The sequence below is a fragment of the Shewanella sp. 0m-8 genome (assembly GCF_052977265.1).
In genome coordinates this window covers 1-52,917 of the sequence record NZ_JBRIMB010000030.1, presented here as the reverse complement: position 1 = coordinate 52,917, position 52,917 = coordinate 1, and the positions used below count along the sequence as shown (strand labels likewise).

The following is a 52,917-nucleotide window of genomic DNA, read 5'->3' as shown; positions in this document are numbered from 1 at the left end:
TCCCCAGAACAGTAAAACCAAGGCCTCAACGGTATGCCAAAAATAAAAATGCCGTTCACCTTAAGTGAACGGCATTACTCTATTTAGAGGCCTTTTCTTTGTTCACTATTCATCGTTTAAGATGAGTGCTAACTCATCATTAAAGACGAATGCCAGCTTTAGCTAAATCTTTTGCGATAACGCTGCGTGGTAGTGCAACATAACCGTCTTTTTCAACAATTTGTTGACCTTGCATCGATAGTACGTAGCGGATGAATTCGCGATCCATTGGCGATAGATCTTTGTTTGGATGCTTGTTCACATATACGTATAGGTAGCGAGACAGTGGATACTTGCCCGTTGCCGCATTGTCTGCAGTAGCTGGGATATAGTTTGTGCCTTTTTTAGAAATCGCAACCGCTTTAACGCCAGCAGTCTTATACCCAATACCCGAGTAACCAATCGCATTAAGTGATTGAGAGACAGACTGCACGACTGAAGCTGAACCTGGCTGCTCGTTTACGTTCGCTTTAAAGTCACCTTTACATAGCGCTTTCTTTTTGAAGTAACCGTAGGTACCAGATACTGAGTTACGACCGTAAAGCTGTATATCTCTCGCCGTCCAGCCGCCATCAAGACCCACTTCACCCCAACGAGTAATATCACCGCCGCCACATTTATCAGTAGAAGAGAAAATACCATCGATCTGCTCAATGCTCAGGCCTTCGATTGGGTTATCTTTATGCACAAATACCGCTAAGGCATCAATTGCTACACGAATAGCCGTTGGCTGGTAACCATAATGCTTTTCAAATGCTTCAACCTCGTTTGGCTTCATCTTACGGCTCATTGGGCCGAACTGAGAAGTACCTTCCGTTAATGCTGGTGGCGCAGTAGAAGAACCTGCAGCTTGAATTTGAATATTAACGTTTGGATAAAGCTGCTTAAAGTCTTCAGCCCAAAGCGTCATCATGTTCGCTAATGTATCTGAGCCAACAGAAGATAAATTACCTGACACGCCGCTCGTCTTTTCGTAAGTTGGTAAAGACTGGTCGATTTCAGCCATTGATGCTGCAGAAAATACAGTCGCTGCAGTAAAACTTACCGCGCCAACAAGTTGTTTCAGTTTCATTCTTTGCTCCAGTGTTGATATCTTAGTATTTTAAAACGCTGTCAGTATTGACTCCATTGATGACAAGTCTATTACTACTAAGTGACACTTCGATGACAAGCCAAACAAATTTAGACCTATTGATAAAAAAAACAGGCATAAGCCTGTTTTTATATGACATTTATTTTAAAAGCAGCCGCATTATTCGTGATCTGGCACCGTATACTCAATTAAGTTTTGCGGGATCACAAAACTAAAGGTACTGCCCTTACCCAACTGACTGGCAATATTGAGTTCACTTTGGTGATGATGCAGCGCATGCTTGGTGATCGCCAGCCCCAGACCTGTACCACCGCACTGGCTTGAGCGCGCACTATCGACTCGATAAAAACGCTCGGTTAACCGACCAATATGCTGCGGTGCAATCCCCTCGCCATTATCTTTAACACTAAACAAACCACCAATGGCAATCTTGCGCCAGCTTATCTCAATTTTACCACCAGGTTCAGTATAGCGAATCGCATTAGAAATCAGATTCGAGCACACACTCCTGAGCTGTAATTCATTGCCATATACATCAAGCCCAGGCTCACAATAAAAACTAATGTCATACTGCTCTTGCGCCAAGGCTAAGGCTTCATCACGCAAGATATCTATCATCTGCGACATACTAACCTTAACCTCTAAATTCACATCGCTGGCATCTTCAATTCTTGATAATGCCAGCAGCTGCTCAACCATAGAGCGCATTCGCGTTGTTTGCTGCTGCATCAGCTCCATCGCCCTGACATTCGGCGAATCTGGTTCAGCCATAGACTGCATCATTTCCAAGTAGCCTTGCAGCACTGTTAATGGCGTTTTTAGCTCATGAGATACATTGGCGACAAACTCTTTACGCATCCCCTCGAGCTGACGAACTCGGGAAATGTCACGGGCAATCAATAACAGTTGACCTGCACCATAGCCCATAATCCGGATTTCAAGAATATGCCCTTCAGACTGAGGTGACGCTAACTCTAACGGATCTTGGTATTCATTATTTTTAAGATAAGCGGAAAAATCCGGATGACGAATAAGATTATCGATCCGCTGCCCATTATCTTGTGGCCATACAAAACCTAACAGCAATTGCGCCAGTTTATTACACCACAAAATATTATGTTCAGAGTCTAATACAACTGCTGCGTCAGGTAGTGCTTCGGCACCTTGCCTGAAACGTCCAAGTAAAAACGCAAGCTGTGACACTCGTTTACGATTTTTTCCTTGTAAGCGATAGATACCATTAAATACCCCTTCCCAACTGCCACTGCCATTTGGGGGGGTAAGACGGCGATCATGCCATAGCCAAAAATTTAAACGAGATAATTGGCGATAATGCCAAATTAACAGAGAAATCGATCCGAATAACAAAATCCAAATCACTTCACCGAGAAGCAAACCGACCAACAAACACAAAGCCAGATAAATCACCAATCGGGAAACTAAACGGTACCCAGAATATGAATCAAACATGTGTTACCAATATAACGACCATATGGGAGGACTCGGCACAAGATAGCGTAAAATCAACCTTGTGCCTATGGGGTATAATACCAATCACATATTTAGTACGATTGATATAAAACTAAAGTCTGGTAGAGAAACGATAACCAGCACCGCGAACGGTCTGAATAAGGCGATCGTGACCTGATTGAGTTACCGCTTTTCTTAAGCGTCTAATATGTACGTCAACAGTTCTATCTTCAACATACACGTTAGTCCCCCAAACATTATCGAGTAGTTGCTCACGGCTATACACGCGTTCTTGGTGGGTCATAAAGAAATGCAATAATCTAAATTCTGTGGGTCCCATATCAAGCACGTCTTCACCGACAGTGACGCGGTGACTAACAGGATCCAATTGCAGGCCTTGAACATCGATAGGATCTTCTAGGCAAGTAGGCGCACTACGGCGCATTACAGCTTTAATCCGTGCCACTAGCTCTTTAGGTGAAAAAGGTTTAGTAATAAAGTCGTCGGCGCCGACTTCCAGGCCACGTACCTTATCTTCCTCTTCGCCACGCGCAGTCAACATGATAATAGGAATATGACGAGTGAATTCGTCTTGGCGTAAGCGCTTCGCTAACTGAATACCGCTACCACCAGGGAACATCCAATCGAGCAATACGAGATCCGGGTAAGGCTCAGTTAACATATCGAGTGCAGAGTCATAATCCTCAGCAGCGACAGTGGTATAACCATGCTGTTCCAAAACAAAAGTTAACATCTCACGGATGGCTAACTCATCTTCAACTATCAAAATCCTTGCAGTCATAATCGATCTTCTATCAGTGAATTTCTACGATGCTATTATTGGTCACTTTTGTGACATTAATATTAAACACCGAGATATTTTGCCATATTAAACGATATTTTTGTCATAAATATTACTTTCCGCTTATACCAAGTTTCCATTAGCTAGCAGTGTATTTATTTATGTACAGATGCCGCTAGTCTATAGCCGAAAGCAAACATAAAATATGCCATTAAACAGCATACTTAAGCCCAGATCAAAAAAGGGGCCTAAGCCCCTTTTAATAAAGTTTCAGCTTAGAACTTGTGTTCTAGACCAATACCTACGTAGTTGTCGTCGTTTGAAACCTTCTCATATGAGCGACTGGTGTAGAACGCGAATAACTTAGTTGGCTTACCTAACTTATAATCGCCACCAACTGACCAAGAATCACCCTTATCTTCCATGTCTTGATACTGCGCTTTTAATACAATCGCTTCAATTTGGTAAGCTGCACTTAACAGGTAACCTGATTTGCTTTTTGCACCAACGGTTGCCGTGCCGTCAATTTCATACGTCTCTTCTTGCTGCTGGTACATACCACCTAGCTTAAGCCCAGCAATTTTACCTTGAACCGTTGCACGTACAACTTCATAACCTTTTACGTCTGCATCATAGGCAACAGAAGCAAAGATTGGTGAGTTCTTCAGCTTGGCATCACCGTACATAGCCGCAACACTGTATCCATCTTGTCCGTATTGCGAGCCTGCACCGTCAGCAGCATATGTCACACCGACTTTGAAACCACTAAATGAAGGCGTTACATAAGTTGCTGTTTGTTCAATACGGTTTTCACCTTTAAACAAGTTTTTCAAGTCTCCAGATAGGTCATTGAACTGGTCAACTTTACCTTGTGAAATCTTAAGCATGGTATCGTTACGACCTACAGAGAATGCACCGAAATTACCTTTAAGACCAACAAACTGGTTACGCGCTTCAAAGTTATTTTTACTTGAGTCACCCGTATCAACTTCATATTCAATCGTGTAAAACGCTTCAAGAGAGTTGCTTAGTTCAAAAGCACCTTTAACACCAAAACGAGAAGCATTAGATTGAATCGTCGTTGTTGATTCATCATTTACATCGTTTGACTGTGCAGTCACATTTAGCTTGCCGTAAACCGTAAGAGGGTCCGCAGCATAAGCAGAAGAAAGTGTTGCAGTAGCAAGAGCTGAAGCCAGTAGAGTTTTACAGAAAACGTTCATCATTTAATCCTTTTGACGTTATTCGTCTTAGTTATTGGTTCGGACGAGCGCCATAATGAAGATGATTTGTTGCATTTTTATTTCAGCAAAGAGTGAATAAAGACATATTTATTAAATCTTGAGCGACTGAGATCCGCTAACCCAGAGCTAGCGTGCCTTTTAGCCAAAGTGTAAGAAATGTGACACTTTAATGAAATGTCGCATAATGAGGATCCAAGATGGCAATGAGGCGGTTTACCCGAACCGGACAATGCCTTACACTGCGGCTTTAATTTTGATTGAGCACTTATCTATGTGGTTTAAAAATCTAACTGTATACCGCTTTAACAAGCCTTTCTCTGTTGACCCTGATTCACTAGAAAAATCACTGGAAGACTTCACTTTCTCTCCTTGCTCAAGCCAAGACATCAGTAAATTTGGATTCTCTAAGGCCATGGGCAAGCATGGCGAAACTTTGATCCACACCGCTGGCGACAGACACCTAATCTGCGCGACTAAAGAAGAAAAGATTTTACCGTCTCAAGTAATCAAAGAAGCACTTGAAGAAAAAGTCAGTCAAATTGAGGCTGAAGAAAACCGTAAACTCGCTAAGAAAGAAAAAGACGCACTTAAAGATGAGATCACCACGACCTTATTACCACGTGCTTTTTCTCGTCGTAGCCAAATTCGTGCATTGATTTTACCTGAAATTCAAATGGTGCTCGTTGACAGCTCTAGTGCAGCTAAGTCTGAAGAACTAATGGCTTTATTGCGTAAAGCAATTGGCACGCTACCTATTATTCCAATCAGCTTTAAGACGCCAATTGAAACTCAGCTAACTGAATGGCTAAAAGAAGGCAAAACACCACCCGCCTTTGAAATGCAAGATGAAGCTGAGCTTAAGAGCGATTCTGACGAAGGCGGTATCGTTCGCTTTAAGCAGCAAGACTTAAGCGAAAACGAAGTACTGGCACATATTGAAGTCGGTAAGCAAGTGCATAAGTTAGCACTGCATTTTGGTCAATCAATTGCGTTTGTATTGCAGTCCGATGCCGCGATTAAGCGCCTTAAGTTCTCTGAAGAGTTTAGAGCTGATAACGACGACCTAGGCAACGACGATCCGATGGCAAGACTTGATGCTGACTTTGCATTAATGAGCAGCGAGCTTATCGCGCTTATCAATGCGGTTGTTGAGGCGCTTGGTGGCCTAGAAGACAGTATCTAATAACGCTTGCTATTACCCAATAAAAAGGCGCCAAATGGCGCCTTTTTCGTTGAGACTATTTAATCTGTTTTATGACGACTCGGTCAGTTTTAGTCCGATTTAGTCGCTTTTAGCTGGCCATCTGCATCGAAGGGCCAATCAACACCTAACCACGCCTTAAAGAAGGCTTTTTGTGATCGGCTTGGCTTATCAACACTGGTAATGACCAGCTTGCCACTTTGCTTGTCACCCAGTTTAAGCTCGACATCTTTTAGTCTGTCATTACTAAATAGCGTCACTTTTATCGTGTCACCCGCACTGAAGTCTTTAATGCGCGACTCAAAACCCGCCGCGGTAACCTTAAGGCCGTTAACCGCAACGACCTCGTCGCCAAGCACGATGCCGGCATTCCATGCTGGGCCATTGCGGAGCACTTGTGATAACACCAAGGAATTTGACGCTAACGTAACGCCAGTAAAAGGCTCTACTTTGGCATCTTTACCATAGCTAGTTTTCAATCCCGCTAGACCCAGTAAGCGATCAAAGTCTAAGCTTACTGGCGAGTTAACATACTCCTGCCACCAGCTTTCATAACTGGTTCCTGCAACGCTATTTAAAATCTGCTTCACATCACTAATGGTGTAACCCACAGGAAGACGATACTCATTGTAGAGTTTACGGTGCACATCGCGATATGAACGTTTAAGTTTGGTTTCTTCAAGTAAAGAAAAATCTAACGCTAATGACGTTAAGTAGCCTTCTGAGTAGATGTTCGTGCTGTGATTAACCGCGTAATCTCCACCACTACTTGCCCACTGATTAGCACTCGCTTCGGCAATTGATTGCACTTCTCTGCCCGGAGTCTGCTCACTTTGCGCCACTCGCTTTGCTAAGTCTTCGAGAAACTCTTTTGGCGTCATCACCCCTGCGCGCAGTAATAATTGACTTTGGAAGTAACTCGTAGAGCCTTCTGCAATCCACAATAGTTCAGTGATCCCTTCATCTTGATAGTTGTATGGCACCAATCCATCAGGACGATACGCTTTGACGTTCCAGGTATGAATAAACTCATGTGAGGCCGTTTTGATAAAGCCTAAGTAGTCTTTACGCTCTCGATAGCTAAAACGTGGACGCTGAATAATGGTCGAATTTAAATGCTCTGTTGCCCCGCGAGCGCCACTGGTAGCGTGTACCATATAGACATAGCGTTCAAACGGATAATCATCCCAAATGACCTCTGCCTGACCGCTAAGCTTGCTCAAGTCTGTGACCATTTGGTCAATGTTATAATTGCCCTCTCCCCAAACCACTAATTCATAATCCCGACCATCTGCACTAAACTCTCGATGCTCACTGATCCCCGTCTCTATTGGCGAATCAACTAAGATATCGTAATTATTAGCAGTGAAGGTATGCGCGTTATTGCCGCTATCCATCCCCGAGTAACTATTCCAATCACTAGGTACATTAAGCGAGACCGTTAGAGGCTCATGCTTAAATTCAGGGCTATAAACAAAGGTACCGCTGGCATCTAAAAAAGCATGGCTTGCATCGATATGGTTGACTCGTTGCCCCAATTTGTTGGCATAAAGCTGATAATTGACCGTTACACTCGTGGGTTCACTTAAGGCTATTGTCCACTCACCGCTTGCGGTTCTCGTCCAAGGTAGCACTGAGCCCGTATCATCGGTTGCAGTAAAAGTTCTCACTGCATCGGCCAATGGCAATACTTGATATTTACCCGTGCGCCATACAGGCAGGTTAACCACTAAAGCCTTTGACTGAGTTTCAGGAAAGACGACGGTTACTTTTGCTAAGTGATGTTCGGGGCTCGTTAAGTCGATCTGGTAGTTTACGTCGGCAATGGCATGAGTACAGGCTAAAGCACCAAAAGTTAAGATTAAGGGAACTACAGGTTTCACTCTCGCGTCCTTCTGTTATTATTGTTTTCATTGAGTCGGCAAAATATAACATAAGACTTAATTAGGCCAAAGAATAACAAAAATCAGGCGCTTAATTTAACGATTAAGTACAAGGACTGGCATGTTAATGCGTATTTTCATCACCCTATTATCGTTCACACTTTCATCATTTTGTGCCAGCCATGTTTATGCTGCGCCAAGAGATGAACTTTTAACGGAAGTGCAGTTAAGGGAAGCACCTAAAGTACTTGAGCAATCCTTAGCAAAAACGCTACCGGCATTACCCAATTTCACTTCTGCACAAGCGTTTAGCCTATTTAGTCAACAGATGCGCCTCTCAAGCGAAGAATTAAAGCGCGACATTCAGCTATCGGCTCGCTTAAAGATGGCGCTTTATAACAAAGATAAAAACCGTTATATCGCAGCGAAACGGCTCATAGAGCAACTTAAACATATCAGCAACAGCCCATTTGATAAAAGCTACTTGCTCATGCTCAAAGGGCGTTATGCTGGAAGAAGCCAACAAGACTACGCCAGCGCTATCGAGCATTATCAACAAGCGGTGCCCTTGATAGAGCATTCAAACAACCTGGCCGAGCAAGTACTGCTATATACCTTGCAAGAAGATCTCAGTGTTATGCACATGATATTGCGTAAAGAGGCGATTGCACTGCAGCACTTAAGAAAGCTCTCAGCTACTGCAAAGCTGCTCAATAATAATTACCTCATCGCCCAAACTGAATCGATATTAGGTAAGTATTTTTATAAACAAAATCAATTAGGCAAGTCGCTTTCTCATTACACTGAAGCGGTAAAGTATACCCGTGGCGGAGAGCACTCTTCTCTTAACGCCCATATTGAACTTCAACTTGCGAGGGTTTATCGCGATCTAGAATCTTGGGATGAGGCACTCACATCGGCCCACAACGCCGCCGAATCTTTTAGCAAGCTAGGTAACGAAAACTATGTTTCATCATCAATGACGGTCATCGCGATGATTTATGCCCGCCAAGGGCAGTGGTACAAAGCGATTGATTACCACTTAAATGCACAACAGATTGAATCTAAACTCGGCAATTATATTGGTCTAGGCCTCAACTTACATAACCTAGGTGAGGCCTACTTTAAGATAGGCGACTTAAAAAGCTCACTGACTAACCTTGAGCGAGCCAATAAGATTTTCACTTCCAAAAAGAGTGATCACTATTTAGTTTATAACAACCTCTTGATTGCAGAAGTGACAGCAAGCACTGGTGAGTGGCAAAAGTCTCTTAATTACGCAAAAAAAACGGCTCAAATCGCCAAGGCGAAACAGCTTAATAACGAGTTAAAGCAAGCATTAACCAGACAAATTGATGCACTAGAAAAGCTTGGCCACTATGAAGATGCCTATAACAACGTTTTAATACTTAACCAACTCGATAGCAAATCTGAGCTGCAATCGAGTGAATTTGATCTGCAACAGTCGCAAATCATTGAGCAAAAACTTAAGCTCAATTTAAGTCAGAGCCAAAATGCGTTACAGTCAAAAAGTGATCAGCTCTATGCCGCTCGCTTAGTTAGCCTATTCTGCATCTTTGCCCTTTGCCTAATGCTGTTGTTATTAATCAAGCAATGGCGACTTAAAAGCAAGTTCAGTGTGGTCAACGCTAACCTGGCTCAAGCTCAGCGACTCGAACCATTTACAAAGCTTCCAGGCTATTTAGCTTTTAAGCTAGATTATGCCGCGCAGCACAATAAGCCCATAAAAACACTGGCTCTGATTTCACTTTCTGATCAACTAAACTCTGATTTGATTCAAGGTTATCAGTGTAATACTGATATGAATAAACAGCAGTTACTCGCTATTACAACTAGCCTAAAGTGCCAGTCTTACATTATCCGGCCAGGATTATTTTTAATCAGTTTTGATTCAACCATAGAACCCAATAGCCTACTGACAACACTTAGAAGCGTTATTAATGACAATTTTGGTGAGACCAGTCTTCATATGGGGATATTGCACCTACCGCTTCTAGGTGATTTAGCTATCAAACTGACCGCTGGACAACACTTTGGCAGCCTACAGATGATGTTATCTGCCGCCAAAACATTAGGCAGTGAGAAAGACTATTTTGTCACAATGAAAGCACTCAATTTTGCTTCAGCTGGAATATTTAACAAGCCACTTTACCTTAATATCGAAAAAAGCATTGTTCGTGGCATAATTAAAGTTGAAACCAATGGTAATAAAGAAGAGATCATTTGGCCAAGATGGAAGAGTCATCAAAATATCGATATCAATGATGACAAAGTAGCCATATAAGCATTTAAAGTTCGGCATTGGCCGATGTTAATTTCTCTTTTTAAAGACTACTGGTAAGATAAGTGCTTAAATTTAAGATTCATTTTTAGCTTGCGTAATTTATAGGAACCAAAATAAGCATGAAGGATGCCGCCATAAGTACGTCTCAATTAAGTCTGTTACAGCAGAAGCTCTTTGCTGCTAGACAGGCGTTAGATGAGATGAGCGAAGAGCAAAATGAAAAGCTGAACATCCTCATACAATTTATTGTTCAATTAAGCCTTGCCTGTAAAGGTCAAAATTTAGAGCTTGATAACAAACTTGCCAAGTTGCGCCACAAGTTAACCAAATTTAGTCAATTCGAAGACTCAATTTCAGATCTCAATGAAGCAGACTCCATCCTTAAACAGCAATATGCCCGAGTGATGCTGCAGCTCGAAGACAGTCGCCAATCATTAGCCACTATGGTGAGCCAAATTCAGCGAGTTGAATCTCTACCGAGTAAATTAAAGCTAGAGATTTCTTACTTCAAAAAAGATCTGCTTAAGCCATTCCATACCTATTGGGATTACATTCCAAAAGTAGAAAAAGTGGTTAACTTTTATGATGAAATCTTAAAAGAAAAACTAAGTTTTGGGGATCAGTTTGAAATTTTGCCTCGTCATAGGCAAGCAGCTCATGAGCTTGCACAACTGCTGTCAGAAATTGAATTTAGAAAAGAGCAGCGAGAGCAAGTCTCTCAAATTAAGCGCTCATTAACTGAAGAGTTTGAACTCGATACCTTACTTGATGCTTACCAAGTTGTACTTGGTCTTCTACTCGATAATATTGCGAGAGAAAAAACCGCCTCGCAAGAGTTTCTATACATACTCAATAATGCACTGAGCAATGTTCAAGAGGTGGTCACTGATTCATATAGTCACTCGGTAAAGAGTTTTCAAGTCACAAAGCAGCTTAATCGCGATATCAACTTTCAAGTCGATAATGTGGGAGAGGCGGTAATTGAAGTTGATAATATTGATGAACTGAAAAATCAGGTAACCCTTCACCTGTCTTCTTTACGCAAGTCTCTGTCTCGTAAAGAACAGCTTGAAAATAGAGAACAAGCCCAGCTAAAGCAGTCAGTTGAAGCATTGCGTCAAGAGCTCAAACTGCTTGGGAAAGAAACTGAATCATATAAAGAGCGCTTATTCGAGCAGCAAAAACTAAACCTGTTAGACTCATTAACCCAACTGCCGAATCGCAGTGCGTTAGAAGAACGTATGGATATTGAGTATCGCAACTATAAGCGCACTAAACAGCCATTATGGGTTGCTGTTGCCGATATTGATCATTTCAAAACCATCAACGATAGCTTTGGTCACAGCACTGGTGATAAAACATTGCAAGTTATTGCTATGGCACTAAAAAATGCTCTAAGAGAATCTGAATTTGTCGCTCGATATGGTGGCGAAGAGTTTGTGCTTTTACTGCCCGACATTGCCGAAAGTGATATTCAACCTTTACTTAATCGAGTGAGAGAAAAAGTAAAAAGTATTCCATTTAAGTTTAAAAATCAGAGAATTACGGTTACAGTATCTATAGGCGCTGCACAAATTATTGAAAATGAGCTCATAACAGAAACATTCGATCGAGCTGACGCAGCGCTATATAAAGCCAAAAACGAAAGCAGAGATAGAGTCATTATCGACTTCTAAGCACATCCCCTTGTGATAACGCCCGTTATCACATTTGCCTTGGTGGGACAGCTTGCCTATCACTGCTCAAGGAGTTGCTATGATTGTAAAAATTAGTCCTCGTGGAAGCCTAGATCAACTGTCACAACTGGAAGTTGATCGATTAAAACAAAACGCAAAGAGTGAACTTTATCAGCTTTACCGTAGCTGTTCACTCGCCGTTCTCGCATCAGGCCTACAAAGTGATAATGCCGAAGGCCTCTTCACCCAATTTAGTGATTTTAATATCAGTGTCCTACGCCGTGAGCGCGGCATTAAGATTGAACTGATCAATCCGCCAGAAGAAGCCTTTGTTGACGGTGAAATTATTGCGGGGATCCAAGAACACCTGTTTTCGGTACTCAGAGATATCGTGTATATCAATGACAAATACGAGAACCTCAAGCACATCAATCTCACCAATGCTAATCACATCACTAACGTGGTCTTTGATATCCTACGTAATGCCCGCTCAATGCCGATGTTGGATCCCAATGTCGTTGTCTGTTGGGGTGGTCACAGTATCAACCCTATTGAATTCCAATATACTCGTGAAGTGGGTTATGAATTAGGTCTACGTAAACTCGATATTTGTACCGGTTGTGGTCCTGGCGCAATGGAAGGACCTATGAAAGGTGCGGCGATTGGCCACGCTAAGCAACGAATTAATCACGCCCGCTATATTGGTCTAACAGAGCCGAGTATTATTGCTGCAGAGCCACCGAATCAGATTGTAAATGAGTTGGTGATCTTGCCCGATATTGAAAAGCGTCTAGAGGCGTTTGTTCGCTTAGGTCACGGAATTATTATTTTCCCAGGCGGTGCCGGTACAGCCGAAGAGTTACTCTACCTGTTAGGTATTTTGCTTAATAAAGATAATCAAGATATTCCCTTTCCATTAGTCCTCACAGGGCCTAAAGAAAGTGAAGAGTATTTTCTACGTATCGATGAGTTTATTGGCGCGACCTTAGGTGCAGAAGCTCAAAGTAAGTACCAGATTGTGATTGATGATCCAATAAAAGTGGCTCGCATTCAAAAACAGGCAATGGAAGAGATTAAAACCTTCCGCAGAGAAAATGGTGACTCATATCAATATCAGTGGTCGTTAAAAATAGAACCTGAATTCCAGCTACCATTTGAGCCGACTCATGAGGTAATGAGTAACCTAGATCTACACTTTCAAGCCAATAAAGCCGAGCTCGCTGCAAACCTTAGAAAAGCATTCTCAGGTATCGTAGCTGGTAATGTTAAAATGGACACCATTAAAGCTATCGAAGCCAATGGGCCCTTTGAGCTTAAAGGAGATCCCAAGCTTATGGCACTAATGGATGACCTATTGAGCGCTTTTGTATCACAGCAGCGGATGAAACTACCAGGAAGCGCTTACGTTCCCTGCTACAAAGTCATTAAATAACCACTTAACTAAGAAAATTAGAAATAAAGCGAATAGATGAATAAATTTCTTATTATAGATGGCATGAACTTAGTGCGGCGCATTCACGCCGCACAGCCAAATGAATCCGATATCACAGGGCTTAAAGAACGAGTCAATGGTGCATGTCGTAAACTACTTAAGTTCCATCAGCCCAGTCATGCCGCTATCGTTTGGGATGGTGATGCCATTTCATGGCGTAAAGCCCTATATGAAGACTATAAGAAAGGCCGTAAACCTATGCCAGAAGCGCTGGCTAATGGTCTTAACGATCTCAAAGCCTATCTTGCAGAGCATCAACTTAACTCTATCAATGCAGACTCTGAAGCTGATGATGTCATCGCAACCTTGGCGACTAAACTGAGTAGCATGAATGGCGAAGCAATTATCGTCTCGACCGACAAAGGTTTTAGTCAGTTAAGCCACCCTAGTATCAAGCGCTGGGATCATTTTAATCAAGACTATTTAACTATCGAAGAGATGGAGAAAAAGTTGGGGGTTGAACGTGCTCAGTTTATCGATTATTTAGCGCTTGCGGGTGATAGCGGCAATAAAATTCCTGGCGTTCCGGGCATTGGCCCTAAGTCAGCCGTTGAGTTACTCAAAATTTTTAGATCCTTAGCTAATATTTACAGCTCCATCGATAAAGTGGGGTCTAAACAAGCCAAAAAACTTGAACAAGGCAAACAGATGGCGCGCCTAAGCTATAAATTGGTTCAACTGCAAACTGAACTACCTTTGAATGTCAATTTAAAGCAGTTTAGAATTGAACCATAAAACCAATCAGTATAAACAGTAGCCCACACTTACAATTGTTAACACAAAGTTGCTCACACAGCATTTACCTAGCGGCATTCAAGTAGTACCTTAACGCTACAGAAAGAATTATGTGAAGGAAGCACTACTAGGATGAAATCTAAACTCCCAGTCATTGTCATCAGTATCTTTGTGGCTTATGTCGCCTTTGTCGCCGTGATTATGGTTTCGTATGATCCCAGTCCAGATGAAATGGATTGGGAAGATAGGCAAGCCTACAATAAAGCGCTGATGAATGAAGTGATTATTGGCCAAACTATCGAAGAAATTAAAACCTTGTTCGGAAAAGCTGATTTTACTGAAGCCAAAATATCTGACGAGCAGAGCTTACAAGTACTCTTTTACCGTACTCATCATAAGACCTCAGATGGTGAAACATCCAAAGAGGAGTGCACTCCTTTACTCTTCAAACAGGGTAAGCTTATAGCCTGGGGAGAAGATACCTATAATCAGTATTTGGCAAGCCCGATAGACAGTTAAGCGCTACAAAACTAAAAAGCAGCGAAAGTTATCGCTGCTTTTTAATGCTCAACTTATACAATAATAAAAGCTGATAATTACTGGCTCTCTTTCTCCAGCTGTTGATTCGCCTTTTTTTCCACTTCCTCTCGTTGCTTAAGCTGTTGCAATAATCGTTGTTGTTCTGATTGCTTAATCTTGCTTGATTGCTTTTTAGCTTCCCATTCCGGCTCGCCTTCTAATGGTGCTTTGGCACTCACCGATAACGGTAAAGCCAATACCAATACACTCATTAAGCACATACTTTGTAGCTTGTTCATTTACGATCCTTGTTGATGAGTTTTGCTTAGGTTGCCACTAGATTATTACCAGATGATGATTACCCTATGATGATTACCCTATGATGGTTACCCTATGATGATTACCTCAATAATGAGGTAACCATGACAATCTGATGACAAATAGCCAATAGCCAAATACAGTCTGACATTCATTGCCCAGCTGCTAACTCAGAGCTAATTACCAAACTATTTCCAAAACTATTTTCAAAACTATTTCCAAAACTATTTCCAAAACTAAGCCTGAACTAATCCCAAAACTAAGTCAGAAGTTAACCAGCCATTAGCATATTAAAACTTTAAAAGTATAGACACTTAACGCAAAGCTAATCTGTCACCAGCTAATGTTAGTCATGAAAACAGCTAATAGCGCAGGAGCTATTGCTCGGCTATTTGCATATGAAACCGTTACTTTTTATAGGCTATAAATATGCTAAAAAGATAGCCCAAGCGAAACAGGTTTTATTGAAACAAAAATGCCGAGGTCTACACCTCGGCATTTAACACGCTATCAATTCATTCTTTATCAGCAGATAGCTATCGGCTAGAGCTCTGTAAGCTAGAGAGCCATAAGCTAGCGATTAATCACACAGGCAATAACTCGCCAGACAAGCTACAACCCATTGGGTCAATCTGCCTTTTTATACTCAGTATAAGCCTCACCTTCACTCAACCATTTAGGTGCTGGAGCCCCTTTTAAGTAATGGTCGAAATATTCCATCATGCGAATACTGTAGTCGAGTTTATTGGGGTATTTTTTCAGGTGATGAGGCTCATCTTCATACTGCAAGAACACCACATCTTTACCCGCTCGGCGCATCGCTAAATACAGCTCAACCCCCTGCTCCCAGGGCACCGCATCATCTTTATCACCAAACATAATCATCATCGGTGTTTTAATGCGTTCAACATAAAATACCGGAGAGTTCTCTATATACTTTTGTGGTAACTTAAATAAACTTTCTCCAATACGACTTTGGCCTGTTTCATACTGAAACTGTCTTGCTAAGCCACTACCGTGGCGAATACCGCTATAAGCACTCGTCATATTCGACACTGGCGCACCTGTAACTGCAGCCTTAAAGATATTCGTTTTTGTCACCGCAAATGCTGTTTGATACCCCCCCCAAGAGTGACCTTGAATACCGACAGCCTTTGGATCGGCAATTCCGATATCAATCAAGTGCTGCACACCTGAGGTCAATGCTTGTACTGATGAGTCACCAGGGTAACCCACTTCGAAGCGAATATCCGGTAAGAATACTGCGTAGCCATTATCAGCAAACCAAGCAAAATTGGGACGATGATTAATCTTCATCTGCGGGAAAGCGTGTAATCTATCACTCATAAAGCGATAAAAATAAACCAACACCGGATAACGTTTTCCTTCAACGTAATTTGTCGGCTTAATCAATACACCATCAAGTGGTTTACCGTCACCATTAGTCCACTGTACGAGTTCTGATTGACTCCAATTAAAAGGTTCACGCTGCTTATCGAAGTTTGTTTGACGAGTCGCATCTTGCACGGAGTCATAACTGGCACTATAAAGATCGGGGAACAGATCATACTGCTCCTTTGAATACACAATCGTCTTAGCATCTTTACTGCGTGCGAGTAGCTTTAGCTTATAATCCCCCTTCATTAATGGCGAAACCCCCGCCACACCAACTTGAGCTTGATAAAAGCCATCGCCTTTAGTGATATCACTGTAACCCTGCAGCAGCACTTTTTCATCACTATTTAGCACACTTGGATAGTCTTTATCTTTCACCAGTCCAGTGACTCGATATTGAACACCTTGCTTACGGCCTTCACCAGCGGTTAACGTAAATGCCTCATGGGAGGCCGTATTAACCTGCCAAATATCAAATTTGTCATAGAGCAATAATCCACTGTCGCCGCTAATCCATGGTCCTAAGCCATAACTTGGAGCGTTTGATGGGTAGTCATGATCTTCATTCGCAAACGAAACCCCCAAGCTTTTAGTGATATTCGTACGTCTATCCTGCGCTATTTCATATAAAAAGACGTTGCCGTGTAAGTAATATGAGACAAACTTCTCTCCCGGTGACAATTCAGGTTCATCAGAGCTACTTTGCTGAGTTAATAGCGGGATCTTGCGGCCAGTATTGAGATCGACCAAGTAAAAGTCACGATAGAAACCTGCCCAGGTAATCATCTTGCGATACGGCAGATCTGAACTTGCGAGCGCAAAGCGTTGTTGTTGCTGCACCTCAACATCGGGAACGCTCAGGTCGCCAAGCTGCACAAGGTTGTTACCATTAACATGTAATACCGCTAAATAAGTGCGCTTCAACTCTTTTTTATACTGCTTCACTTCATGGGGTTTAATGCGAGGGTCGTCACCATGCCAGACCCTTAATTCGCGGTTAGCGGTAATCACATCTTTATCAAATAGATCCGCCTGGCTTTCAACTTTAGCAATGTCTAACTGCTGACTCACCTGTGGTACACGACCGAAAAACAAACGTTGGCTATCATCAGAGAATCGCAAATCCGCGTAACGATTCAAGGTCCATTCGGCAGCTTGAGGCGCCAAAGTCACCTTGTTATTTTCAAGGTTTAACAATGAGAGTTGATATTCTCGACCATAAGGGGCTGCATTAACGTCGCCATAGGTATAGCCTAAATACTTACCGTCGTTACTTAATGCAATTGAACCAAGTTGTTGCTGTTTTAAACTCTGTACAATCGATGCGGTATTGTCAGCAAGTTTAACCAGTCTTAGTTCATGCTTATTCGTTTCAATATTATTTATCGCTAAAGCGAAATGCATACCTGACTTATCAAAATTAAGTGCGGTAACATCTTTAAAACTTATTGATTTCAGATTGTTAAGTGATACCAACTCAACAAGTGAGCCTTTATCATAATCATCAACTTTTAGCTCTTTGTGACCGTTTTCAGGTTTATCAGCTGATTTGTCATCTTTTTTGCTTTCATCAGCTTCAAACCAAATCGCTAAATGGCTACCCGTCTCGTTGAATTCAAAGGATTTAACACCTTTGTAACGTATCTCTTTGCCCGTTGTGGTATCTAACAAAACTAATCCAGGCTTAAGTTTCTTTTTAGCTTTCTTGGTCGCTTGTTCTGAATCAAGTAAAGGCACCGCATCAACAAATGCTACAAATCGGCCGTCATGACTAATTTTTGGCTTGCTGCCACCTTGTACACTAAACTGTTTATTTGCAATTAAGCTGTTAACTAAACCGTAGCTATCGCCACGATCCGGTGCGACTTCAACCGCAAGTATATTGCCCACATCTGAAAGAATAGGCTTTTTAAGCGATTCGAATCGCATGATATCGTCGGGGGTGATGCTATTTGTGGCCGCCATCAAGTTTGCAGACAGCAAGCTTGTCGATAATAGCAATAATGACTTTATAGGTAGTGACTTCAAGGTCTTCCTCATTATTATTTTATTAGACTAAAGTAGACTTTTTAACCTTCTAACGAACAATCATCGTCATAAGCAGTTATTTATGCAAGTTACCCTACAGAAAAAAACGTGAGATTGCTCACTATTTACTGTGAAAGTTGTTTAAAAGTGTTTAAAATACGTCGAATAAAAAGAAAATAAATTAAAGTTACTTTCCGTGTCCTAAGACATGGTTACACAATTGCAGTAACGCCTAACCTTGGTAGGACTATCCATGACAAAAAGAACTATAACCGTAATCCCTGGTGATGGGATTGGCCCAAGCATTATCGATTCAGCACTAAAAATCCTTGATAAAGCAGGTTGTGATTTTGAGTATGAGTTTGCAGATGCGGGTTTGGTTGCATTAGAAAAGCACGGTGAATTATTACCTCAGCGTACCTTAGAACTTATCGAAAAGAACCGCATTACTCTCAAAGGCCCGCTAACTACACCGGTTGGAGAAGGCTTTACCTCTATTAACGTTAGCCTGCGTAAGCAATTTAGCCTTTATGCAAACGTACGCCCTGTTCTATCTTTCAAGGGGACTCAGGCTCGTTATGACAATATCGATATCATTACTGTTCGTGAAAATACTGAAGGTATGTACTCAGGATTAGGTCAAACCGTATCTGAGGACGGCGCCACTGCCGAAGCGACCAGTATTATTACTCGTCAAGGCGCAGAGCAGATCACCACATTTGCTTATGAGCTTGCACGTAAAGAAGGCCGTAAAAAGGTGACTATCGTTCATAAAGCGAACATCATGAAGTCAACGTCAGGTTTATTCTTGAAAGTCGCCCGTGAAGTTAGCTTGCGCTACCCTGACATCACGACTGAAGAGATGATTGTTGATGCAACCTGCATGAAGCTGGTCATGAACCCAGAAAACTTCGATGTCATTGTTACTACTAACCTATTTGGTGACATTTTATCGGATCTTTGTGCAGGTCTTGTTGGTGGTCTAGGTATGGCACCTGGTGCAAACATAGGTAGCGACGCCGCTATTTTTGAAGCTGTACACGGCAGTGCACCTGATATCGCAGGTAAGAACCTAGCCAACCCGACTTCTGTCGTCCTAGCGTCAATTCAGATGCTTGAGTACTTGGGCATGTCTGATAAAGCTGAGCTAATTCGCGCAGCAATCACTGCAGTCATCGAAGAAGGCGATCGTACCACTCGCGATCTTGGTGGTACTCACGGCACGACTGACTTCACTCAGGCTGTGATTGAACGTCTATCTTAATCTGCTTTAACCTGCAGTATTAAAAAGGCCCCATGTTTGCACATGGGGCCTTTTTTTATGCTTTCTGCATCAGCCTAGCCTGGAGCTAGACTAACAGTTAACTGGTTACCAAGGTTGATTTGGTCGCAAGCAAAGGTGAACCGTCACTTCATCACGGTCGTGGTATAAATGCTTAGCAGCAATAGAGAAATCATCAACACCGTTTTCTTTTAAGATCTCATCCATCGTCGCCAAAATCGTCGACACTTCTTTATAACGTGCTTTCATAGGCAATTTTAAGTTGAAGATAGATTCTTTAAACCAACCGTTAATCGCCCATGCTTCGATAAGCTCAGCTACGCGAGATGGCTTTTCAATCATGTCACACACAAGCCAAGTGATGTTCTTTCTTGGGGGCTCGAATCTGAATCCATCAGCTTGGTAATGTTTTACCTGTCCAGTATTCATCAAACCTTCATCCATTGGGCCGTTATCGACAGCCGCAACAAACATACCGCGTCTCACAAGCTGATATGTCCAACCACCAGGGCAAGCACCAAGATCCACCGCTTTCATACCACTGCTTAAGCGAGTTTCTTGCTCTTCTTTAGGGATGAAGTGAATAAATGCTTCATCAAGCTTTAGGGTCGAACGACTCGGCGCGTCGGCTGCAATCTTAAGTCTTGGGATCCCCATGAAATAAGGCGAGCTGTTATTACTCAGTGAATAACCCACATAAGCCTGGCCTGATGCGACAAAACACACATGAATAATAGGACGCTTTGGGTTTTCTTTTTCAAGCAGTGTGCCCGACTTTTTCAATGCCTGTCTAAGCGGTACGGTAAACTTACGGCAGAAGTTAGATAGCTCTTTAGCTTCGTTCGTATCAGGCGTTTCAACGCGCAATTCACCCGCTTTATTGACCTGTGTTAACGCTTCAACAATCGGACTGATTCTATCTTGTTCAGGTAAGCCTTTTAGTAACTCTTTTGCAGCAAACATCTGCCGAGCAAAAATAAGTGAGTCCAGACTGATGTTTTTAGCTAAAACTTCAGCATCGCCAGCTTGGAAGCACTGAAAAATGACATAAGCATCATTGGTGTTGGTTTTTACAAATCCACCAATATCAAGCTCAGCCGCACGCACTTGGATCTCAGCTGCGCAATCTTTTTCATAACCAGCACGGCAAAATAAAAATAGGTTTATCATTGAATTTCCTGAAGATAAAAATAATATCAATCAAAGTCTCATTATAAAAACGACACTTGGCTTCAAAGCATAGCGCTTAAAACAGCCAACGTATTTGAATAATTGATACAAAAAAGCGGCCAACAAAGTTGTTGCCCGCTATTTTACACTGTTCAAGCTTAGCTGTGTACTGTCTAAAATTTAATATCGCTACTCGGGTTGACTACATGACTTGAGTACGCTCTATTTTCTTGCAAACACCCCAGTTAAAAACGCCGCAGTTAATCCAGCTCTTTGACTCGATTACGCCAAACAGCCAGCGCAATAAACAACCAACCAAGTAGGAAACAAACACCCCCTATTGGCGTGACAGGCCCAGTCCATTTTGCACCGATTAATGCGTATAAATATAGCGACCCCGAAAACAACACCATACCGGCGATAAACAGATAACCCGCCCAATCCAGCAAACGAGACTTAATCCAGTGTCCCGAAAAAGCCACCACGATAAGTGCGAAGGTATGATAAAACTGATATTCGACACCTAAATTAAAGATGGCAATTAAGTCTGCTGGCGCCACATTTTTCAGTCCGTGTGCACCAAAAGCACCTAATGCCACAGCGATGAAACCACTTAATGCTGCAAGCAGCAAAAATCCATTACGCATTTAACCTCCCAAACGGTTACAGTCAACTTTCATCAATGCCACTTTGAGTGACATATTCAAGTCGTGCATTGCCCATTATTATTTTGCAATAAACCTATTGATAAGCGAGATAGCTTGTTCCAGATTAGCTGCTAAGGTAGTCCCTGACGACTTGCGCGGTTTAAAACCATGATCGCCATCAATTAACCAATGCAATTGAACCTTATTCATTATCGGCCAAGTTTCAACCAAGCCTTTGTGCCCAAATTTATCACGCTCGCCCTGGATCACCATAATAGGGGCCGAACAATTCTCTATAGGCGCTAAACGCGGTTCACCGCCACTGAGTGGAATAAAGGGGTAACCTAAACACACCACACCATCAACCTCTAGGCTCTCGGCCAAGATTGTCGACATGCGCCCACCCATGGATTTACCCACTAAGTAGACTTTATTAGGCTTAAAATGCTGTTTTAGAATACTAAGCTGCTGTGCATAATCGGCGATAAGCTTTGGTGCTCTATCGGGCGGACGACGTTTACCGTCAATGGCATTGGCACGCATGTAAGGAAAGTTAAATCGCACGATACGCGCGCCACTCTCGGCTAAACCTTTGGCCATTGCCGTCATAAACTCATGGCGCATGTTTGCCCCTGCACCATGAGCCAATACGATCAGCGTGTCACTGTTTGCACTATTGCTACTGGGCTCCTCAACCAGATACTGACTGGCATCAAAAACGAACTCCTCGTGTTTCTCGTGAATTAAGCTCGCAACAGCCTCAGCTAGCACACCCTCTAAATACGCTTGCTTTAACTTATCCTGTAAGCAGCTCACTACGAGTCTCCTCTTCGAACATATCAAGCATCCACTCTCTAAAGGCCGCAACCTTACCTATCTCGGCATGGTTTTGCTGGCACACTAGATAATATGCATTCTTACTGACTAAAACTTCAGGGAATGGACAGACCAAACGACCCGCTTTGATATCTGGCCTTGCCAGCACACTGTAGCCTAGCGCCACGCCTTGCCCGTGAGCAGCCGCCTGTAACACTAGTGAAGAGTGACTAAATATCGGTCCCTGGTTCACATTAATATCAGTAATTCCACATTGCCTAAACCAAGCCAGCCAATCTTGGCGGCTAGAGTCATGCAATAAGGTATGGTTTTTAAGATCACTCGGCTTCTCTAGCGGCTTAGGACCATTCAATAATAAGGGGGAACAAACCGGAATTAGCACTTCGTTTCGAAGCTTATCGGCACGCATACCAGGCCAGTTGCCCATGCCGTAATAAATGGCCACATCAACATCATCGGTGAGTGAACCATCCTCATCATCAACCGCTTTAATCCTTACGTCAATTTCAGGATTTTTCTCGCTAAATTTAGCCAGCCGAGGCACTAACCATTGAATAGCAAAGCTAGGCGAGGTGGCTACTGTAAGCGAACCGATGGCGCTTCGGGCTAACAATCTGTCAGTCGCATCGGCAAGCTGAGTAAAGATATCTTTAATGTCGAGAAAGTAGCTTTGTCCCTCCTCGGTTAACAGCAATGAACGGTTCTTACGACGGAACAGTTTTAATCCAAGATACTCTTCTAATGCTTTAATTTGATGACTCACTGCTGCCTGAGTAACAAACAATTCTTCAGCTGCTCGAGTAAAGCTTAAATGCCTAGCTGCAGCCTCAAATGCCTTTACAGCATTTAGGGGCGGTAATCGTCTTGCCATAGTGATCTGGATCCCGATTTTTAATTAGTTTTTCTAATGCGCATTGTTACATTTTATCGTTTGTAAAGGCCAGTCTTTTTGTTCAAAATCTGCCCCAACGAAATGATACTAGTTGGACAACCTCTACGACGTAATGGGGCGTGTCTAACAACCCAAATTTTAGCCTGGAGGCTACCGCGTATGTTAAACCTTAAATCAGTATTTGTTCTTGCCATTCTCAGCGTGTCGGCATCTGTAAGCGCTGATGAAATCAGCATCGATACCAAAGATATTGAAGCGGCATTAACAGCTAACTTAGCAGAAAGCATGGAATTAATGCAGGCGCAGCTAACCTCTGAGCTTGATACAATGCTAGTTACTGATGAACAGAAGAAGAACGAAGAAGCCACTGCGCAGCTAATATTAGCTGATTAGTTTTGCTGTAACGACTTCAATGTTAAAAACCACCTATTCGGTGGTTTTTTTGTGTCCGTAAATTGTGATTTAGTGAACATTGAGCACAAAAAAGGCGACTTACTTAAGTCGCCTTTGCAATACCTACGCTAATAGGCGCTCATAGCGCCCAGCTTAAGGACGGTAAACCTTAACATTGGTGTAACCTTGTTCTTGCAGATAAAGGGCCTGTAGCTTACTCATGACCCCACGGTCACAATAAAGCAGGTAGCTCTTCTCTTTATCTAAGTCAGCAAACTGAGTTGCTAACTTATAAAAAGGAATCGGCTTAACTTCTACACCCTCAATGTCCAGCGGAGCTTTCTCTTCCTCTTCAGGAGCACGGACGTCGATAATAATTTCATTCGCGTTAATCGCATCAACGGTTTCTGTTTCAGTGATCTTAGTATCCATCTGTGCAGCAATCTCCCTAATATCGATAATTTCAGCATCGGCAATCACGCGATCAAGTAGGTCTTCAGAGAATTTAGCCTCTTCTGCTTCAACTTTAGATAAAACAGCTTTTACCGTTGGCTTTTGCGAAATTACGCCACAATATTCAGGGATCGACTTAGCAAAATCTTCGGTTCCGATCTGACGGCTAATGTTGATGATATCTTGCTTATCCATGGCGATAAGTGGACGTAAGATTAACTGCTCAGTACAGCGGTCAATCACGTTCAAGTTAGTCAATGTTTGGCTAGATACCTGGCCCATTGCTTCACCCGTCACCAATGCTTGAATACCCATCTTTTGTGCTACACGTGTTGCTGCACGCATCATCATACGCTTTAAGATAACGCCCATTTGACCGTTGTCTATACGCTCAAGAATTTCTTGAACTACTGGGTCAAACGGTACAGAGATAAATTTAACTTTATGCGACTCGCCGTATTTCTGCCATAAGTGATAAGCCACCTGTTTAACACCAATTTCGTGTTGGTCGCCACCTAAGTTGAAGAAACAGTAATGAGTACGTGAGCCACGCTTAATGAACATGTAGCTCGACACACCTGAATCGAAACCACCTGAAATAAGTGATAACACGTCCTCTTGCGTCGCCATAGGGAAACCGCCAAGACCTTCAATACGCTTATCAATAATGTAGAGATTGTCATTATCAATCTCTAGATGCACTGTCATATCAGGATTTTTTAAACGAACGCCTGCCGCCTCAGTAAACTGATTGAGTCCACCACCCACATAGCGTTCAACTTCAATCGAATTAAACTCATGCTTACCCGCACGTTTTACACGTACACAAAACGTCTTACCTGCTAGTTGCTCTTTATAAGCAACTAAAGTTTGTTGGTAGATGTCATCAACAGAAGTAAAGGTACTCACATTCACTTGCAATACATGTGCAATACCTGGAATACAGGCTAAACGTTCGCCAAATGCTTCAACCAGATCAGGCCTATCATCTGGTACCATCACCATGATTTTATCCCACTGGCGTTGTACTTTGGCAGACTCATCTACTTTTTTAAGTACGTTACGAATGTTGGTCTCAAGCATTTTGGTAAAGCGCATTCTTACCGGCTTGCTTTTCATCATGATTTCAGGAAACAGTTTTACGATAAATTTCATTGGTCTTCCGCGAGGTGGTATTTAAACAGCAATTTACCGATTATAACAAGATCACATGGCAATTGCGTATATCCAATCTCAGTTTGTCTCAACAAAACCGTAAATTTTCGCGTTATATATCGATTCAGGGTGTTTTTTGGCAAACCCACACAAGGGTGATGATGATTGAGTGGTTGTTCTCTTGTGAAGTGATCCAGCGCAAACATTGCCAAACAAAAACAGGTAAGCGAGTCACCTCGATTACCTGTTTTGTCATAGCGAGAACCTAGATTATTTACCCACTTGGATCTCTGCCGACTCCTTAGCTTTACCCTGCTCTATCGCGATCTCGACACGTCTATTTCGGGCTCGATTCGCATTTGAGTTGTTTTCAACTAATGGATCTGATGAGGCCATACCAACCACTTTCATACGCTGCTGGTCAAAACCCTTTACTCGAATAAGTTCATGGGCAACCGCGACCGCACGTTTGCTCGAAAGATCCCAGTTAGAGCTATAAAGTTCATTGGAGATATTCCAGTTATCGGTATGCCCCGACACAGTAACAATCCCTGGCACATCCTTTAGTAATTCACCAACACGACGCACTACCGGTTTAAATCTAGGTTGTAAGAAACCCGAACCTGAAGCAAACGATCCCTTTTCACGAATACGGATAATGATTTGTTGGCCTAGGGATTCAATTTCTATCGCCCCGTCAACAATCTCTTTATTGAGCTCCTGTGCCATTTTCTTGACTTGCTCATTGATCTTATCTTGAGCAGATGCTTGAGTCTTAGTGGACTCCGTTTCTGATTTCGCTGCAGATTCAGCCTTAGCTTCTGCCTCACTTTGCTCGACAGCCGTAGCCGATGCTTGACCACCACGCTGCTCTCCGCGTTGTTGCTGAATACCACCAGCACTTGAGTCTTCCCCCTCTTGAAATTCAAGCATAGGTTCAGTCATTTCATTGGTTTGCTGATTAATAATCTCAATGGGGGTCGGTTCTGGCTTGCCTGGGCGAAACTCTAATGCAATAACCGAAGTGCCCTTTGGAATATCTTTCACTTCGACTTTATTTTGTACACCAAAGGCGTATTTCATCGAGCCGGCAATCTGCTTGAACTTCATGACATCCATTTCAGAAAATGCCAGCAGTAATACGAAAAAACACATCAGTAATGACATTAAGTCGGCAAAGGTTGCCAACCAAAGGGGGGCTCCTGGTGGCGGGCAATCACATTTGGCTTTTTTAGCCATCTGCTTACGCTCCGTCCAAGGTGTCTATTTTTCTCGACTTTTCAGTAAGGTAATTCTTTAAAAACCCTTCAATCACCCGTGGATTTTGTCCATCTTGAATAGCCAATACCGCATCCATAATCAAGTTACGGTTTAGCATCTCTTCATTCATCCGTAGTGATAACTTATCAGCAATAGGGATAGCAATCATGTTAGCCACAACCGCACCGTACAAGGTGGTCAGTAGTGCGACCGCCATCGCAGGGCCAATAGATTTTGGGTCATCCATATTAGATAACATGCCTACTAGACCGATAAGGGTACCGATCATGCCCATGGCTGGAGCGACATCGCCGATAGACTTAAAAATACCAATGCCTGTTCTATGGCGCTCTTCAGTCAACGCGATATCTTTTTCTAACGCATCTCGCACCACATCGCCATCATGGCCATCGACCAACATGTCGATCGCTTTTTGCATAAAACTATTACTGATCTCGGCTTCTTCCAATGCCAAAAATCCGCCCTTACGTGCAGCGTCTGCCATGGAGATTGATTGCTCAATCAGATCTTCTGGCTTATCTAGTTTGAAGATAAACGCTTTACCGGCAATTTTTGCTGAACCTAAGAATTGCTTAAGATTGTATTTCATCATCACGACGAACAATGAGCCTATCATCACGATAAGAATCGAGGGCACGTTGATAAAAATACCTATGCCGCCACCACTGACCATCGCCATAATAACGAAGGCAAATGCGCCAATAAGTCCAATTAGGGTTGCTAAATCCAAAACCGCTCCTCAAATACCGAACAAAATACTGCTTGTCTGCAGTCTCAAATGCAAATGGCTACATAGGGTGCCAAGAATAAATTAAGTCGCTAAAATATTACGCCTTTGCTGTCACGGCAAGCGACAAGTCACCAAACAATTCAATAAGCGTCATATTTTCAGCATTTCAACATATATAACGACCAAAAAATGGATCTCTTGAGCGATATTTCCAGCAAATGTGGCGCGGTTTCCGTTAAAATACCCTTTCACTCGCAGGATAGTGCCAAAGCCTCCCGATATGTCTCTTGATCTATTATCTGTTGGCTCACGTATGTTTTACTCACTATGAAAGCATGTTTGTTGTTGAAAGCGTGCTTTTGCGCAAATTGTCAACAGCTTAATTTGACCCATGTGCCCTGCTGATATACTTTGTGTACCGCTTATTTTCTAGGAATGATCATCGTGGCAAAAAAACCAGAAAATCTCTCATTTGAAGATTCACTTTCCGAGCTAGAAAAAATCGTCACCGACTTAGAGCACGGCGATATCGATCTCGATGATGCCTTAAAGCAATTCGAACGCGGGATAAAGCTTGTGCGAAATAGCCAAAGCAAGTTAGAAAATGCTCAGCAAAAGGTCGCAGTGTTAATGCAAGAAGAGGGTGTAGACACTCTCAAACCTTATGATATCGAGGGTGAGTAATTGTTAGTAGAGTCACTTAAGCGATACCAGCAGCGCAGCAACCAACAGCTTGAATTACGTATCGATTCACTCGACAATATTGATCTGCAGCTTAAAGCAGCAATGAAGCATGGTGCGTTGATTGGTGGCAAGCGTATTAGACCGTTTTTGGTTTATGCTGTCGGCGACATGTTAGGTGTTAAACTGACAACACTGGACTCTTGTGCTGCGGCAGTCGAATGTATTCACGCTTACTCACTGATCCATGACGATCTACCTGCAATGGATAACGATGCATTGCGACGTGGTCAACCCACTGTACACATTGCTTTTGATGAAGCCACTGCCATATTAGCAGGCGATGCACTACAAGCTCTTGCTTTTGAAATCATCAGCGACCCCATTGAAAACATTACTCCATCACAGAATTTAGCCATGGTTAAAGCCTTAGCTAACGCCTCTGGGTATAGTGGTATGTGTGGTGGTCAAGCGATGGACTTAAGCGCCACAAACAAGCAGATTGAATTAGCCACCTTAATAAAGCTTCACAAACTAAAAACCGGTGCCCTTATTCGCTGTGCAGTTGAGTTTGCCATTATCGCCGCAAAAGTCGATGAGCAAGAACGTCAAGCATTACTCGATTTTGCTGATGCTATAGGCCTAGCTTTTCAAGTACAAGATGACGTGCTCGATATTATCGCTAGCACCGAAGAGCTTGGAAAGCCGCAAGGTTCCGATACAGATTCAAACAAAAGTACCTATCCTAAGTTACTTGGATTAGAGGGCGCCCAAAAAACTGCTTCAAGTTTGATTGAGGACGCACTATCAGCGCTGGCCAAATTACCATACAATAGCCAGCTAATTGCAGAATTCGCCCGTTATATCATTGAGCGAAGAGTTTAATAAAGAGACAAAGAATCTCGATATGAGTTTTGATATTTCTCAATTCCCTGTGCTTGCACAGGCTAATACCCCAGATGAGCTAAGACAGCTCCCTCAAGCAGTGTTGCCACAATTGGCAGACGAACTTAGAGGTTTCTTACTGAAGTCTGTGGGTAAATCAAGCGGTCACTTCGCATCGGGTCTCGGCACGGTGGAACTTACCGTGGCACTTCACTATGTGTACAACACCCCATTTGACAGACTCGTTTGGGATGTAGGCCACCAAGCCTATCCACACAAGATCTTAACTGGACGACGTGAAAAGATGCATACCATACGCCAAAAAGGCGGTGTGCACCCATTCCCATGGCGCGAAGAAAGTGAATACGACACCTTTAGTGTGGGTCACTCAGGCACTTCTATCAGTGCCGCTCTTGCTATGGCCGTCGCTGCGGAAAAAGAGCAAGCTGGTCGTAAAGTGGTTGCAGTTATCGGTGACGGCGCAATGACCGGCGGCATGGTATTTGAAGCCATGAACCACGCGGGCGACTTACATAACGACATGCTGGTCGTGCTCAACGACAACGAGATGTCTATCTCAGAAAACGTTGGCGCACTCAATAACCACTTAGCTCAGCTGATGTCAGGTCGTTTCTATACCACCATACGAGAAAGCAGCAAGAAAGTGCTTAAGGGTATGCCGGTTATCAAAGAGATGGCTAAGCGCACCGAAGAGCACCTTAAAGGCATGGTGGTTCCTGGTACGTTATTTGAAGAGCTAGGGTTTAACTATATTGGCCCAATTGATGGCCATGATGTTGATGCGCTGGTTGAGACGATGCGCAATATGCGCAACCTAAAAGGTCCACAGATTTTGCATATCATGACTAAGAAAGGTCGTGGTTATGAGCCAGCAGAAAAAGATCCTATTGGTTGGCATGCAGTGCCTAAGTTTGATCCTTCAACCTTCGAAAAACCAGCAGCTAAACCATGCGACCCAACCTTCTCAGAAGTGTTTGGTAAGTGGCTTTGTGATATTGCTGAAAAAGATGAAAAGGTACTGGGTATTACACCAGCGATGCGCGAAGGTTCAGGTATGGTTGAGTTTTCTCAGCGCTTCCCTAAGCAGTATTTCGATGCAGCGATTGCCGAGCAACATGCGGTAACCTTTGGAGCGGGTTTTGCCTGTGAAGGATACAAGCCTGTTGTCGCTATCTACTCTACCTTCTTACAGCGTGGTTATGATCAGCTTATCCATGACGTCGCGCTGCAAAAGCTACCGGTACTCTTTGCCATTGACCGCGGTGGTATTGTTGGCGCCGATGGCCCAACTCATCAAGGAGCATTCGATTTAAGCTTTATGCGCACAGTGCCAAATATGGTGATCATGGCGCCGTCTGATGAAAATGAATGCCGCCAGATGCTCTATACCGGCTATTGCTATAACGATGGCCCTACCGCTGTACGTTACCCTCGTGGTAGCGCCACTGGCGCTAAGCAAGTCGAAACCATGACAGCAATGCCAATCGGTAAAGGCTTAATTAAGCGTGAAGGCAAGAAGATTGCCATCCTTAACTTTGGTACCTTGCTGGCAAGCAGCTTAACTGCAGCCGAAGCACTCGATGCCACCGTTGCCGATATGCGCTTTGTGAAGCCACTTGATGCTGAGCTGATTAAAGAGCTTGCTGCAAATCACGATGTGCTCGTCACAGTTGAAGAGAACGCGATTATGGGCGGTGCAGGTTCTGGCGTACTAGAGCTATTGCAGACGCTTAAGATGCCAAAACAGGTATTGCTTATTGGTTTGCCTGATGAGTTCATTAAGCACGGCGCGCCAGAAGAGATCATCAGTGAGCTTGGCTTAGATGCGGCGGGTATTCAAAAGCAGATTGAAGACTTTATTGCTTAATAGTAATCAATATAGTTTCTAGCAAGCATTGCGTAATAAAAAGGACTGCCTAAGCAGTCCTTTTTTGTGGCCGTATTTATTGCCGCTATTGCAAGGATCTTACTTAGCACTCATAAGCGCCAAGCGACCATGATTAACCTTGAGAAACCATTACCATCGCAGGGCGAAGTAAGCGCTCGTTCAAGGTATAACCTTTTTGCATCACCATCATCACAGTATTGGCAGGGAAATCTGCACTTGGCTGCATGCCAATCGCTTGGTGTAGCTCTGGGTTAAATGTATCGCCCTGTGGATCAACTTGGACTAAGCCAAACTTCTCTACTGTGCTCACAAAGCTCTTTGCCGTCAGCTCAACGCCTTCGTAAATCGCCTTTGTTGCTTCAGCTTCTGCGTCAGTACCTTGCAACGCACGCTCCATGTTATCTAAAACAGGTAGCAATTCGTTGATGAATTTCTCTAAGGCAAACTTGTGCGCCTTCTCAACATCCATAGCTGAACGACGACGTATATTGTCGACTTCAGCTGCAGCACGGATCACTGAGTCTTTCTGAGATTCAACTTTAGCTTCAGCTTCTTGCAAAGCCTTTTCTAACTCTTCAACACGGAAATTTGCTTGAGTTAACTCATCCATCAAAGCGCCTTCATCTGTTGCTTCAGTGCCATTTTCGTTAAGCAATTCGCCTTCGACGATCTCTTCAACTTGGTTATCTTGTGCTTTATTTGTTTCGTTGCTCATTTTTGCTCCAGCTAAAAATGCTTTGTTTCTGCATGCTCTGAGCATATTATGGGGATCAATTTTAAGGTTTCAAGGCCTAAAGCTGGATCTAACATAAATATGAGCAATACGTTTCACACAATTGGTCTAATTGGTAAACCGAATCACAAGGGAACCACACAGACCTTAAAAAGGTTGCATCATTGGCTTAGCATGCAAGGCTATAAAGTGTTAGTCGAAGAACGAGTCGCCGGAGAACTGGGTCCTCAGGTGCAATCTGTCGATCTATTAGAGATCGGTGCGCAATGCGATTTAGCGATTGTTGTTGGCGGTGACGGTAACATGCTCGGCGCTGCTCGGGTGCTGGCACGCTTTAATATCGGTGTTATCGGGGTTAACCGAGGGAACTTGGGCTTTTTGACCGACTTACCACCAGACTCATTTGAAGAAGCATTATCTAAGGTACTTGAAGGCGAATTTGAAATTGAGCAACGCTTTTTACTCGAAGCCGAAGTGCATCGCCACAATGAGCTTAAATCAAGTAATACCGCAGTCAACGAAGCGGTACTTCATCCAGGTAAAGTTGCACATATGATTGAGTTTGAAGTCTACATAGATGACAAATTCATGTATAGCCAGCGCGCCGACGGTATGATTATTTCCACTCCGACCGGATCGACCGCTTACTCTTTGTCTGCAGGTGGTGCGATATTAACGCCAAACCTCGCCGCGATGATTTTAGTGCCGATGTTTCCTCACACACTTTCGTGTAGACCAATTGTTGTTGATGCGGCTAGCATCATTAAGCTGGTCGTATCGCCCCATAACGGTGATAACTTAGAAGTCAGTTGTGATGGTCATGTACACCTGCCGGTTCTGCCTGGTGATGAAATTATCATAAAACGCAGCCAAGAAACCTTAAGGCTTGTGCATCCTAAAGGGCATAACTATTTCCACGTTCTTCGTACCAAGCTAGGTTGGGGAAGCAAACTTTTCTAATCCCTTCTATCTAGGATCTTCTACTCAGCTAGATGTCGATACTTTTTAAGCCTTATTTACAGGCATCAGTTATCGGCATCTGCCGCCTCAATAATTAGCTTCCCCGCCAACTTTTGATGTAACTTTCACTACATTGGTGTTAATTAGCTACAGTTCTCATCCCTGCTTGATTCAAACACATCAAAACATAATGTGATGCCTCAAAAGTTCATCTCTATTAAAAACATTAACTTAGATTAATAATGATAAATATGACGGGCAGACAAAAAGCAAAAACTAGATACAGATCACACAAGCGTTAAATCTCGCTTACCTTATTCGCTGCCACATAAGAAATTTACCGATCAAATCTAAGATGAATGACGCTCAAGATGGTAGGTTCCAGCACTTTTAGTACTAAGAATGACGCCCTTTATACTTTTCTTATGCCTACCTAGCATTCAACCAACAATTATACGTGACGCGCATCACATAGTCGCAAAACACAAAACCATGACCCGTCTCACTAATGGCATTATCAAGCACAATTGATAAGCAGCATGATCTAGATCATGTTTACATTTTTCTAAATCACGTTTAGTACACACCGCTTTTCGTAATAACTAAAAAATTTGAAAGCAACAATTGAAGTTAGATACTCAAACACATCGAGGCAAGCATGACCTTTATTCAACTACTCGCAAGCTTAACGCCGATTATCAGCGTAATGCTGTTCCTGGTCCTACTACGGATGCCAGCATCTAGAGCGATGCCTATTTCTATGGTATTTACAGGACTTGCAGCAGTATTCGTTTGGCAGATGGACACAACCTTCCTGGCCGCTTCAGTGGTTGAAGGCTTGCTGTCAGCATTAACGCCACTAACGATCATCTTTGGTGCTGTGTTCCTACTTAACACCCTTAAGTATTCTGGCGCGATGGATACTATCCGCGCTGGTTTTACCAATATTAGTGGTGATGCGAGGGTGCAGGTGATCATCATCTGCTGGTTGTTCGGCTCGTTTATTGAGGGTTCAGCAGGCTTTGGTACCCCTGCGGCAATTGGTGCACCACTACTTGTGTTACTTGGCATTCCTCCTATTGCAGCAGCCGTTGTCGCCTTGATTGCTGACTCAACATCAGTCTCGTTCGGCGCCATTGGTCTTCCCGTTCTGTTCGGTATGGAGCAAGGCCTAACTCAGGGCGGCGCAAATATGGCCGCACAGCAAATTGCTCAGCACGGTGGCAGTTTTGCAGATTATGCGCAGTTTATCGCCATGCACATGATCACCATAGACTTAATCACTGGTACCCTTATTCCACTGACAATGGTAGCAATTCTCACAGGCTTCTTTGGTCGTAATAAGTCATTTAAAGAAGGCTTAGCCATATGGAAGTTCGCGCTATTTGCAGGTCTTGCGTTCACCGTTCCAGCTTGGTTAATTAACTACTTTGCAGGCCCGGAGTTCCCGTCAGTTATTGGTGCGCTTGTGGGTATGGCACTGGTTATCCCTGTTGCTAAAAAAGGCTACCTATTGCCTAAAGAGCAGTGGAATGACTTTGCTGAGAACGATGGTAAAACCAGTCAAGCATTAGAGACTGACGTTAAGTTCTCGCAACTTGCCGCTTGGTCTCCTTATTTAATTATGGCGGCATTACTGGTGCTGTCACGTACCGTTGCACCACTTAAAGCCTGGTTATCTAGCTTTAACATCAGCTGGACAGGTTTACTCGGTACAGAGTTAAAAGCGGGCTTTGCCACACTTTACGCACCTGGCGCTTTCTTTGTTTTAGTCTGCATCCTAGGTTTCTTCCTATTTAGAATGAAGTCGCCTGCCATTAAAGAGTCTATCTCAGTCTCTTGTAAGTCTATGGTGCCGACGATTATTTCGCTTGGGGCCTCGGTCCCTATGGTTAAAATTTTCTTAAACTCTGGCGAAAATGCCTCAGGGCTTGCCTCTATGCCTGTCGCACTCGCCGATACGCTCGCTAACAGCATGGGCGCGGTGTGGGCTTGGGTATCGCCAATTGTGGGGATTTTCGGCGCCTTCTTATCAGGATCGGCTACCTTCTCAAACATGATGTTTTCAGGCCTACAGTACAGTGTTGCCGATAATATTGGAGCTAACCATGCACTTATTCTCGCAATGCAGGGCATTGGTGCTAACGCCGGTAACATGATGTGTGTAATGAACGTTGTTGCCGCTGCAACGGTTGTTGGTATGGCTGGGCGTGAATCTGAAATTATCCGTAAAACCATGCCTGTGGCACTAGGCTATGCTTTAGTCGCGGGTACTATCGCTGCAGTTTGGGGTGGCTTTTAAGCTCTTGCCTCCTTTTTTAAAGCAACGTATATAGCAAATTTTATAAAAATAATAATATCGAGAAAGCCGCTCAAGCAGCGGCTTTATCCACTTAAAGTAAGTGTATGAGATAAAGTTAATGTCGATTAATTATGAAGCAGTATTAAGAGATTTACGTAGACAAGTTGGCGAGCACGCCGCCACTAATGATCCAGTTCGCCGTTTTGCCTGGTCAACTGATGCCAGCTACTTTCGTATCGTGCCTGAAATTGTGGTGCATGCCGATACCCTAGAGCAAGCTAAACGCACCCTAGCCATTGCCCGCACCTACGGCGCTCCAGTAACCTTTAGAGCTGCAGGAACGAGTCTTTCAGGCCAAGCCATTGGTGAAGGTATTTTGCTGATCTTAGGTCATGATGGTTTTAGAACATTAACCGTAAGTGACGATGCCTCAACAATTAGCCTAGGTACCGCGGTGATTGGCGCCGATGCCAACGCAGTTTTAAAGCCTTTAAACAAGAAAATAGGCCCCGATCCGGCAACGCTTGCATCAGCTAAAATTGGTGGCATCGTGTCTAACAACGCCTCTGGCATGTGTTGTGGTACGGCGCAAAACAGTTACCAAACTATCGCTTCTGCCAAATTATTATTTGCAGACGGCACAGAGCTAGATACAGGTTGTGACGACTCTAAAGCTGCCTTTACTCAGTCTCATCCACAACTTTTGCAACAGCTTACTGAGCTCGCTGCGCTAACCGTTAACAACACCGTGCTTGCCGCTAGAATTCGTAAAAAATTCTCGATTAAAAACACAACAGGTTATAGCCTGAATGCCCTGGTTGATTTTGCCGATCCTTTTGAGCTAATTAACCATCTGATTGTGGGCGCCGAAGGGACGCTAGCCTTTGTTGAAGAGGTGACTTACCACACGGTTGATGAAGCACGCTTTAAAGCCTCAGCCATGGCTGTGTTTTTCAATATGGAAGATGCCGCTCGCGCTGTTCCGCCAATTGTGGGCGACAGCGTTGCCGCCGCAGAGTTGCTCGACTGGGCCTCAATTAGAGCGATAACAGGCAAAGCGGGCATGCCGCTATGGTTAACAGACTTACCTGAAGGCGCTTGTATCCTACTGATTGAATCTCGCGCCAATGACAAAGCAACACTTGGAACCTATACCCAAGACGTTATCGCTAAGCTTGCGCATATCGAGACTGAGCGCCCTATTAGCTTCAGTGACGACCCTACCGTTTTTGGTCAGTACTGGGCAATGCGCTCAGCACTGTTCCCAATTATTGGTGGCGAGCGCCCTAAAGGCACCTCCGTTATCATCGAAGATGTGGCCTTTGAACTTGAGCATCTAGCGGCTGCGGCTAACGATTTAACCGAGCTTTTCCATAAGCATAACTATCCTGAGGGGGTTATTTATGGTCATGCACTTGCGGGTAACTTCCACTTCATCATAACACCCACATTTAACTCACAAGCTGACATTGAGCGCTTCCACGCCTTTATGCAAGATGTCGCCGAAATGGTGATCAATAAATACGACGGTTCAATGAAAGCCGAGCACGGCACCGGCCGCGCAGTAGCGCCCTTTGTTGAGATGGAATGGGGCAGTGACGCTTACACCTTGATGAAGCGTATTAAGCAGATTTTTGACCCTGAAGGCTTATTAAACCCCGGGGTTATTCTTAACGATGATAATCAAATTCACGTTAAAAACATTAAACCCTGCCCTGTAGTCGATGACTTAGTCGACAAATGCATCGAATGTGGTTTCTGCGAAAAAACCTGCCCGACATCAGCGCTAAATATGTCGCCACGTCAACGTATTGCCACATTACGTGAAATTGAGCGTCTTGAGCAATCAGGTGACAAACAAGCGGCCAGTGAGATGCGCGCCGCAGCCAAGTACGATGTAGTTGATACTTGCGCCGCCTGTCAGCTTTGTACCATCGCCTGCCCAGTCGAAAACAGTATGGGCGAGTTAGTGCGTAAACTCAGAACGCCCTATATCACCAGTACTGAACAAAAGGTACTCGATTTTCAAGCCAAGCACTTTGGCGCAGTTAACCAGGTGATCAGCACAGGTTTTAATGTGCTAGGTACCGTTCACAAGATCACTGGCAGCGCGATAACTGGCGCAATCATGAAAGCTGGCCGTGTCGTTTCTAAAGAAGTGCCTTATTGGAATCCTGATTTTCCAAAAGGTGGCAAATTGCCCAAACTTGCCGCGCCGATCCCGGGTCAAGAAACCGTAGTTTACTTCCCAGCTTGCGGTGGACGCACCTTTGGTCCAACCCCAAAAGATCCCGATAACCGCACCTTACCTGAAGTCATCGTCACGCTACTTGAGCGTTCTGGTTACAACGTAATCACTCCTGAGAAAACTCGTGATCTGTGTTGCGGCCAAATGTGGGAGTCAAAAGGTGACTTTAAAAACGCTGACGCTAAGCGTAAAGAGTTAATTGAAGCGGTTGCAGCTATGACTCAGGGCGGTAAGCTGCCGGTGATTATTGATGCGCTTTCTTGTACTTATCGTACACTTTCTGGTGATAAGTCACTGACAGACAAGATTGAAATTGTCGATATGGTTGATTTCATCCATGACAAGCTACTCGATAAGCTCACCATCAACCGCAAAAAGCCTGCTGTCGCTCTGCACTTAGGTTGTAGTGCACGTAAGATGAAACTTGAGCCAAAGATGGAAGCGATTATCGATGCCTGTAGCCAACAAATGATCCGCCCGGCAGGCATAGATTGCTGTGGTTATGCCGGTGAAAAAGGCTTGTATAAGCCTGAAATCAACGCTAGCGCGCTGCGCAATATCAAAAAGCTAATCCCTGTTGATGTTAACGAAGGATATTACGCTAACCGTATGTGTGAAGTCGGTTTAACTCAACATAGCGGTATCTCTTACCGCCACCTTGCCTATCTTTTAGAAGAGTGTACCCGCTAAATAGCGCGACTCTTTAGTAAAAAGTGAGGGGCAGCTTGCCCCTCACTTTTTAATCAAACTCAATCCACTCCACTTAACTGCTTAACTGCCTAACCACTTTTAGCTTTCTATATTGCAAACTCAGCAGTAAAACCCACTATTACCCTTACTATACAAATAGATAGCTTATTTTCATTTTTGCAAAAATGCCTAAGTTTATTTGCTAAATTAGCACTACTTTTTACAAGGTTATCGGCCTATATTTAATGTGTGAATAAATATAGGCGTGTGCCCATTTAAAATAAAGTCTGCTTTTTAAGCCGACTTTTTTGCGGTTACTTTTTACGGTTACTTCCTACAGTTAAAAGTCGCTAACTATGTCTGCAAAATAGAAGAGAAAACACAATGAAGATAGCTCTTTTCATACCGTGTCTAGTGAATCAAATGGTTCCTGAAGTGGGGATCGCCACTTTAGAATTATTAGAAAAACTCGGCCACCAAGTCATACTGCCAAAAGGTCAGACTTGCTGCGGTCAGCCAATGACAAATTCAGGCTGTTATAACGAAGCCAAGAAAACCACCATGAAACTACTCAATGCCTTCAAAGGTGTTGAGTGTGATGCCATCGTGTGCCCTGCAGCTTCTTGCCTTGTAGCGGCTAAAGAAAACTTTCATGAGTTTGATTCAAGCCCTGAAGCGCAGGCTGTCATTGACAAACTGTATGAGCTAACTGAGTTTCTTCACGACGTCTCCCCTATTCCAGCCTTTACTAAACCGTTTCCACATAAAATTAGCCTACAGATGAGTTGTCACGGTATTCGCATGCTTGACTTGGCCACCCCCAGCGAGCAGATGGGCCCACGTATGAACAAGTTCGAAGCGGTACTCGCCGCCATTCCAGAAATAGAGATTGTCTATCCAGATCGCCGCGATGAATGCTGTGGCTTTGGTGGTACTTTTGCCCTAGATGAAGGTGCTGTATCGGCCAAAATGGGCAAAGATAAAGCGCAGGCTCATGCAGCAACAGGCGCTAAGTATGCCGTTGGATTCGATCCATCTTGCTTACTCCACATCGATGGCATGGTCAGACGGCAGAAACTGCCGATTGAGACTCGCCATATCGCTCAAGTCATTAACGCAGCGCTTTAGGAGAAGATATGTCGATTTCAACATCAGCAACTCATGCCCATAAAGCCGAGATATTCTGTAAAGACGAATCACGGGTTGATTGGCACTCAAAAGCGCTTTGGATGCTACGAGAAAAGCGTGACCGCGCTGCAGGCAGCCTACCGGAGTGGGAACAACTGCGCCAAATCGGTTCAGACATGAAACTGCACACGCTGACGCATTTAGCGCAGTATTTAGAAGAGTTTGAGCAGAACTGTCTAAAGAATAATATTAAGGTGCACTGGGCCAAAGATGGCGCTGAGCACAACCGTATCGTGCATGGGATTTTAGCTGAGCATGAGGTTAAAAAGTTAGTAAAGTCTAAATCAATGCTCACCGAAGAGTGCCACATGAATCCATATTTGGAGCAGCATGGCATTGAAGTGATTGATACCGATTTGGGTGAGCGTATTATCCAGCTTGCAGGCCAACCACCATCACACATTGTGGTACCGGCTATCCATCTGAAAAAAGAGGAAGTGGGCGATCTATTCCACGACAAACTTGGCACTGATGCCGGCGCTTCAGATCCGCTTTACCTAACCCGCGCAGCCCGTGCACACCTGCGTGAGCAGTTTCTGTCAGCCGATGCGGCAATGACTGGCGTTAATATGGCCATTGCCGATAAAGGTGCGGTCGTTGTGTGTACTAACGAAGGTAATGCCGATATGGGCGCTAACTTACCTAAGCTGCAACTGCACTCTATGGGCATAGACAAAATCGTGCCCAATATCGATAGCGCCGCAGTCTTGCTACGCACCTTGGCAAGAAATGCCACGGGTCAGCCGATCACCACTTACAGCTCTTTTTATCGCGGCCCACAAGATGGCGGCGAGATGCACGTGATTATTGTCGATAACGGCCGTACTGATATGCTCAAAGACAAAATTTTAGCTGAATCACTTAAATGTATTCGCTGTGGTGGCTGCCTTAATACGTGTCCTGTTTATCGCCGCAGTGGTGGTTACAGCTATAACTACACCATTCCTGGGCCAATCGGTATCGCCGTCGGATCACAGTGTGATGATACCAACTCCATGCCTTGGGCTTGTACCTTGTGTGGCAGCTGCTCTTATGTATGCCCAACTAAGGTGCCACTAGATAAAATCATTCACCATCATCGCCGCCTTAAAGCTGAAGCCGGAAAACTGCCTTATGGTAAAGCCAGTTATATGCCACTCGTGGGCAAATTTATGGCCAGTGAAACCGCACTCAACTGCTCGATGAGTATCGCGCGCACTGCGCTCAACATTCTACCGGGAAGTTTATTAAAGCCGTTCTCTGGCGCTTGGGGCAAATACCGCGAGTTACCAGTGGCACCAGACTCCAGCTTCGAAGCTTGGTTTAAGAAGAACAGAGGATAATAAAATGTCTAGTAAACTCGACATCCTTAACGCGCTAAAGAGCGCAGCTATGGCACCTCAAGCCATGCCGATTATCAATATCGCGCCGCGCATCGATGATTTAGTGGGTCAATTTGAGACTAGCCTCAATACGGTTGCCGGCACCTTGCACCGCGAAGGCGGTTTAGCTAAGTTGCAGACGCAGGTGGATGCACATATTGCAGAAGGACTGCAGATCATCTCTATGCTTGATGGTATTAAAGGCAACCGCGAGGTGACCGATACTGCCCACCAGCTAAGAGATATCGATTATGCGGTGATCCCGGGAGATTTAGGCGTGGCCGAAAACGGGGCTATTTGGGTTAATAACAAAAACCTTGGCCACCGCGTCACGCCCTTTATCTGTGAGAATCTGTTTCTCGTACTAGATGAAAAAACCATTGTGGCTAATATGCATCAAGCGGCTAGCCGTATTACGTTAGATTCTGGAGAGTTTGGTACTTTTATCGCTGGGCCTTCTAAGACTGCGGATATTGAGCAAGCATTGGTTGTAGGTGCTCATGGTGCGTGTAGCCTTAACGTATATTTGGTTTAGCCTAACCAGCATTATGCAGATTCAAAAAAGCCCTAATTGATATTAGGGCTTTGCTTTACGAGGTAAGGCTATTTCTCAACATAGTATTCCAATTTAACCTTAACCCCTTTTGCCTCAACCGCTTCACCTTCAATAAATTTGGGGGCATAGCGCCATTGCTTTAACGCTATCAGTGATTCTGTTTCAAACTTGCTACCACCGTTAGACTCTATCACTACAACATCCTTAACAAAGCCCATTTTATCTATGGTAAAGCTCATATTCGTGTTACCGCTTTTTCCTGCTTTCAAGTAAGAAAGCGGATAATCAGGGTGCTTCCTAAACAGTGGCGTCGGCTCAATATCCTCTTTCCACGGCTTCATATTACCAATCGCGATACAGTGTTGAGTTGATTTTTCACTTTCGCCATCAAGCTCATAAATCTGTACTAATTTGGCATGAGCTGCCAACTCGTATGGATGATTATAATCAAGCTTTTGAAATTGCGTGATAACGCCTAAAAATAGCGCTTCAGCTTCATCATAATCTTTCTCTGCAAAGCGTACGTTACCAACCCTAAAGCTAGTGAGTACGCGCTTCATTGCATTTTCAGGCAATAGTTCACTGTAAGCTTCTTGTGCATCAAAAGCGTAATTACGCACTTTGCGGGTGTAATAACCAGAGTTAACCAAACGTTCAAAATAGGCCATTTTGGTATCGGCGATTAACATTGCATCATCAGAGTCCTCGGCAATATCTAAGGCATCATCCAAAAACTCACGAGCATATTTTTGACTGCTGGCGTCACTTAGACCCAAAAGTGGATCAATAAGCTCTATAGCCTCTTCACCATAATGCTTACTGTAGATCTTTAATGTCTCTTCAAACAAGCCATATGCTTGAGGCTGACGCTTTTTCGGTTGAGCTTTGACCTGCTCCTCAAAGGTTTGTTTAGGCATATTTGCGATTAATGCGTTACCTGCATTTAATGCTAGTGTGGCGCTATTAATACTATCAGCACCAAATTTAGCCTTGCCTAGCTCATAAGACTGTAATGCATAAAGCTCTATTTCAGATTGATTCTCAGCGGTGACTGCAACTTTATAAGCTGAATAAGCATCACTAAATTCTGAAGCGAAAACAGGTGAGCAAAAGCTGACTGCGGTTGTAAAAACAGCCGCAAAAATAATATTACGCTTATTCGCACTCGGCTTTGTAAACATGAAAAATCCTTGTTTCATTAATATGTTGAGATATGCGTTCTACAAATGGTACAGCTTTATCCATACCATTTTAAGTGCTGAACAAGCCACGCCACTAGCATCACATTTGCAATAAAACTAACATACTAGCAACACGAGCTCAATGATTGAGCGAGCCCCCTTTATAACACGAGTAACTTAGTCCCAACCCTCGGCATAAAACATCATATTTAAATATATAAAGATTTAGGCCAATAGCTTATTGTGGGTTCGCCTCATAATCCATGCCATCCAAATGACTAACATCGTGCTGCAAGTCGCCAATGAAATCCACACACCTGTGACGCCAAAAGCCCAAGCAAATAGATATAAAATGGCAGCGAATAGGATCAGTTTTGCCCCCGTTAAAATAGATGCTTCTTTGGAGTAGTTAATCGCTTGGAAGAAAGATGCGCCAACAAGCAATAAGCCTTCCATCGGTAAGCCCCAGAAGTACCAACGCATTCCTTCGGTTGCTATCGGCGTGAGCAAGACATTATCACCAGCAAAAATATACACAAACAATTGCGGTACCGAATAGATAAAGATAAGCCCTAACGCTGCACAAACTAAGGTCACTGAAAAGGCCATCTTCAGTGCTTGTTTCACCCTATCAAAGCGCTTTGCGCCCGCGTTAAAGCTGAGAATAGGCTGCACGCCAAAAGCGATGCCCTCAAATAATAGGTAAAAAAACGCTTCGGTATAGCTCACCACACCAAATGCCGCCACGTGCAGCGGCGTGCCCACTGCCAGAAATGCCACATTGTGTAGGGTCAACACCACGGTCAGGTACATATTCATTAAAAAGCTTGGCGTGCCGACACGAATGATATTAACGCAGTGATCCCACTTCAGCTTCATCTGTTCAAGGTTAATGCCAATTTCGGTTCGACTCGAAAAAAAGTGCTGCAAACACAGTGCACCAGTCACGGCTTGGGAGATCATGGTCGCTATCGCCGCGCCCATTAACCCATAGGGGAACACTACGATTAACAACCAGTCGAGTACCGTATTGAGCACACCACCTAAGATTAAAACTAAGGTTACAAATCCGGGACGACCATCATTTCGCAGTAATGTAGTGAACGCCATCGACACGATGGGGAATGTGCCTAAGGCAAAATACCAAAACAGATAATCATCGGCACTGCGCAGAATCTCTCCCTCTGCGCCTAGCATCACGAGGATATCTTTAGAGAAGTAACAGCCTAATACTGTAGTAATCAGTCCCGATATCAAACACAAACTGAACGTATTTCCCAATATTTTCCGTGCAATATGGGGCTCACCTTGCCCCTGATGGATTGATACTAACGCTGCGCCGCCCATGCCCAGTGTCGCCCCTATCGCATAAAGCACTGCCGCTATCGGGTAGGCTAAGATCATGCCCGCTAGACCAACCTCACCCAAGTAGTGGCCAATAAACATGCCGTCAATGGTGACGTAAATACCTGTCACTAGCATGGATAGAATTGTCGGAATACTATAGCGCCAAAATAGCTTAGCGATAGGCTCTGTCACCATAGGTGAGTCCAGATTATTTCGTCCTGGCTCTGCCGCAGTGAGTGTCGGTTGAGTCATGATATTTTCTAATTATTATTCTTGATGGGTATTTATATTCGTACTAAGCACTAAACATGTAGTACTGCTACCTAATACTGAGCCTTAAGCCGCCAATGGATTTAGCCGTTCAGTCGAGTCGCAGCGCCTAATAACGCCTTTTCTAAATCGGCTGCGCCAATGGCTGACATCGACAATAGCTCAATTCGAGAGTCCATTGCATCATCAAGCTCAACGATTGATAACTCACCATCGACACCATTAAAACCCGCAATCCCCTCTTCGGTGATCATCACAGCTTTAATGCGCGCGACCTGTAAGTTGCTTATTAATGCCAGCAACCGATCAAAGTCGAACTCATAACTTGGGTCAAACACCCAACCGCAACTATAAAAACCCTCCCCTTGATTGCTCATGCAAAGGAGGCCACGATCATTAAATTCAACACGCTGTTTAGTTGCAGCCTCTGAAAATAGCGGACTATAGTGGATATCCATCAGGCGCGGCGCCTGAGTGGCCGATACTTCTGGTGATAGTGCTTGTAATGCTTCTTGCGATTTTAGTACCTGCTCCGTAGCCGCACTCTTGTTTTGGTGAGCCCCTTCAAGCAAAGACATTATCGATGCATGACTCTCATCAGCTTGCTTTAAGCTCCAAGGAATAACGGGCAAGCTTGAGGTCGTTTGACCTTCTTCGTTCGAGCCCCTAATAACGGGGCTATTAATAAGAGAGCCGTTAATGACAGCTAAATAGTCAATCAAGGAGTCAATCAAAGTGACTGGATAACAGTCGGTCTTGCTGGCTATGACAACATCCGCAACTTGCAGCTGCTGATTAAAGATCTCATGTTCGGTATAACGGCTATCATTGAGTTTTCTCGCATCGACTAAGGTCACACACGCCTTCATCGCCAAAACGTGTTGATAATGTGGCTGAGTTAATACCTTAAGCACCTCTTTAGGATGACCTAAGCCTGTAGGTTCAATCAGTAACCTATCGGGTTTGGCTTTTGCAATTAACTGGTTTATTGCCACCTGCATAGGCAAGCCCGCAGCGCAGCACATACACCCTCCCGCCACCTCTTTAATCTGCACCTGTTCGTTGCCGTTATCGAGTAAGCCTGCATCAATGCCTATTTCACCAAACTCATTCACCAGAACCGCCCACACTTCTCCTTTAGGTTTATGCTGTAACAAGTTTTTGATAAAGGAAGTCTTACCGACACCTAAAAAACCGGTGATGACATTAGTAGGAATAATTTTCTGGATCATGACATGAACTCTATCTATCGAATAGCCAAAGATTCTAATCGTTAATGCGCGTGAATGTCACGCATACCCGTATATTGGCATCATATTATGTTGAGATAAAGATGGCTGATATTTAATGGAAACAGGTCGGGTGCTATTTAGCTAATCAAGATTCACAGAGCCAATACTTGTCTAGGAAGTGTTCCTCAAGCGCTACTAATCAAAGCTATTGCTCGTTAAAGCAGTGATCATTAAAATAGTATTAGTCGATATACTGCTTATCGATATAGTCACACCACAAATCAGAATCGACACTAACAATAGAATCATCACCGCCAATACCCAATTTAAATTCTATCACCGAGCGCCATTCCATGGAGCCGAGATCTGGGCCATGTCCTTGACCATCGCCAGTTTGTAGCTGTTGTTCTACTTTTTTAAACCATGCATAATCACATGGTTGAACCTGAGTTCTAACATAAAAACTATCGGCGTTATGAGGGCTTACAGCTATTTTATCGCCTTGTGGCCTGTGATCTAATTGAGAGCAACCACATAGAAAAATGGCAGCAACAATTATATTAATCCTAAGGGTTCTGCTCACTTACACACTCCTATTTTATCAATGGCATTACACTATCAGATCATATTCATCTTAAAAACAAATTAAGATGCAATTAGATAAGCAACAACTAAACAACCAATAGCTAACACCAACCTAGCGAGATACATGGCATTTACACAGCAAACACACGAGCCCAACAAAAAGCAATCACACCGGCAACTTAAGCTGATAAAACCATCACTCAGACGTTACTTTTGCCGAGATTCATTTTCATGCAATGTACAGCTGTATAGAATATCAGCGAAGCTCAACTAAATGAGCTCGTTATTATAATTACAATTGATGGGTCAAAAACATGAAATTACTTAAAACTGCAGCAGCTGCTGCGATCTCTGTTGCGTTATTAGCAGGATGTAATGACGAAACAACTAATATTTATCCACCAGAGCCAACAACGGTTAAGTTCGCTACTTATAATCTTTCTTTTGATCGTAGTACTTTCGAACAGCTAGTCACTGAGATGCAGATCCCTGCACTTGAGCAAGAAGCGTTAATGCAGAAATGGTTTGACGATGAATTATCTGCTGATGAGCTAAAAGTTGTCGAAAAAATTATTCAAATCCGTAACGTTGCCGCTATTATCCAAACTGAGCGTCCAGCCGTTATCATGATGGGTGAGTTTAACAACGACGGCCTTGGTGAAAACCAAGATGCGATTAAAGGTTTCCGCCTTAATTATTTAGCTGTGCCACAAAATGCGCTAGGTACTACATCTGACGAACAGAAGATGCTTGAGCCGATCCAATTCGCTTATGCTGAAAACTTCTCAACCAATACAGGTCTGTTAAGTGAGTTTGATTTAGACCGTAATGGCAAGGTAGCACTACCTGGTGACGCTTGGGGTTTTGGTTTCTACCACGGTCAATATGCGTTTGGCCTACTATCACAGTACCCAATCGACACAGCTAACATCCGTACTTTCCAAGACTTTAAATGGAAAGATATGCCGGGTGAAACAAATCCTACTATCGTTAATTGCGACGATGATAAGAACCCTATCCCAGCAGGCATGAAGTGTGGTGATGAATGGTACACAGCTGAAGCGTGGGCAGAAAAACCACTATCTTCTAAAAACCACGTTGATGCACCAATCCTTATCCCTACAGCAGACGGCGAGAAAGTGGTTCACCTACTTCTGTCTCACCCAACGCCACCCGTATTTGATACCGTCACAGAAAACAACAAGTTGTTAAATAGTGCAGAAATCAAGTTCTGGAGCGACTATGTATCAAATGCTGACTACATTTACGATGATGCGGGTGTTAAAGGTGGTTTAGGTTTAGATGCATCTTTCGTGGTCATGGGCGATCTTAATGCCGACCCAGAAAATGGTGATGGCTTCCTAGAATCAATTCAGCAGCTGATGAACCACGATCGCGTTAACGTACTCGCAACTGATGGTGTTTACGCGCCAAACAGCCTAGGTTCAACTGAGTGTGTAGCATTGGGTGATTGTGGTGATAGCACTTATCCTGATCGTATCACCAGCACATTTGGCCTACGCGTTGACCATGCGATCCCATCTAACGATCTCAACATCACTGACTCAGGTGTATTCTGGCCTGCAAGCTTTGAAGATGGCTACATGCTGATGAATGACTCTCGCGTTGCCTGGGGTGACGGTAAAAGTATCTCATCAGATCACCGTCTAGTCTGGATCGACGTGGAGTTAGAATTAAGCCATTTATTGCAGACTCATCTGCAATAAACCTTAACTCACGTTAAATATAAAACGTGCAGTCGAGTTTATCTACTGCACGTTTTTTATGCTTCTTCACCGATTAATTGAAATTACAACTAAATAGAAAATTGCATCGACGAGTTAAAACAAGCGGTTGCGTCAATGTCAGTATAAGGTTCATCCATCCAGCACTCTTGCCTAAACTTCTCATAAACCTCTCTAAATGGTGTATGGAGCAGCATCGATTCGTCCAGCATTATTTGAGCAAAGTTGACTGATTTGATGACGATATAAATATGCTCATGATCTCGAGATGATTCATAGAAAACACTGTCCCAATAATAGCCTTTTTGACCCATTTCACTCTTAGGGAATTCAATATTTTCTCGCATATAGCAGATCAAATTGTCTAGCTTTTCTCTAGAGCCAAGCTTAAGTTTTATCTTCAATAATTTAGATTCCATTCTTACCTCATCAAAAGCGCTGACACTTTCTATATATTTTCACTTCCTGTTGCAAAGACAAACTTTAGCCCATAAAAAAGTGAACATTCTAGCGCTAGATATGTTCACTTTAAATTAGAGTAAATTATGCAATATGTGCACTATTTCTTAGCTTTATCCTTCGAGCGACCGTAACTACTTTTTCCTGAGGTTGCGCCGCGAATATTGCTTTTCCCTACTGCGTTTTTTGCAGTACGGTTTTTATCTTCATATTTACGTTTGTTATGACCTTTCTCTTTAACAGGCTTAACCACGACATCGCGATAACGAGCAGGCAAAGCGGCCCCCTCTTCGTAGCCCGGTAAAGTAATACAAGGTAAAGTCTGCTCAATTAACAGTTCGATTTCTTGCAGCATTTCTCTGTCTTGCGGCGATACAAATGAAATCGCGCGTCCAGCTAAACCTGCGCGGCCAGTACGACCAACGCGATGCACATAATCTTCAGCGGCAAAAGGCAACTCTAGGTTAATCACTAAAGGCAGTGCTTCAATATCTAGACCACGAGCAGCAACATCGGTTGCCACCATGACACGTAATTTACCAGTTTTAAACTCTTCTAATGCACGGTTGCGCGCACCTTGCGTTTTTTCGCCGTGGAAAACCGCATTTTTCACGCCATCAAGCTTTAATTCAGCGTGCAAATGCTCAGCACTTTCTCTAGTGCTGACAAACACTAATACTTGTTGCCAGTTATTGCGACCAATAAGCTCTGAAAGTAACTCGGCTTTACGGCGTTTATCAACCAAATAAACTTCTTGAGTGATCAGACTTGCCGTGGCCGACGTCGCCACATTAATCCACTCAGGTGCTAACAACATTTTCTCGGCTAGCGTTTTAACCGCTTCACTATAAGTGGCAGAGAAAAATAGCGTTTGGTGCCTTGCTGCCACCAGCTTTTTAACTTTTTCGATATCACGAACAAAGCCTAAATCCAACATGCGGTCAGCTTCATCAACAACCAGATGAGTGACGTTCGACAGATCTAAACCAAACTGACCAATATGATCAAACAAGCGCCCTGGCGTCGCCACTAAAATATCGACACCCGCTTGCAGCGCTTTGCGCTGTGGGTTCATATTTGAACCACCATAAACAGCGGTTGTTTTGAATGGCAAAAACTGAGCGTAAGCCGTGATATTGTCGGCAACCTGGATCGCAAGTTCACGGGTTGGGGTAAGCACTAACACCTTAACCTTCGACTGATGTGCAGCTCCTGCACTCTCTTCAGTAAAGAGGTTATATTCCTTGATTAACGTATTAAGTAACGGCAAGGCAAACGCAGCGGTTTTACCGGTTCCGGTTTGCGCGCAGGCCATAATGTCTTTGCCTTCCATCGCTACAGGTAATACCTGCGATTGAACTTGAGTCAATTGCTGGTAACCGCGCGCAGAAACTGCATCTAATATTTTGGAATGTAAATCGAATGCATCAAAGTTCATGGTAGGCTCAATACTGTAAGAGTACAGGGAATAAAAGTGAGCGCGGAGTCTAGCAAAATACTGCGTGAGATTATAGCAATCAAAGTAAATAGCCGAAATCAGGCCGTACTTTTTTCTGTTACTTTATATGCCGCCTCAATAAAGCTTTGTTCAAACTCTTCAACCGGGACGGGTCTTGAAAATAGGTAGCCCTGGCCATAATCACAGCCAGCATCGGTTAACACCTTACGTTGGTAGTCAGTCTCGACGCCTTCGGCAATCACTTTCATACCCAATTTATGCGCCATCACAATAATCGCTTCGCATAATGTAAAGTCGTCACTATTGCTGTCAAGATTCCGGGTAAAAGATTGGTCAATCTTCAAGTAATCTATCTCAAATTTCTTAAGGTATGCCAGTGAAGAGTAGCCCGTTCCAAAATCATCCAACGACACTTGTATACCTGACTCACGATATTGTGCAAGCTTAGCGGAAATAGCACTGTTGCCATCAAGCAATAAGCCCTCAGTGATCTCAATACAGATGTTATTATTAGTTAACTTCAATGTCTTTAGCAGAGCAGCCCAGGACTCAAAGCTTTCTCCCTCATCTCTAAATTGAACCGGAGATTTATTAATACTAATCTGCACCTCGACACCAAACCTGTCCCGCCATCGTGCACTCTGCCTAGCGGCTTGCTGAAAAACCCAGTTACCAATCTCAATAATAAGCCCTGTTTCCTCTGCTACCGCAATAAACTCGATGGGAGAAACTAAGCCGCGTTTAGGGTGACGCCAGCGAATGAGGGCTTCAGCCTTTAATTTATCGTCTTGCTGCAAACTAACAATCGGCTGGTAAAAAAGCTCAAACTCATGATTGGCAATGGCATGACGTAAATCTTGAATTAAACGCATTCTATGTTTAGCGTACCGCTGCATAGACGGTGTGAAGTAATGAAAGCGGTTTCTGCCTTCATCCTTTGCGGCATACATAGCTTGATCGGCATGGTTGAGTAAGCCTTCAATGGTTTCAGCATCATCGGGATAAAGTGTAATACCAATGCTGGCGCTAATATATGCAGTCTCTTCACCTAAACAATAAGGCTCTGCGATGCGCGCTAATATCTGTTTCGCGACTTTATCGACCCCTTTAATATCGGAGATCCCCGACAGCACCACAGTAAACTCATCACCACCTAATCTAGCCACCACATCAGTTTCTCTTATACAGGCTTTAAGACGCTTTGCCGCTTCAGCGAGTAAGGTGTCCCCCATGTCATGCCCTAAGGTATCGTTTACTTCTTTAAAGTAATCTAAATCGATGAACATTAGCGCAAAATGTTGCTCACGGCTGTCTGACTTTAGGATTTCTGCACTCAGATAATCTAGCAACATACGCCTGTTCGGCAGACCTGTTAACGGGTCGTAATTGGCCTGTTTCCAGATAATTTGCTCCGCTTGCTTTTTTTCTGTGATATCAGAAAACAGCGCGACTCTGCGTTGAGTCTGTGCCTTAGTATCAAATAAGACATTAAGCGTTAACCAAACCACAAACTCTTCACCATTTTTGCGCCTCAGCCACACCTCCCCCTGCCAGCGACCGAGCTCCTCTATGGCTAGGTTCATCTGCTCGTAGGCACTACGATTATTACGATTACATTGGAGGATCTTAATATTCTGCTGTTTAATTTCTGCTTCACTGTAGCCAGTAATATCGGTAAATGCGGCATTGATATTGAGAATCACACCTTGCTCATCTTGTACACTCATCGCTTCGCTGCTGTTGTTGTACACTGACGCGGCTAGCTTTAATGACTCTTCAACTTGTTTCCTGTCGGTGATATCGGTATGAATACCGCACATTCTTATCGGGTTACCGTTTTCATCACGGCTCATTACCTTACCGGTATCTAAGATCCACAAAGTCTGATTATTTTGACTATGGATGCGGTATTCCATTTTATATTGCTCAGTTTCACCACTTAAGTGCGCATCAATCGACTTTAATACCGCCACTCGGTCTTCAGGATAAATAGCATTCAACCACCGTTTCGGATCTTTATTTAAGGCATCGACATCACAACCTAGCAGCTCAGCGCAGTGCTCATTTCGTTCGATTACGTCACGACGAATATCCCAATCCCAAAAACCTAACTCACTACTGGCGAGAACTAAGCCTAGCTGCTCCTGACTCGCGAGCTTTTCCATCTCGGCTTCTTTTTGTAATGTTCGGTTCAGCAAGCCTGTAATGACTAATTCAACTTTAGATTGTGATCTTTGACAGGCTACCGTCATATGGGTGTAAACCAGAGCTTCATCTTTTGAAATAAGGCGAATATCGAGTTCAAACTCGTTAATCTCACCTTCCAACATCTGATTAAAGTGGTGTTTATAGAGGTGGAAATCTTGCTTAAGCATTAACTCTGGCCAAGATAAACCTAACAACTCCTGCTCAGTATATTTAAGCATTTCACACAGATTAGGATTAACCTTAATCCATTGATGCTCTTGGCTAGTTATGGCAATCCCCATATTGCCGGTCTGAAAGTGCGACTTAAATAACAGATGATCTTGTAACTTAATTTTTTGATCGCGATCTATTTCTATACGGCGTGACAGGAGCATGCCAAGTACTGCGGTCGTCAGCGGGAAAATAATCAAGAACGGAAGTGTGATCTGCTTTAATAAGCTAACAGCTATCTCTGTGGGCATGGTCAGCCCCCAAAGTAAAATTATACTGCTTGTGATAAGACCGAAGGCAAATAACTCAATAAAGTGGATATCACTTATCGGCCCATTACGGTACTTACGCCACAAATAGCCCATCAGACCCGATGTCACTATGGTGCCAATACCAGACCATAGTGCAATACCGCCTTCGCTAAATCGATATAAGCTGCTAATAGTGACTGCGACTAAAGTGGGGATACCACCAAAGAATAAGCCACAAAGACTTAAAATGACGCTTCTTGAATCAAAGAAAACGCCCTCACTGTATTGCCAAGGCATTAGCATAACCGAGATAGTAATAACTGAAACCAGCAGGCCAATACCCACTCGCCACATCAAGTCTAGCTCACGCTTATTGCTTCGCGGAAAGGCGTCATACACAAGCACTATAGCCAATAGCAATGCGGCGTTTTGAATAAGAGAAAGTGTTAAATTTTGATCCATAAGAAGCTATTCATCCTTGAAAATGAGTCCCACTGGAATAACGACTTTTATATAAAAGTCTAACAAAAACATAGGGGCTAACCCGAATAACTATCGAGTATCTCCATACCACCTTAACCTAAGCTGCAAGATTGAATCAAACTGAATATGAGACTTAAGTAAAAGCGTTAAATACGAATATTTTTATCTGTTATTTTATAAAGATAGACAAAAACATCCCAAATTTAAAGTCTAGTTAACCCTTTACTTATTTTGATTTGAGTTGAATTTAATGCTTCATGGGTATTAGCAGGTTTAATGACATAGATAAATAGATAGGTAGGAATATATGCTGACTCGTTAGGTGATTAACGAGTCAGCAGCTCATTAGCTTGCTTGATGGGTTACCAGTGTTGGATTTAACAGATTGTCATGCACCGGACAGCGATGACAAACGGCATCAAGAAATTGAGTTTTTTGTTCATTTGTGAGCTGCTCACCATTGAGCATAGCATCGACTTCAACATTAATATCAATATGCTTAAAGCCTACCGGATCCGGTGAATCCTGCCCCAGTAACCCCGCTGTATTTAGCAGAGCTTGAATCGACACATCAAATTGATTAAGCTTGATTTTTTGCTCTCTAGCGACCATTTTAGCTATGGTAGAGATGCAACCTGCCAATGAAAATATAAACGTCTCCAAAGGGTTTGCCCCTTCGTTACCCGCTGTCGGCTGATCGATTACCAGTAGGTGTTCTCTTACTTGACTAGTGATCTTCCAGCCTTCACCCATATGTGTTTTTAGTTCAATGATCTTCTCTGCCATCTTAATATAACTCCATTAGATGTCTCTTGATGAGACTATTTTCAGTGATAAGGCTTTCAAAAAAGCTCTTTTCAATAAGCAACTCAATAAGCAACTCAATAAGCAACTCAATAAGCAACTCAATAAGCAACTCAATAAGCAACTCAAT

At 43.5% G+C, this 52,917-nt stretch carries 42 protein-coding genes; 18 read left to right on the top strand and 24 right to left on the bottom strand.

Going from position 1 to position 52,917, the window contains the following annotated elements; genetic code table 11:
* Nucleotides 1–139: 139 nt before the first annotated feature.
* From ACVBIO_RS14275 to ACVBIO_RS14260, 4 genes are all read right to left on the bottom strand, one after another.
* Nucleotides 140–1,111 (bottom strand): PstS family phosphate ABC transporter substrate-binding protein, encoded by a 972-nt coding sequence (locus ACVBIO_RS14275; RefSeq protein ID WP_447160032.1) that lies wholly within the window; start codon nt 1,109–1,111, stop codon nt 140–142.
* A 180-nt stretch (nt 1,112–1,291) separates the two neighbouring features.
* The gene (gene phoR, locus ACVBIO_RS14270; RefSeq protein ID WP_447172868.1) at nt 1,292–2,602 is read right to left on the bottom strand and encodes a phosphate regulon sensor histidine kinase PhoR; all 1,311 of its coding nucleotides are present in this window, start codon (nt 2,600–2,602) and stop codon (nt 1,292–1,294) included.
* 112 nt (nt 2,603–2,714) lie between these two features.
* Nucleotides 2,715–3,404, bottom strand: coding sequence for a phosphate regulon transcriptional regulator PhoB (gene phoB, locus ACVBIO_RS14265; protein ID WP_447160034.1), 690 nt, complete (start codon nt 3,402–3,404; stop codon nt 2,715–2,717).
* A 275-nt stretch (nt 3,405–3,679) separates the two neighbouring features.
* On the bottom strand, nt 3,680–4,630 hold the full coding sequence (locus ACVBIO_RS14260; RefSeq protein ID WP_447160035.1) for a porin: 951 nt from the start codon (nt 4,628–4,630) through the stop codon (nt 3,680–3,682).
* Between the two features lie 289 nt (nt 4,631–4,919).
* On the opposite strand from ACVBIO_RS14260, the gene rdgC reads away from it, so the two are divergent.
* Nucleotides 4,920–5,831 carry a recombination-associated protein RdgC gene (gene rdgC / locus ACVBIO_RS14255; RefSeq protein WP_447160191.1) on the top strand — a complete coding sequence of 304 codons (912 nt, stop codon included), beginning with the start codon at nt 4,920–4,922 and terminating at the stop codon, nt 5,829–5,831.
* 89 nt (nt 5,832–5,920) lie between these two features.
* On the opposite strand, the gene ACVBIO_RS14250 is transcribed toward rdgC, so the two are convergent.
* Nucleotides 5,921–7,732: a M61 family metallopeptidase gene (locus ACVBIO_RS14250; RefSeq protein WP_447160036.1), complete on the bottom strand. Its 1,812-nt coding sequence runs from the start codon at nt 7,730–7,732 to the stop codon at nt 5,921–5,923.
* 127 nt (nt 7,733–7,859) lie between these two features.
* On the opposite strand from ACVBIO_RS14250, the gene ACVBIO_RS14245 reads away from it, so the two are divergent.
* The 5 genes from ACVBIO_RS14245 to ACVBIO_RS14225 all read left to right on the top strand — a co-directional run bounded on the left by ACVBIO_RS14245 (nt 7,860) and on the right by ACVBIO_RS14225 (nt 14,459).
* Nucleotides 7,860–10,037: a tetratricopeptide repeat protein gene (locus tag ACVBIO_RS14245; protein ID WP_447172867.1), complete on the top strand. Its 2,178-nt coding sequence runs from the start codon at nt 7,860–7,862 to the stop codon at nt 10,035–10,037.
* A 119-nt stretch (nt 10,038–10,156) separates the two neighbouring features.
* Complete coding sequence (locus ACVBIO_RS14240) at nt 10,157–11,713, top strand: diguanylate cyclase domain-containing protein (RefSeq protein ID WP_447160038.1); 1,557 nt, start codon at nt 10,157–10,159, stop codon at nt 11,711–11,713.
* Between the two features lie 79 nt (nt 11,714–11,792).
* Complete coding sequence (ppnN, locus tag ACVBIO_RS14235) at nt 11,793–13,145, top strand: nucleotide 5'-monophosphate nucleosidase PpnN (RefSeq protein ID WP_447172866.1); 1,353 nt, start codon at nt 11,793–11,795, stop codon at nt 13,143–13,145.
* 36 nt (nt 13,146–13,181) lie between these two features.
* Nucleotides 13,182–13,940, top strand: a complete 759-nt coding sequence (gene xni / locus ACVBIO_RS14230; protein ID WP_447160040.1) for a flap endonuclease Xni — start codon at nt 13,182–13,184, stop codon at nt 13,938–13,940.
* Nucleotides 13,941–14,072: 132 nt separating this feature from the next.
* Nucleotides 14,073–14,459, top strand: a complete 387-nt coding sequence (locus ACVBIO_RS14225) for a DUF3192 domain-containing protein (RefSeq protein ID WP_447163368.1) — start codon at nt 14,073–14,075, stop codon at nt 14,457–14,459.
* Nucleotides 14,460–14,536: 77 nt separating this feature from the next.
* Here the strand turns inward: ACVBIO_RS14225 and ACVBIO_RS14220 are convergent, their stop codons facing one another.
* Together ACVBIO_RS14220 and ACVBIO_RS14215 are read right to left on the bottom strand one after the other, a co-directional pair.
* Nucleotides 14,537–14,758: a hypothetical protein gene (locus ACVBIO_RS14220; RefSeq protein WP_447172865.1), complete on the bottom strand. Its 222-nt coding sequence runs from the start codon at nt 14,756–14,758 to the stop codon at nt 14,537–14,539.
* 646 nt (nt 14,759–15,404) lie between these two features.
* Nucleotides 15,405–18,200 carry a prolyl oligopeptidase family serine peptidase gene (locus ACVBIO_RS14215; protein WP_447172864.1) on the bottom strand — a complete coding sequence of 932 codons (2,796 nt, stop codon included), beginning with the start codon at nt 18,198–18,200 and terminating at the stop codon, nt 15,405–15,407.
* A gap of 253 nt (nt 18,201–18,453) precedes the next feature.
* On the opposite strand from ACVBIO_RS14215, the gene ACVBIO_RS14210 reads away from it, so the two are divergent.
* Nucleotides 18,454–19,464 carry an isocitrate dehydrogenase gene (locus ACVBIO_RS14210; RefSeq protein WP_447160044.1) on the top strand — a complete coding sequence of 337 codons (1,011 nt, stop codon included), beginning with the start codon at nt 18,454–18,456 and terminating at the stop codon, nt 19,462–19,464.
* A gap of 105 nt (nt 19,465–19,569) precedes the next feature.
* On the opposite strand, the gene rlmM is transcribed toward ACVBIO_RS14210, so the two are convergent.
* From rlmM to ACVBIO_RS14190, 4 genes are all read right to left on the bottom strand, one after another.
* The gene (rlmM, locus tag ACVBIO_RS14205) at nt 19,570–20,652 is read right to left on the bottom strand and encodes a 23S rRNA (cytidine(2498)-2'-O)-methyltransferase RlmM (protein ID WP_447163366.1); all 1,083 of its coding nucleotides are present in this window, start codon (nt 20,650–20,652) and stop codon (nt 19,570–19,572) included.
* A 260-nt stretch (nt 20,653–20,912) separates the two neighbouring features.
* Complete coding sequence (locus tag ACVBIO_RS14200; RefSeq protein WP_447160046.1) at nt 20,913–21,299, bottom strand: DUF423 domain-containing protein; 387 nt, start codon at nt 21,297–21,299, stop codon at nt 20,913–20,915.
* Between the two features lie 78 nt (nt 21,300–21,377).
* The gene (locus ACVBIO_RS14195) at nt 21,378–22,115 is read right to left on the bottom strand and encodes an alpha/beta fold hydrolase (protein WP_447163365.1); all 738 of its coding nucleotides are present in this window, start codon (nt 22,113–22,115) and stop codon (nt 21,378–21,380) included.
* Complete coding sequence (locus tag ACVBIO_RS14190) at nt 22,096–23,007, bottom strand: transcriptional regulator GcvA (protein WP_447160048.1); 912 nt, start codon at nt 23,005–23,007, stop codon at nt 22,096–22,098. Before ACVBIO_RS14190 ends, ACVBIO_RS14195 begins: the two co-directional genes overlap by 20 nt.
* Before the next feature lie 180 nt (nt 23,008–23,187).
* Here ACVBIO_RS14190 and ACVBIO_RS14185 point away from each other — a divergent pair, with 180 nt between their 5' ends.
* Nucleotides 23,188–23,421: a hypothetical protein gene (locus tag ACVBIO_RS14185; protein WP_447172863.1), complete on the top strand. Its 234-nt coding sequence runs from the start codon at nt 23,188–23,190 to the stop codon at nt 23,419–23,421.
* A gap of 153 nt (nt 23,422–23,574) precedes the next feature.
* Here the strand turns inward: ACVBIO_RS14185 and thiI are convergent, their stop codons facing one another.
* The 4 genes from thiI to pomA form a co-directional block, all read right to left on the bottom strand.
* Complete coding sequence (thiI, locus tag ACVBIO_RS14180; protein ID WP_447160050.1) at nt 23,575–25,029, bottom strand: tRNA uracil 4-sulfurtransferase ThiI; 1,455 nt, start codon at nt 25,027–25,029, stop codon at nt 23,575–23,577.
* A 124-nt stretch (nt 25,030–25,153) separates the two neighbouring features.
* The gene (locus tag ACVBIO_RS14175) at nt 25,154–25,285 is read right to left on the bottom strand and encodes a hypothetical protein (RefSeq protein ID WP_447172862.1); all 132 of its coding nucleotides are present in this window, start codon (nt 25,283–25,285) and stop codon (nt 25,154–25,156) included.
* A 14-nt stretch (nt 25,286–25,299) separates the two neighbouring features.
* On the bottom strand, nt 25,300–26,268 hold the full coding sequence (locus tag ACVBIO_RS14170; RefSeq protein ID WP_447160052.1) for a flagellar motor protein MotB: 969 nt from the start codon (nt 26,266–26,268) through the stop codon (nt 25,300–25,302).
* Nucleotides 26,269–26,272: 4 nt separating this feature from the next.
* Nucleotides 26,273–27,040: a flagellar motor protein PomA gene (pomA, locus tag ACVBIO_RS14165; protein WP_447160053.1), complete on the bottom strand. Its 768-nt coding sequence runs from the start codon at nt 27,038–27,040 to the stop codon at nt 26,273–26,275.
* A gap of 444 nt (nt 27,041–27,484) precedes the next feature.
* On the opposite strand from pomA, the gene xseB reads away from it, so the two are divergent.
* The 3 genes from xseB to dxs are packed head-to-tail and all read left to right on the top strand — an operon-like array spanning nt 27,485 to nt 30,494.
* Entirely contained in the window at nt 27,485–27,724 is a 240-nt protein-coding gene (gene xseB / locus ACVBIO_RS14160; RefSeq protein ID WP_447160054.1) for an exodeoxyribonuclease VII small subunit, read from the top strand.
* Nucleotides 27,725–28,606: a (2E,6E)-farnesyl diphosphate synthase gene (gene ispA / locus ACVBIO_RS14155; protein ID WP_447160055.1), complete on the top strand. Its 882-nt coding sequence runs from the start codon at nt 27,725–27,727 to the stop codon at nt 28,604–28,606.
* 22 nt (nt 28,607–28,628) lie between these two features.
* On the top strand, nt 28,629–30,494 hold the full coding sequence (dxs, locus tag ACVBIO_RS14150) for a 1-deoxy-D-xylulose-5-phosphate synthase (RefSeq protein ID WP_447160056.1): 1,866 nt from the start codon (nt 28,629–28,631) through the stop codon (nt 30,492–30,494).
* A 133-nt stretch (nt 30,495–30,627) separates the two neighbouring features.
* Here dxs and grpE read toward each other — a convergent pair whose 3' ends face one another.
* Nucleotides 30,628–31,230 carry a nucleotide exchange factor GrpE gene (grpE, locus tag ACVBIO_RS14145; RefSeq protein ID WP_447160057.1) on the bottom strand — a complete coding sequence of 201 codons (603 nt, stop codon included), beginning with the start codon at nt 31,228–31,230 and terminating at the stop codon, nt 30,628–30,630.
* Between the two features lie 99 nt (nt 31,231–31,329).
* Between grpE and nadK the strand changes: the two genes are divergently transcribed.
* From nadK to ACVBIO_RS14115, 6 genes are all read left to right on the top strand, one after another.
* Nucleotides 31,330–32,208 (top strand): NAD(+) kinase, encoded by an 879-nt coding sequence (gene nadK, locus ACVBIO_RS14140; RefSeq protein ID WP_447160058.1) that lies wholly within the window; start codon nt 31,330–31,332, stop codon nt 32,206–32,208.
* Between the two features lie 658 nt (nt 32,209–32,866).
* Nucleotides 32,867–34,510: an L-lactate permease gene (locus ACVBIO_RS14135; protein WP_447160059.1), complete on the top strand. Its 1,644-nt coding sequence runs from the start codon at nt 32,867–32,869 to the stop codon at nt 34,508–34,510.
* Between the two features lie 118 nt (nt 34,511–34,628).
* The gene (locus ACVBIO_RS14130) at nt 34,629–37,448 is read left to right on the top strand and encodes an FAD-binding and (Fe-S)-binding domain-containing protein (protein WP_447160060.1); all 2,820 of its coding nucleotides are present in this window, start codon (nt 34,629–34,631) and stop codon (nt 37,446–37,448) included.
* A gap of 384 nt (nt 37,449–37,832) precedes the next feature.
* Nucleotides 37,833–38,576, top strand: a complete 744-nt coding sequence (locus ACVBIO_RS14125; RefSeq protein WP_447160061.1) for a (Fe-S)-binding protein — start codon at nt 37,833–37,835, stop codon at nt 38,574–38,576.
* 8 nt (nt 38,577–38,584) lie between these two features.
* Nucleotides 38,585–39,958, top strand: coding sequence for a lactate utilization protein B (locus ACVBIO_RS14120; RefSeq protein WP_447163362.1), 1,374 nt, complete (start codon nt 38,585–38,587; stop codon nt 39,956–39,958).
* Nucleotides 39,959–39,962: 4 nt separating this feature from the next.
* A complete protein-coding gene (locus ACVBIO_RS14115) occupies nt 39,963–40,532 on the top strand; it encodes a LutC/YkgG family protein (RefSeq protein ID WP_447160063.1) in 570 nt (189 codons plus the stop codon).
* A 68-nt stretch (nt 40,533–40,600) separates the two neighbouring features.
* On the opposite strand, the gene ACVBIO_RS14110 is transcribed toward ACVBIO_RS14115, so the two are convergent.
* From ACVBIO_RS14110 to ACVBIO_RS14095, 4 genes are all read right to left on the bottom strand, one after another.
* Nucleotides 40,601–41,734, bottom strand: a complete 1,134-nt coding sequence (locus ACVBIO_RS14110; protein ID WP_447160064.1) for an energy transducer TonB — start codon at nt 41,732–41,734, stop codon at nt 40,601–40,603.
* Between the two features lie 225 nt (nt 41,735–41,959).
* Nucleotides 41,960–43,276 (bottom strand): MATE family efflux transporter, encoded by a 1,317-nt coding sequence (locus ACVBIO_RS14105; protein WP_447160192.1) that lies wholly within the window; start codon nt 43,274–43,276, stop codon nt 41,960–41,962.
* Between the two features lie 158 nt (nt 43,277–43,434).
* Complete coding sequence (locus ACVBIO_RS14100) at nt 43,435–44,583, bottom strand: CobW family GTP-binding protein (protein ID WP_447172861.1); 1,149 nt, start codon at nt 44,581–44,583, stop codon at nt 43,435–43,437.
* Between the two features lie 241 nt (nt 44,584–44,824).
* A complete protein-coding gene (locus ACVBIO_RS14095) occupies nt 44,825–45,166 on the bottom strand; it encodes a hypothetical protein (RefSeq protein WP_447160066.1) in 342 nt (113 codons plus the stop codon).
* A 316-nt stretch (nt 45,167–45,482) separates the two neighbouring features.
* Here ACVBIO_RS14095 and ACVBIO_RS14090 point away from each other — a divergent pair, with 316 nt between their 5' ends.
* Entirely contained in the window at nt 45,483–46,895 is a 1,413-nt protein-coding gene (locus ACVBIO_RS14090) for an endonuclease/exonuclease/phosphatase family protein (RefSeq protein WP_447172860.1), read from the top strand.
* A gap of 89 nt (nt 46,896–46,984) precedes the next feature.
* On the opposite strand, the gene ACVBIO_RS14085 is transcribed toward ACVBIO_RS14090, so the two are convergent.
* The 4 genes from ACVBIO_RS14085 to ACVBIO_RS14070 all read right to left on the bottom strand — a co-directional run bounded on the left by ACVBIO_RS14085 (nt 46,985) and on the right by ACVBIO_RS14070 (nt 52,769).
* Nucleotides 46,985–47,332 (bottom strand): DUF6176 family protein, encoded by a 348-nt coding sequence (locus ACVBIO_RS14085; protein ID WP_447163358.1) that lies wholly within the window; start codon nt 47,330–47,332, stop codon nt 46,985–46,987.
* 140 nt (nt 47,333–47,472) lie between these two features.
* A complete protein-coding gene (locus ACVBIO_RS14080) occupies nt 47,473–48,810 on the bottom strand; it encodes a DEAD/DEAH box helicase (RefSeq protein ID WP_447163357.1) in 1,338 nt (445 codons plus the stop codon).
* Between the two features lie 98 nt (nt 48,811–48,908).
* Nucleotides 48,909–51,962, bottom strand: a complete 3,054-nt coding sequence (locus ACVBIO_RS14075) for an EAL domain-containing protein (RefSeq protein WP_447172859.1) — start codon at nt 51,960–51,962, stop codon at nt 48,909–48,911.
* A gap of 366 nt (nt 51,963–52,328) precedes the next feature.
* The gene (locus tag ACVBIO_RS14070; RefSeq protein ID WP_447163355.1) at nt 52,329–52,769 is read right to left on the bottom strand and encodes an OsmC family protein; all 441 of its coding nucleotides are present in this window, start codon (nt 52,767–52,769) and stop codon (nt 52,329–52,331) included.
* Nucleotides 52,770–52,917: the final 148 nt, after the last annotated feature.

Coding starts and splice junctions, on each gene's coding strand:
- ACVBIO_RS14275 (WP_447160032.1), bottom strand. CDS start 1,111: ATGAAACTGAAACAACTTGTTGGCGCGGTAAGTTTTACTGCAGCGACT.
- phoR (WP_447172868.1), bottom strand. CDS start 2,602: ATGTTTGATTCATATTCTGGGTACCGTTTAGTTTCCCGATTGGTGATT.
- phoB (WP_447160034.1), bottom strand. CDS start 3,404: ATGACTGCAAGGATTTTGATAGTTGAAGATGAGTTAGCCATCCGTGAG.
- ACVBIO_RS14260 (WP_447160035.1), bottom strand. CDS start 4,630: ATGATGAACGTTTTCTGTAAAACTCTACTGGCTTCAGCTCTTGCTACT.
- rdgC (WP_447160191.1), top strand. CDS start 4,920: ATGTGGTTTAAAAATCTAACTGTATACCGCTTTAACAAGCCTTTCTCT.
- ACVBIO_RS14245 (WP_447172867.1), top strand. CDS start 7,860: ATGCGTATTTTCATCACCCTATTATCGTTCACACTTTCATCATTTTGT.
- ACVBIO_RS14240 (WP_447160038.1), top strand. CDS start 10,157: ATGAAGGATGCCGCCATAAGTACGTCTCAATTAAGTCTGTTACAGCAG.
- ppnN (WP_447172866.1), top strand. CDS start 11,793: ATGATTGTAAAAATTAGTCCTCGTGGAAGCCTAGATCAACTGTCACAA.
- xni (WP_447160040.1), top strand. CDS start 13,182: ATGAATAAATTTCTTATTATAGATGGCATGAACTTAGTGCGGCGCATT.
- ACVBIO_RS14225 (WP_447163368.1), top strand. CDS start 14,073: ATGAAATCTAAACTCCCAGTCATTGTCATCAGTATCTTTGTGGCTTAT.
- ACVBIO_RS14220 (WP_447172865.1), bottom strand. CDS start 14,758: ATGAACAAGCTACAAAGTATGTGCTTAATGAGTGTATTGGTATTGGCT.
- ACVBIO_RS14210 (WP_447160044.1), top strand. CDS start 18,454: ATGACAAAAAGAACTATAACCGTAATCCCTGGTGATGGGATTGGCCCA.
- rlmM (WP_447163366.1), bottom strand. CDS start 20,652: ATGATAAACCTATTTTTATTTTGCCGTGCTGGTTATGAAAAAGATTGC.
- ACVBIO_RS14200 (WP_447160046.1), bottom strand. CDS start 21,299: ATGCGTAATGGATTTTTGCTGCTTGCAGCATTAAGTGGTTTCATCGCT.
- ACVBIO_RS14190 (WP_447160048.1), bottom strand. CDS start 23,007: ATGGCAAGACGATTACCGCCCCTAAATGCTGTAAAGGCATTTGAGGCT.
- ACVBIO_RS14185 (WP_447172863.1), top strand. CDS start 23,188: ATGTTAAACCTTAAATCAGTATTTGTTCTTGCCATTCTCAGCGTGTCG.
- thiI (WP_447160050.1), bottom strand. CDS start 25,029: ATGAAATTTATCGTAAAACTGTTTCCTGAAATCATGATGAAAAGCAAG.
- ACVBIO_RS14175 (WP_447172862.1), bottom strand. CDS start 25,285: ATGACAAAACAGGTAATCGAGGTGACTCGCTTACCTGTTTTTGTTTGG.
- ACVBIO_RS14170 (WP_447160052.1), bottom strand. CDS start 26,268: ATGGCTAAAAAAGCCAAATGTGATTGCCCGCCACCAGGAGCCCCCCTT.
- dxs (WP_447160056.1), top strand. CDS start 28,629: ATGAGTTTTGATATTTCTCAATTCCCTGTGCTTGCACAGGCTAATACC.
- grpE (WP_447160057.1), bottom strand. CDS start 31,230: ATGAGCAACGAAACAAATAAAGCACAAGATAACCAAGTTGAAGAGATC.
- nadK (WP_447160058.1), top strand. CDS start 31,330: ATGAGCAATACGTTTCACACAATTGGTCTAATTGGTAAACCGAATCAC.
- ACVBIO_RS14135 (WP_447160059.1), top strand. CDS start 32,867: ATGACCTTTATTCAACTACTCGCAAGCTTAACGCCGATTATCAGCGTA.
- ACVBIO_RS14130 (WP_447160060.1), top strand. CDS start 34,629: ATGTCGATTAATTATGAAGCAGTATTAAGAGATTTACGTAGACAAGTT.
- ACVBIO_RS14125 (WP_447160061.1), top strand. CDS start 37,833: ATGAAGATAGCTCTTTTCATACCGTGTCTAGTGAATCAAATGGTTCCT.
- ACVBIO_RS14120 (WP_447163362.1), top strand. CDS start 38,585: ATGTCGATTTCAACATCAGCAACTCATGCCCATAAAGCCGAGATATTC.
- ACVBIO_RS14115 (WP_447160063.1), top strand. CDS start 39,963: ATGTCTAGTAAACTCGACATCCTTAACGCGCTAAAGAGCGCAGCTATG.
- ACVBIO_RS14110 (WP_447160064.1), bottom strand. CDS start 41,734: ATGTTTACAAAGCCGAGTGCGAATAAGCGTAATATTATTTTTGCGGCT.
- ACVBIO_RS14105 (WP_447160192.1), bottom strand. CDS start 43,276: ATGGTGACAGAGCCTATCGCTAAGCTATTTTGGCGCTATAGTATTCCG.
- ACVBIO_RS14100 (WP_447172861.1), bottom strand. CDS start 44,583: ATGATCCAGAAAATTATTCCTACTAATGTCATCACCGGTTTTTTAGGT.
- ACVBIO_RS14090 (WP_447172860.1), top strand. CDS start 45,483: ATGAAATTACTTAAAACTGCAGCAGCTGCTGCGATCTCTGTTGCGTTA.
- ACVBIO_RS14085 (WP_447163358.1), bottom strand. CDS start 47,332: ATGGAATCTAAATTATTGAAGATAAAACTTAAGCTTGGCTCTAGAGAA.
- ACVBIO_RS14080 (WP_447163357.1), bottom strand. CDS start 48,810: ATGAACTTTGATGCATTCGATTTACATTCCAAAATATTAGATGCAGTT.
- ACVBIO_RS14075 (WP_447172859.1), bottom strand. CDS start 51,962: ATGGATCAAAATTTAACACTTTCTCTTATTCAAAACGCCGCATTGCTA.
- ACVBIO_RS14070 (WP_447163355.1), bottom strand. CDS start 52,769: ATGGCAGAGAAGATCATTGAACTAAAAACACATATGGGTGAAGGCTGG.